Origin of the sequence: Hwanghaeella grinnelliae (genome assembly GCF_004005845.1) — a bacterium.
GTDB classification, from domain to species: Bacteria; Pseudomonadota; Alphaproteobacteria; order UBA8366; family Aestuariispiraceae; genus Hwanghaeella; species Hwanghaeella grinnelliae.
This window is the reverse complement of sequence record NZ_SADE01000002.1, coordinates 57,672-114,837: the sequence shown is the minus strand read 5'-3', so window position 1 is coordinate 114,837 and position 57,166 is coordinate 57,672. Positions and strand designations below refer to the sequence as shown.

51 protein-coding genes and 1 tRNA gene (2 of these 52 only partly in view) are annotated in these 57,166 nt (G+C 59.6%); 33 read left to right on the top strand and 19 right to left on the bottom strand.

Features of this window, described 5'->3' with window-relative positions:
- The 5 genes from EOI86_RS11255 to EOI86_RS11235 form a co-directional block, all read left to right on the top strand.
- Nucleotides 1–1,323, top strand: the 3' portion of a protein-coding gene (locus EOI86_RS11255; RefSeq protein WP_127765313.1) for an alpha/beta fold hydrolase. It extends 51 nt beyond the left edge of the window; the window shows 1,323 of its 1,374 coding nt (coding positions 52–1,374); the start codon falls outside the window, past its left edge; its stop codon occupies nucleotides 1,321–1,323.
- Nucleotides 1,324–1,489: 166 nt separating this feature from the next.
- Entirely contained in the window at nucleotides 1,490–2,605 is a 1,116-nt protein-coding gene (locus tag EOI86_RS11250) for a GNAT family N-acetyltransferase/peptidase C39 family protein (RefSeq protein ID WP_205032178.1), read from the top strand.
- A 14-nt stretch (nucleotides 2,606–2,619) separates the two neighbouring features.
- Nucleotides 2,620–4,110, top strand: coding sequence for a RimK family protein (locus EOI86_RS11245; RefSeq protein ID WP_127765311.1), 1,491 nt, complete (start codon nucleotides 2,620–2,622; stop codon nucleotides 4,108–4,110).
- A 114-nt stretch (nucleotides 4,111–4,224) separates the two neighbouring features.
- A tRNA-Ile gene (locus EOI86_RS11240) sits at nucleotides 4,225–4,301 on the top strand.
- Between the two features lie 212 nt (nucleotides 4,302–4,513).
- Entirely contained in the window at nucleotides 4,514–5,140 is a 627-nt protein-coding gene (locus tag EOI86_RS11235) for a DUF2238 domain-containing protein (RefSeq protein WP_205032177.1), read from the top strand.
- A gap of 77 nt (nucleotides 5,141–5,217) precedes the next feature.
- Here the strand turns inward: EOI86_RS11235 and EOI86_RS11230 are convergent, their stop codons facing one another.
- Together EOI86_RS11230 and EOI86_RS11225 are read right to left on the bottom strand one after the other, a co-directional pair.
- Nucleotides 5,218–6,162: a LysR family transcriptional regulator gene (locus EOI86_RS11230; protein WP_127765309.1), complete on the bottom strand. Its 945-nt coding sequence runs from the start codon at nucleotides 6,160–6,162 to the stop codon at nucleotides 5,218–5,220.
- Nucleotides 6,163–6,391: 229 nt separating this feature from the next.
- A complete protein-coding gene (locus EOI86_RS11225; RefSeq protein WP_127765308.1) occupies nucleotides 6,392–7,420 on the bottom strand; it encodes an amidohydrolase family protein in 1,029 nt (342 codons plus the stop codon).
- A gap of 192 nt (nucleotides 7,421–7,612) precedes the next feature.
- Here EOI86_RS11225 and EOI86_RS11220 point away from each other — a divergent pair, with 192 nt between their 5' ends.
- The 6 genes from EOI86_RS11220 (at nucleotide 7,613) to EOI86_RS11195 (ending at nucleotide 14,098) form a co-directional block, all read left to right on the top strand.
- Nucleotides 7,613–8,314, top strand: a complete 702-nt coding sequence (locus tag EOI86_RS11220) for an RraA family protein (RefSeq protein WP_127765307.1) — start codon at nucleotides 7,613–7,615, stop codon at nucleotides 8,312–8,314.
- Between the two features lie 375 nt (nucleotides 8,315–8,689).
- A complete protein-coding gene (locus EOI86_RS11215) occupies nucleotides 8,690–10,033 on the top strand; it encodes an NAD(P)/FAD-dependent oxidoreductase (RefSeq protein ID WP_205032175.1) in 1,344 nt (447 codons plus the stop codon).
- Nucleotides 10,034–10,153: 120 nt separating this feature from the next.
- Nucleotides 10,154–11,197 carry an ABC transporter substrate-binding protein gene (locus EOI86_RS11210; RefSeq protein WP_193555785.1) on the top strand — a complete coding sequence of 348 codons (1,044 nt, stop codon included), beginning with the start codon at nucleotides 10,154–10,156 and terminating at the stop codon, nucleotides 11,195–11,197.
- Nucleotides 11,198–11,296: 99 nt separating this feature from the next.
- Entirely contained in the window at nucleotides 11,297–12,382 is a 1,086-nt protein-coding gene (locus tag EOI86_RS11205) for an ABC transporter ATP-binding protein (RefSeq protein WP_127765306.1), read from the top strand.
- Nucleotide 12,383: 1 nt separating this feature from the next.
- On the top strand, nucleotides 12,384–13,277 hold the full coding sequence (locus EOI86_RS11200) for an ABC transporter permease (protein ID WP_127765305.1): 894 nt from the start codon (nucleotides 12,384–12,386) through the stop codon (nucleotides 13,275–13,277).
- Nucleotides 13,277–14,098, top strand: coding sequence for an ABC transporter permease (locus EOI86_RS11195; RefSeq protein WP_127765304.1), 822 nt, complete (start codon nucleotides 13,277–13,279; stop codon nucleotides 14,096–14,098). The genes EOI86_RS11200 and EOI86_RS11195 overlap by 1 nt, the downstream gene beginning before the upstream one ends.
- Nucleotides 14,099–14,148: 50 nt before the next feature.
- On the opposite strand, the gene EOI86_RS11190 is transcribed toward EOI86_RS11195, so the two are convergent.
- Nucleotides 14,149–14,817, bottom strand: a complete 669-nt coding sequence (locus tag EOI86_RS11190; protein WP_127765303.1) for a TetR/AcrR family transcriptional regulator — start codon at nucleotides 14,815–14,817, stop codon at nucleotides 14,149–14,151.
- A gap of 126 nt (nucleotides 14,818–14,943) precedes the next feature.
- Between EOI86_RS11190 and EOI86_RS11185 the strand changes: the two genes are divergently transcribed.
- Entirely contained in the window at nucleotides 14,944–16,107 is a 1,164-nt protein-coding gene (locus EOI86_RS11185; protein WP_127765302.1) for an efflux RND transporter periplasmic adaptor subunit, read from the top strand.
- Between the two features lie 34 nt (nucleotides 16,108–16,141).
- Entirely contained in the window at nucleotides 16,142–19,285 is a 3,144-nt protein-coding gene (locus tag EOI86_RS11180) for an efflux RND transporter permease subunit (protein WP_127765301.1), read from the top strand.
- Between the two features lie 23 nt (nucleotides 19,286–19,308).
- Here the strand turns inward: EOI86_RS11180 and EOI86_RS11175 are convergent, their stop codons facing one another.
- From EOI86_RS11175 to atpD, 9 genes are read right to left on the bottom strand one after another with little or no spacing between them, the layout of a single operon-like run.
- Nucleotides 19,309–20,145 (bottom strand): F0F1 ATP synthase subunit gamma, encoded by an 837-nt coding sequence (locus tag EOI86_RS11175; RefSeq protein ID WP_161973796.1) that lies wholly within the window; start codon nucleotides 20,143–20,145, stop codon nucleotides 19,309–19,311.
- 1 nt (nucleotide 20,146) lies between these two features.
- Nucleotides 20,147–21,685, bottom strand: a complete 1,539-nt coding sequence (locus tag EOI86_RS11170; RefSeq protein ID WP_240035637.1) for a F0F1 ATP synthase subunit alpha — start codon at nucleotides 21,683–21,685, stop codon at nucleotides 20,147–20,149.
- A complete protein-coding gene (locus tag EOI86_RS11165) occupies nucleotides 21,666–22,451 on the bottom strand; it encodes a F0F1 ATP synthase subunit B family protein (protein WP_127765299.1) in 786 nt (261 codons plus the stop codon). Before EOI86_RS11165 ends, EOI86_RS11170 begins: the two co-directional genes overlap by 20 nt.
- 2 nt (nucleotides 22,452–22,453) lie before the next feature.
- The gene (locus EOI86_RS11160; RefSeq protein WP_127765298.1) at nucleotides 22,454–22,702 is read right to left on the bottom strand and encodes a F0F1 ATP synthase subunit C; all 249 of its coding nucleotides are present in this window, start codon (nucleotides 22,700–22,702) and stop codon (nucleotides 22,454–22,456) included.
- A gap of 10 nt (nucleotides 22,703–22,712) precedes the next feature.
- Nucleotides 22,713–23,381, bottom strand: a complete 669-nt coding sequence (locus tag EOI86_RS11155; RefSeq protein ID WP_127765297.1) for a F0F1 ATP synthase subunit A — start codon at nucleotides 23,379–23,381, stop codon at nucleotides 22,713–22,715.
- Nucleotides 23,372–23,656: an ATP synthase subunit I gene (locus tag EOI86_RS11150; RefSeq protein ID WP_127765296.1), complete on the bottom strand. Its 285-nt coding sequence runs from the start codon at nucleotides 23,654–23,656 to the stop codon at nucleotides 23,372–23,374. Before EOI86_RS11150 ends, EOI86_RS11155 begins: the two co-directional genes overlap by 10 nt.
- Entirely contained in the window at nucleotides 23,653–23,943 is a 291-nt protein-coding gene (locus EOI86_RS11145) for an AtpZ/AtpI family protein (protein WP_127765295.1), read from the bottom strand. The genes EOI86_RS11150 and EOI86_RS11145 overlap by 4 nt, the downstream gene beginning before the upstream one ends.
- A complete protein-coding gene (locus EOI86_RS11140) occupies nucleotides 23,943–24,401 on the bottom strand; it encodes a F0F1 ATP synthase subunit epsilon (protein ID WP_127765294.1) in 459 nt (152 codons plus the stop codon). Before EOI86_RS11140 ends, EOI86_RS11145 begins: the two co-directional genes overlap by 1 nt.
- The gene (gene atpD / locus EOI86_RS11135; protein ID WP_127765293.1) at nucleotides 24,398–25,828 is read right to left on the bottom strand and encodes a F0F1 ATP synthase subunit beta; all 1,431 of its coding nucleotides are present in this window, start codon (nucleotides 25,826–25,828) and stop codon (nucleotides 24,398–24,400) included. The genes EOI86_RS11140 and atpD overlap by 4 nt, the downstream gene beginning before the upstream one ends.
- A 201-nt stretch (nucleotides 25,829–26,029) precedes the next feature.
- On the opposite strand from atpD, the gene EOI86_RS11130 reads away from it, so the two are divergent.
- Nucleotides 26,030–27,769: a PHA/PHB synthase family protein gene (locus tag EOI86_RS11130; protein WP_127765292.1), complete on the top strand. Its 1,740-nt coding sequence runs from the start codon at nucleotides 26,030–26,032 to the stop codon at nucleotides 27,767–27,769.
- A 120-nt stretch (nucleotides 27,770–27,889) separates the two neighbouring features.
- Here EOI86_RS11130 and EOI86_RS11125 read toward each other — a convergent pair whose 3' ends face one another.
- Nucleotides 27,890–28,825: a helix-turn-helix domain-containing protein gene (locus EOI86_RS11125; RefSeq protein WP_161973795.1), complete on the bottom strand. Its 936-nt coding sequence runs from the start codon at nucleotides 28,823–28,825 to the stop codon at nucleotides 27,890–27,892.
- Nucleotides 28,826–28,943: 118 nt separating this feature from the next.
- On the opposite strand from EOI86_RS11125, the gene EOI86_RS11120 reads away from it, so the two are divergent.
- Genes EOI86_RS11120 through EOI86_RS11110 form a run of 3 tightly spaced genes read left to right on the top strand, consistent with a single transcriptional unit; the run spans nucleotide 28,944 to nucleotide 32,447 of the window.
- Nucleotides 28,944–30,452 carry a glutamine synthetase family protein gene (locus tag EOI86_RS11120; protein ID WP_127765290.1) on the top strand — a complete coding sequence of 503 codons (1,509 nt, stop codon included), beginning with the start codon at nucleotides 28,944–28,946 and terminating at the stop codon, nucleotides 30,450–30,452.
- Nucleotides 30,453–30,495: 43 nt separating this feature from the next.
- Nucleotides 30,496–31,845 (top strand): aromatic ring-hydroxylating oxygenase subunit alpha, encoded by a 1,350-nt coding sequence (locus tag EOI86_RS11115; protein ID WP_127765289.1) that lies wholly within the window; start codon nucleotides 30,496–30,498, stop codon nucleotides 31,843–31,845.
- Nucleotides 31,845–32,447 carry an aromatic-ring-hydroxylating dioxygenase subunit beta gene (locus EOI86_RS11110; protein WP_127765288.1) on the top strand — a complete coding sequence of 201 codons (603 nt, stop codon included), beginning with the start codon at nucleotides 31,845–31,847 and terminating at the stop codon, nucleotides 32,445–32,447. The genes EOI86_RS11115 and EOI86_RS11110 overlap by 1 nt, the downstream gene beginning before the upstream one ends.
- 9 nt (nucleotides 32,448–32,456) lie before the next feature.
- On the opposite strand, the gene EOI86_RS11105 is transcribed toward EOI86_RS11110, so the two are convergent.
- Both EOI86_RS11105 and EOI86_RS11100 read right to left on the bottom strand, forming a co-directional pair.
- Entirely contained in the window at nucleotides 32,457–33,098 is a 642-nt protein-coding gene (locus EOI86_RS11105) for an NAD(P)-dependent oxidoreductase (RefSeq protein ID WP_127765287.1), read from the bottom strand.
- Nucleotides 33,099–33,124: 26 nt separating this feature from the next.
- Nucleotides 33,125–34,003: an EamA family transporter gene (locus EOI86_RS11100; RefSeq protein ID WP_127765286.1), complete on the bottom strand. Its 879-nt coding sequence runs from the start codon at nucleotides 34,001–34,003 to the stop codon at nucleotides 33,125–33,127.
- An 82-nt stretch (nucleotides 34,004–34,085) separates the two neighbouring features.
- On the opposite strand from EOI86_RS11100, the gene EOI86_RS11095 reads away from it, so the two are divergent.
- From EOI86_RS11095 to EOI86_RS11075, 5 genes are all read left to right on the top strand, one after another.
- Entirely contained in the window at nucleotides 34,086–34,586 is a 501-nt protein-coding gene (locus EOI86_RS11095; RefSeq protein WP_127765285.1) for a MarR family winged helix-turn-helix transcriptional regulator, read from the top strand.
- A 248-nt stretch (nucleotides 34,587–34,834) separates the two neighbouring features.
- Entirely contained in the window at nucleotides 34,835–35,692 is an 858-nt protein-coding gene (locus tag EOI86_RS11090) for an FAD binding domain-containing protein (RefSeq protein WP_127765284.1), read from the top strand.
- Nucleotides 35,693–35,717: 25 nt separating this feature from the next.
- Nucleotides 35,718–36,197 (top strand): (2Fe-2S)-binding protein, encoded by a 480-nt coding sequence (locus EOI86_RS11085; protein WP_127765283.1) that lies wholly within the window; start codon nucleotides 35,718–35,720, stop codon nucleotides 36,195–36,197.
- Nucleotides 36,197–38,455: a xanthine dehydrogenase family protein molybdopterin-binding subunit gene (locus EOI86_RS11080; protein WP_127765282.1), complete on the top strand. Its 2,259-nt coding sequence runs from the start codon at nucleotides 36,197–36,199 to the stop codon at nucleotides 38,453–38,455. The genes EOI86_RS11085 and EOI86_RS11080 overlap by 1 nt, the downstream gene beginning before the upstream one ends.
- A 25-nt stretch (nucleotides 38,456–38,480) precedes the next feature.
- Nucleotides 38,481–38,720: a MoaD/ThiS family protein gene (locus EOI86_RS11075; protein WP_205032174.1), complete on the top strand. Its 240-nt coding sequence runs from the start codon at nucleotides 38,481–38,483 to the stop codon at nucleotides 38,718–38,720.
- A 17-nt stretch (nucleotides 38,721–38,737) separates the two neighbouring features.
- On the opposite strand, the gene EOI86_RS11070 is transcribed toward EOI86_RS11075, so the two are convergent.
- A complete protein-coding gene (locus tag EOI86_RS11070; RefSeq protein ID WP_127765280.1) occupies nucleotides 38,738–40,633 on the bottom strand; it encodes a bifunctional sugar phosphate isomerase/epimerase/4-hydroxyphenylpyruvate dioxygenase family protein in 1,896 nt (631 codons plus the stop codon).
- Between the two features lie 136 nt (nucleotides 40,634–40,769).
- Here EOI86_RS11070 and EOI86_RS11065 point away from each other — a divergent pair, with 136 nt between their 5' ends.
- Nucleotides 40,770–41,603 (top strand): shikimate dehydrogenase family protein, encoded by an 834-nt coding sequence (locus tag EOI86_RS11065; RefSeq protein ID WP_127765279.1) that lies wholly within the window; start codon nucleotides 40,770–40,772, stop codon nucleotides 41,601–41,603.
- A gap of 21 nt (nucleotides 41,604–41,624) precedes the next feature.
- On the opposite strand, the gene EOI86_RS11060 is transcribed toward EOI86_RS11065, so the two are convergent.
- Nucleotides 41,625–43,616 (bottom strand): oxidoreductase, encoded by a 1,992-nt coding sequence (locus tag EOI86_RS11060; protein WP_127765278.1) that lies wholly within the window; start codon nucleotides 43,614–43,616, stop codon nucleotides 41,625–41,627.
- 37 nt (nucleotides 43,617–43,653) lie between these two features.
- Nucleotides 43,654–44,331: a TetR/AcrR family transcriptional regulator gene (locus EOI86_RS11055; RefSeq protein ID WP_127765277.1), complete on the bottom strand. Its 678-nt coding sequence runs from the start codon at nucleotides 44,329–44,331 to the stop codon at nucleotides 43,654–43,656.
- Nucleotides 44,332–44,586: 255 nt separating this feature from the next.
- On the opposite strand from EOI86_RS11055, the gene EOI86_RS11050 reads away from it, so the two are divergent.
- The 9 genes from EOI86_RS11050 (at nucleotide 44,587) to EOI86_RS11010 (ending at nucleotide 55,522) form a co-directional block, all read left to right on the top strand.
- On the top strand, nucleotides 44,587–46,200 hold the full coding sequence (locus EOI86_RS11050) for a phytoene desaturase family protein (RefSeq protein WP_127765276.1): 1,614 nt from the start codon (nucleotides 44,587–44,589) through the stop codon (nucleotides 46,198–46,200).
- The gene (locus tag EOI86_RS11045) at nucleotides 46,197–47,759 is read left to right on the top strand and encodes a phytoene desaturase family protein (RefSeq protein ID WP_127765275.1); all 1,563 of its coding nucleotides are present in this window, start codon (nucleotides 46,197–46,199) and stop codon (nucleotides 47,757–47,759) included. Before EOI86_RS11050 ends, EOI86_RS11045 begins: the two co-directional genes overlap by 4 nt.
- Nucleotides 47,756–48,961, top strand: coding sequence for an aminomethyl transferase family protein (locus EOI86_RS11040; protein ID WP_127765274.1), 1,206 nt, complete (start codon nucleotides 47,756–47,758; stop codon nucleotides 48,959–48,961). The genes EOI86_RS11045 and EOI86_RS11040 overlap by 4 nt, the downstream gene beginning before the upstream one ends.
- 90 nt (nucleotides 48,962–49,051) lie before the next feature.
- Nucleotides 49,052–50,428: an aminotransferase gene (locus tag EOI86_RS11035; protein WP_127765273.1), complete on the top strand. Its 1,377-nt coding sequence runs from the start codon at nucleotides 49,052–49,054 to the stop codon at nucleotides 50,426–50,428.
- A gap of 92 nt (nucleotides 50,429–50,520) precedes the next feature.
- Nucleotides 50,521–51,630 carry an extracellular solute-binding protein gene (locus EOI86_RS11030; RefSeq protein WP_127765272.1) on the top strand — a complete coding sequence of 370 codons (1,110 nt, stop codon included), beginning with the start codon at nucleotides 50,521–50,523 and terminating at the stop codon, nucleotides 51,628–51,630.
- A 102-nt stretch (nucleotides 51,631–51,732) separates the two neighbouring features.
- A complete protein-coding gene (locus EOI86_RS11025) occupies nucleotides 51,733–52,872 on the top strand; it encodes an ABC transporter ATP-binding protein (protein ID WP_127765271.1) in 1,140 nt (379 codons plus the stop codon).
- Nucleotides 52,869–53,840: an ABC transporter permease subunit gene (locus EOI86_RS11020; protein WP_240035636.1), complete on the top strand. Its 972-nt coding sequence runs from the start codon at nucleotides 52,869–52,871 to the stop codon at nucleotides 53,838–53,840. Before EOI86_RS11025 ends, EOI86_RS11020 begins: the two co-directional genes overlap by 4 nt.
- Nucleotides 53,841–53,842: 2 nt before the next feature.
- Complete coding sequence (locus EOI86_RS11015) at nucleotides 53,843–54,679, top strand: ABC transporter permease subunit (protein ID WP_127765270.1); 837 nt, start codon at nucleotides 53,843–53,845, stop codon at nucleotides 54,677–54,679.
- Between the two features lie 57 nt (nucleotides 54,680–54,736).
- Nucleotides 54,737–55,522, top strand: coding sequence for a methyltransferase domain-containing protein (locus EOI86_RS11010; protein WP_127765269.1), 786 nt, complete (start codon nucleotides 54,737–54,739; stop codon nucleotides 55,520–55,522).
- Nucleotides 55,523–55,534: 12 nt separating this feature from the next.
- Here EOI86_RS11010 and EOI86_RS11005 read toward each other — a convergent pair whose 3' ends face one another.
- Nucleotides 55,535–56,752, bottom strand: a complete 1,218-nt coding sequence (locus EOI86_RS11005; protein ID WP_127765268.1) for an aromatic ring-hydroxylating oxygenase subunit alpha — start codon at nucleotides 56,750–56,752, stop codon at nucleotides 55,535–55,537.
- A gap of 207 nt (nucleotides 56,753–56,959) precedes the next feature.
- Between EOI86_RS11005 and EOI86_RS11000 the strand changes: the two genes are divergently transcribed.
- A protein-coding gene (locus EOI86_RS11000; RefSeq protein ID WP_161973794.1) for a LysR family transcriptional regulator crosses the window boundary here: on the top strand, nucleotides 56,960–57,166 show its 5' end (the start). It continues 693 nt past the right edge of the window; only the first 207 of its 900 coding nucleotides appear in the window; the start codon lies at nucleotides 56,960–56,962; its stop codon lies beyond the right edge, outside the window.

Genomic DNA, 57,166 nt, shown 5'->3' with positions numbered 1-57,166 from the left:
TTCGACCGGGTGGCGACACCCGCGATTTCCCGCCTTTTCTTCCCCTTGTCAGCGGCCTGGGCTGCGGCTGTCGTCGCCGGGGGTGACCAGGATAGATTTGTCGCCAACCTGAATGACGGTCCGGGCCGCCGGTCCGTCCCCACGGGTTTATTGCGGATGACGGTTAAGGCTGCCGACCGCTATGCGGACGCGCTGGCCCATTGGGAAGACGGCTTGTTCGGCCCCGTTGACGGTGCGGATGACACGCTTGTACGGCTTGAACGCGCCCGGCTTCGACATTCTCGCGCTTTCATGGGGCTACGCGCCGCGTTTCTGCCTGGCCATTTGGAAAGGTCCTTCCCGGCTGCCCGTTTCGCGATTGAGGATGAAGAAGTCGTATCGGTCCGGCACAGGGCGCGCCTTGCCGATCCGATTGGCGGATTCCTGCCCGAACTGGACACGCCGGTTTCGGAAAGCCGGGCCGTGGCTGTCGGCGAAACGGTGTTCCGCTGGCTGCGCTTTACCCCGCCGATCGGCGCGAAGGACTTGCTGCCGGCTGAGGCGCGCGTTCTGGAGCGGACGGACAAGCCGCCACGCGCCACCGTGTTGTTTCTGCATGGGATCGGCATGGAAACGGAACAATGGGGGGAACATCCGGCGATTGCCAATTGGGTTCTGGACCAGGGCTTCCGCGTGGTCGAACCGCACGGTCCCTGGCATACGCGCCGTGCCTTGCCCGGCCGCTATGGCGGGGAGCCTATTTTGGCCCGCGGCGTCGGCGGATTGCTGGATTATTCCTGGACCCATGTTCGAGAAGTGGGGCGGTTGATCGCCTGGGCTCGGCAACGGGATATCGCGGCGGGCCGTGACCCGGGGCCGGTGCTTTTGGTCGGGACCAGCCTGGGCGCACTGACCACCATGCAATTGTTGAGTTGGTCGGGAAACTGGCCGAAAGAGGCTCGGCCGGACAGCGCCTTGCTTATCGCGCCCGCCGCATCGCTGGCCGATGTCGCTTTCCGCGGGTCCTTGACCGGACAGATGGGCGTCCCGAAAAAACTGAACGAAGCTGGCTGGACCGAGGAAACGGTGGCGCATTGGGCACGGCTTCTGGATGCGGCAGATAGCCCGTGCATTCCGCCGGACCGCATCTGCGCCGCGTTAGGCACGATGGATGAAATCACGCCCTTCAACTCCGGCCGAGAGCTTATCCGCCGTTGGAATATTCCGGCCGGCAATTGGTGGGTCAGGGAACAGGGGCATTTTTCCGTCGGTCTTGGCATCACGGCGGAACCGACCCCCTTGCATCAGGCGGTTTCGATCACGCTTGCCGCGGCGGGGCGCTGACGGCGACGCGCGGTTCCGCAAGCCATGCAGGAATGTGTTGGCGCCCGTGCACTGCATGCAACGGAATTCCGCTATGCGGCAAGGCAAAATGGTATTATAGCGCGCACTTGATTTAACGGACCCGATTTCGCGACAGCGCGAAAGAACCGGTCCGAAAGCCCAAAAGATGGATGGCATTCTAGCCGCTTACGATATTCGACCCGCGACAATCGACGACGTGGATGCCCTCGTCGCCTGCGAGGACGCCTGTTTCGAAACCGACCGGATCAGCCGCCGAAGCTTCCGTCATCTTCTGACGAAGGGGCATCAGGCGACGCGCGTCTTGTGTGACCCGTCAGGCGGGATCATCGGTTATGCCATGGTGCTGTTTCATCGCGGCACGTCCTTGGCCAGGCTCTATTCCCTCGCGGTTCTGCCGACTCAGCGCGGTCACGGCTATGCCCGCAAACTTCTCGGCGCCGCCGAAGACGCGGCCGGGGAAGAGGCGGCTTTCCTTCGCCTGGAGGTCAATGCCGGGAACGATCGGGCGATTGAACTATACCGTCAGGCGGGCTTCCGTCCCTTCGGGCGGATTGAGGACTATTACGAGGACGGGGCCGACGCCCTGCGCTTCGAAAAGGCGCTTGCCGGCAAGCCGCCGCCGGGGCTGGAGAAATTTCCCTATTATCCTCAAAGCCTGAATTTCACCTGCGGGCCCGCTTGTTTGCTGATGGCCTTCGCCGCGTTGAAGCCGGGTACCGAACCCACGCGGGTCGAGGAGCTTCGCCTGTGGCGGGAATCGACGACCGTCTTCATGACGCGCGGGCCTGCAGGCTGCTCGCCCTATGGCATGGCCCTGGCGGCGGCCGATAGGGGGTTCAAGGTCGGCCTTAATGTCCACGACCCGGATGTGATGTTCGTGGATTCGGTGCGCGCCCCGGCCAAGAAGGAAATCATCCGCCTTGTGCAGGAAGACTATCTTGCGCAACTGAAGGCGCGGAAAATTCCGGTGAAAAGCTGGCCGCTGACCTTGAAGGAATTGCAGGCCGTCGTCGCAAAGGGCGGCGTGCCGATCGTCCTCATTTCCACCTATGCGCTCGACCGTGAAAAGGTGCCGCATTGGGTTGTGGTGGTCGGTTTGGACGACCGCTTCGTCTATGTCCACGATCCCTTCGTCGACCCAGATGTGATCCAAAGTCAGACCGACCGTATGGCGCTGCCCATCCCGCGCGAAGATTTCGAACGGATGTCTCGATACGGCCGTGCCAAGCAGCGGGCGGCTATCGTTATTCAAAATACCTGATCGGAGGAAAGGCTGTGAGCCGAACCGTCTTCATTCTGGACGACCCGAAGGACTTTCCCTTTGCCGGTCCTGGCCGGGAAATCATTTCCGCGCGCGACTATTTGGGGCGGGACAAGCCCTATTCCACGCGCACGCGCCTGGTCAATCTGTGCACCGACTACAGCTATTTAAGCAAAGGGTACTATTGCGCCCTGACCGCCGAAGCGCGTGGCGACAAAATTCTGCCCTCGGCGGAAGCGATGCTTTGGGTCGGCTGGAAACGCATTTACCGGCGGGCGCTGGGCGACCTGGAACGGCTGCTGACCAAGGCGCTGGTCGGGCGGAAAAGCAACGACCCGGCGGAAGATGACCCCCAAGGACCGATCACGGTTTGCTTCGGCATGGCCGCGGACGCGCGGTTCAAGAATTTAGCGCGGGTTGTCTTCGATGCTTTCCGCTGTCCGATTCTGCGAATTCAGTTTGAAAAGGCGGAAACCGAACGCGGCAAGCCGATATTCCGCATCCGTGACGTGACCGTGCCGAACTGGCGCACCTTGCGCGGGGCCGACCGGGACCTGTTCGCGTCGGGGTTGGATGCCTATACCAAACGCAGCCGGCCGTTGGCCGGTCAGGTGCGTCCGCCGCGTTATACGCTGGCGGTGCTGTTGGATCCGAAAGAGGCGATGCCGCCGACCAACAAGCTTGGCATCGAACGCTTGATCCGCGCCGGCGCCTCGCTGGGGGTTAAGGTGGAGACGATCGGCAAGGGTGACCTCGCCCGGTTGGCGGAATACGACGCGCTGTTCATCCGCGAGACGACGGCGCTGGACCATCACACCTATCGGTTCGCCAAGCGTGCGGAACAGGAAGGTATCCCGTGTTTGGACGATTCCGTGTCGATCCTGCGTTGCACCAACAAGGTCTATCTGGCCGAATTGTTCCGTACCCATAACATCCCGGCCCCCAAGACTGCCGTGATCGACAAGGACAATCTGGAACGCATCGCCAAGGAAAGCGATTTTCCCGTCGTCCTGAAAGTGCCGGACAGCGCCTTCTCAAAGGGTGTGAAACGGGCGGACGACAAGGACCAGATGATCGTGCTGGCGAAGGAGATGCTGGAGCATTCCGACCTGATCCTGGCCCAGGAATACATGCGGACCGATTTCGATTGGCGCATCGGTATCTTGAACGGGACGCCCCTCTTCGCGTCCAAATACTTCATGGCGCGCGGGCATTGGCAGATCGTCAATCACGCCGCCAAAGGCGGCCCGGATGAAGGCGGTTTTTCAACGGTACCGATAGAGGAGGTGCCGCCGGCCATCCTGGACGCCGCGCTCGCCGCGGCGCGGCCAATCGGCGATGGGCTTTACGGGGTCGACTGCAAATTGATCGACGATAGGGCGGTGGTGATCGAAGTGAACGACAACCCCAACCTGGACGGGGGGATCGAGGACAAGCTGCTGAAGGATGAATTATGGCGCATCATCCTGCGCGATTTCATCCGCAGGATTGAGGAAGTACGGTGATGGTTCCAACCGTGTTTCGTCGATTATTGGCAAATTAACCTTTGGCTGGCATACCCAGTGCTGCTTTGCTATACGCGGGTTCGGTTCGGTGTCGACCGGATCATCGATACGTGGGGGCCTGTAGCTCAGTTGGTTAGAGCGGACCGCTCATAACGGTTTGGTCGCGGGTTCGAATCCTGCCAGGCCCACCATTTCCCCCCTTTTGACCCCGATGCTCAGTTTTTGCAGCGGTGCCGACGCAATATCTTGTTGGTTGGCATTTTCCAGCGGCGCTTCAGGAGCAAGTCGGTGGAGTGATCTCCGCTCGTGCGCTATAGCGGAAAGGCGGCGCGGCAAGACCGAGCCAATCCCGAACGGGAATACCGAGACGTGGATGCCACAGGCCGCTGCCCAGGAAGAGCCGTTGATAACACAAAAAAAGCTGGAATTCGTTTTGCTTCTGCTGTGCGCGGCGGCGCTGGTCGTCAGCGGCATTGGACCCTTCGACCGGCTGACATGGTTCCTGGAGGTTTGGCCTGTCATGCTCGGCTTGCCTTTGCTGGTCCTCACCAGTGGTCGTTTTCCGCTCTCTTTTTTGGTTTATGTCCTGCTTTTCGTGCATGCGCTGATATTGCTTGTCGGCGGACATTATAGTTACGCAAATGTCCCGCTTGGCTTCTGGTTGCAGGATGTCTTCGATTTCACTCGGAATCACTATGATCGGATCGGCCATTTGGCGCAGGGGTTCATCCCGGCATTGTTGGCGAGGGAGATTCTTGTCCGAACCTCGCCGCTAAAAGGAAGTCGGTGGCTGCCGTTTCTGGTCGTCTGTTTCTGTCTGGCCTTTAGTGCGCTGTATGAATTGCTCGAATGGGCCGCTGCCGTCGTTCTTGGGGAAGGTGCCGACGAATTCCTGGGGACCCAGGGCGACCCTTGGGATACGCAAACGGATATGTTCCTTGCATTGTCAGGCGCTGTTGCGTCGCTTCTGCTGTTGTCGAAATGGCATGACCGAAGCATGGCGCGTTTGACTGCGGCAGTGGGACGCTAGAAGCGACCAAGGCTCATAGAACAGGCGAACACGTTTTCATCATCACGGTGCATGACCCAGTTCGACAAGGTTTACGCCTACCGTTCCCCATCGGTGTTGAAAAGTTCGCCAAGGTCGCCCGGCTCCGCGAATTCCGCGCAGGCGGAAAGGTATTTCACCAAGGCGGTATAGAACGTGCTGGCGGCTGCTTCCATCGGTTGGCCCGACGGCGTGATCAGGGCCAGTTCGAAGTGGATTCTGGGCTCGAAGGGGCGCCAATCGGTTCCATCATCCAGTTTCCGGGTTCCGTTTATGGCGTCGATTAGGGCGATGCCGGCGCCGGCGCGGACCAGATTTCGGGCAATCGCGAAGTAGGAGCAGGATACACGCCGCTCGATCCGGACGCCGGCTTCCGCCGCCAAGGAATCGACTTCCTTGTCCACGGTGTGATCCCCCGTAATCGCGATAATCGATCGTCCGGCCAGCATTTCGGGGCGGATCACCGCTTCCTTACCCAGAGGGTCCCCTTCCTGGAAAACGCACACGCAGGGCAGTTTGAAAATCGTGGTGTCCAGCCCGGCGACGGGTACCGGTGCATCGATAAGACCGATGTCGACCTGTCTGCCACTGGCGAACATGGCAATTTGACGCGAACTGCGTATCTTCAAATCCACATAAATCTCAGGGTAGTATTTCTGAAAATCGGCGATCAGCCAGGGCAACAGATTGATCGCCACGGCGCCATTGCTTGCGATGCTGATACTGCCCACCCGACCGGACGAGATTTCCGCCGCGCGCCGTTCGATCCGCGTCAGCGCAAGCAGGCCGACTTCGGTCTCTGCATGCAGGGCCTGTGCCTCGCCCGTCGGGGCGAAATACCCTTTCGTCCGGTGGAAAAGGGGGAAGCCCAATTCCTTCTCGAATGCCGATAGGGCAAGGCTGACTGCGGGTTGCGTCAGGTTGAGCCGTTCGGCGGCGCGCGAGACGGATCCAGCCTCCATCAAAGCGTGAAAAACTTCCAAATGCCTTCTTTTGACCCGCATGTCGCCCCCGACGATGAAGCCTAAAGTATAAGGAAATTGAATTTTCCCATTACACTGCTTAAAGCAACTTTATATATCGCCACCTAACGCTTTTGCGTAGTGGGTAACAAGAGCAATGATGGTCTCGGCCTTCGGCCTGCCGGAAAGCGCCGATGTTGCCGTGGTCGGATCGTTTTCTATTGGAATGCCTGAGTGACTGCCTCGCGCCGCCATGTCGTGCGGCCGCCTGTTATGCCGTTTCGTCCAGTCGATAGAAAGCGACGGCGTTGTCGTGAAACAGCGCCGCCTTTTCAGCCGCGCTGTAGTTGGCCGCGAGCCGCTGGAACGAATTCCAGATGACCGTATAGCTGGCCGATACCTTGTCGACGGGAAAATTCGACTCGAACATGCAGCGCTCGACCCCGAAACAGTCGAGCGTATGCTCGTAGTAGTCTTTTGTCGCGTCAGCCAATTCCGCGCTGGTCGGCGGTCGGGGTTGTTCGTGGAACCCGAACCCGTTCAGCTCCATCACCAGTCCACCCAGTTTGGCGACCACGTTCGGGCATTCCGAAAGGGCGCGAAGTTGCTCCTTCCAGACGGTAAATATCTCTGCCTGCTTGCCGGCATAGGGGCCGATCCCAAGTGGGCAGCCGAAATGGTTGAGGACGATGCGCGCATTCGGGAAGGTACGGGCGAGGTCGAGCAGTTCGGGCATCTGTGGGTGGTAGACCAGTGCTTCGAAACTGTAGTCGCGTTTGACCAGTTCGGCGAAGCCTTCGCGGAACTTCGGGTCCATATAGGTATGCGGCCCCCGGACGTTCCGGCCGATGGGAATATGGTCGCTGGCCGCATCCCAGGCAGCCTGGTGACGGATGCCGCGGAATCGGCCCCCGCCAGCCGCCTCATGCGCTTCCAGCACGGCCGCGACGGGACTTCCCAGGCAAAAATCCGCGTTGCCGATGATTCCCGCGCAGACCCTGGTTTCGCCATAAAGGCCCGACGCGCTCATGGCGGCGACGCCGTTGACGAACTCGGTCTCGCCGATCACCCGCAATTCAGGCGGGCCGGTTCGCTTGTACATGGCCCCGCACTCGATAAAGACGGTGGAGGTTATGTTGTGCCCGCTTTTCAGATCGGCCTGGATCTCGTCCATAAGATACCGGTGCCAGACGCGCTCGTTACGGAACTCCCACAGGTGATGGTGGGGGTCGCATATGGGTATTTCGGGATCGATCGGATCCTCGATCACCTGCGCAAGCCATTCCGCGTTCCCTGACATGACCTTATCCTCCCAGACTGTTCTTTAGGCCCTTATAGCAATTGAATCGTCCAGAGTCCCTTCTCTGAAGGTTGCCCGTCGGTGATTGGACCCTTTCCTGCCGTGCCGGTAGACTTTGCAAGGATACGTCATCAAGATGACGTACGGGAATACGCGCCGTTGATCGCGCGCAATTATAACAAGGGGAGTGGAATGACAAATATCACCGCGGACGACCTCGCCGTGCTGACCCAGTGGGATACGCCGACCATTTGCAATGCGCTCGAAGAGGTGATGCCGGAACGGCGCGGTCACGGTTTCACGACGGAACCGCTTGTCCCGCTCGATCCCGACCTGCCGCCGATCTGCGGTTTCGCAAGAACCACGACGATCCGCGCAGCGGAGCCGCCAAACGAGTCGCCGGCCGAAACCGCAGCGAAGCGAGCGGCCTACTACGAATATATCGCGCAACAGCCCATGCCGGCCATTGTCGTCATCCAGGATCTCGATCCGAGGCCAGGGACGGGCGCCTTCTGGGGGGAAGTCCAGACCAATATCCACAAGGGATTGGGGGTGGCCGGCTGTGTCACCAACGGATCTTTCCGGGACGTCACGGACAGCGCACGGGGTTTCAATCTGTTGGGTGGGCGGATCGGTCCCAGCCATGCCTATGTCCACGTCGTCGACATCGACTGTCAGGTGACGGTCTACGGCCTGACGGTGTCGACGAACGATATTGTCCATGCCGACCGTCACGGGGCGGTGATGGTGCCGCTGGAGGCGGTAAAGAAAATTCCGGCAGCCGTCGACCTTATCGCGCGGCGGGAGGCGAAGATCATTGCTGCCGCCCAGGCCCCGGGCTTCGACGTGGAAAAACTGAAGGCCGCCATGGGGGCCGCCAAAGACATCCACTAATGGGTAACCCGCGGGAGAGCCCCCGGGAGAGCCCACGGGGGGGGGCACGGGCGGGCGCCGTCGGCGAATGTTCTCCGGCAATCGGCTCAAGCGGCGGCCCGGCGGCCGTTATCAATGCCGGTTCACCCCATCCGGCAACCGGCATGTGCCGTTCAAGGAATCGAGCTGTGCCGCGCTTGCCCGACCTCGACGATGAAGCTTGGGTTATAAGTAAATCGAAATTTAATATAACTCTATTTAAATTGACTTTATTCGTCACCCACCTAACGCTTGTAAATCGAAATTAAGAACAGCAACAAGGTGGCGAGTGTTGTGGCGAGCGTAATGGGGGCGTCCGGGCAGTTGGCCGGAAACGGGGCAAGTGATTCTTCGGCGGTGGAACGAGTAAGTTCACTGGCTGGCAATGGCGTTTTTGCCGACGATTACAGGGAAACACCCAGCTGGCTGGACGATGTCGCCCCTTTCACGGGCGGGTCCGCAGAATTGCCGGAAAGCACCGATGTGCTTGTCATCGGATCCGGTTATACCGGCCTGAGCGCGGCGTTGCAGACCGCACGCGGTGGCCGGAAGACCGTCGTCATCGATAGTGCGGATATGGGGCATGGCTGCAGCACCCGGAACGGTGGCCAAATCAGCACCAGTATCAAGCCGACCCAGGAGGCCTTGGCGAAAATGGTCGGCGCCGAAAAAGCCCGTGCCGTTCGCCAGGAAGGGGTCAATGCCCTCAAATGGATTGAAGAGTTTATCCGCGAGGAAGAAATCGACTGCGATTTCAGGCGCGTTGGTCGTTTCCATGCGGCACATACCCCAGACCATTATGAAGCCCTTGTCCGCACGGCCGAACAGGGACGGCGGGAAGAGGGGATCGAATCCGTCGTCGTGCCGAGGTCCGAACAGCGGCGGGAATTGGGAACGGACGCGTACTACGGCGGGGTCGTTTATTCCCGTCATGCCTCTGTCCACCCGGCCAAATACCATCGGGGTATGTTGAACAAGGTTGAAGCGGCGGGCGCTGTTCTGGTCCCCCATTGCGAGGCGACCGGGTTGATCGAAGAAGCCGACTGCGTTCGCGTTGTGACCGCCAAGGGCGAAATTCGCGCACGGGATGTGGTGGTCGCCACGAATGGCTATACAACCAACCTCACGCCCTGGCTTAAACGCCGGATCATCCCGATCGGTAGTTACATCATTGCGACTGAGGAATTGGCCCCGGATTTGGTCGACGAACTGTTCCCTACCGACAGGATCGCCAGCGACACCTGCCGTGTCGTCTATTACTACCGCGCTTCACCGGACCGAAAGCGCATCGTTTTCGGCGGCCGGGTTTCGGCGGACGAGGTTGACCCGCGGATCAGCGGTCCCTTGCTGCATCGGGATATGGCAAGAATATTCCCGCAGCTGAGGGATGTGCGCATTTCACGATCGTGGCATGGCACTGTCGCCTATAGTTTCGATGAACTTGCCCATATCGGGTCGCGCGGGCGGGTCCACCACGCGCTCAGCTACTGCGGGTCTGGTGTTTCCATGGCCAGTTACCTGGGCATGCGCACGGGACAGAAAATTTTGGGGTCGGCGGAAGGCAAGACCGGCTTTGATGGGATGCCGTTTCCGACGCGGCCCTTCTACACCGGTAATCCATGGTTTTTGCCTTGGATTGTCTCTTGGTACCGCTGGCGCGACCAGCAGGAATGCCGGAAGGCATTGAAGACTCGGGGGTGATGTTTCTACGGTTATACCGAGTGCCGGGGAAAAGGCCGTTGCGGGCACGAGTTTGATTCGACGCAAGGGCGTAACGAAAAGGGAATAGGCTACACAGCCTATCGAGCAAGGAGAACAGGAATGAAGCAGAAACTACTCGCAACCGCCGTCGCCGCGACGATGGCAATGGGCGTTTCCGCCGCCAGCGCGGATTCGGTCACGATCGCGTCCTGGGGCGGTTCGTATCAGGAAGCGCAGAGCAAGGCGTTGTTCCAGCCCGCATCGGCGAAAACCGGTATTGAGGTCAAGGAAGAAACCTATGGCGGCATGTCCGACGTGCGCCTTCAGGTTCAGACCGGCGCCGTGACGCTGGACATCGTCGCCAGCGGTTCCGGCTCCGCCTCGCGCGCGGGTGCGGAAGGTCTGCTCGAGGAATTGGATTACAACCTTATTGACGTGTCGACATTCTATCCGACGCTGAAGATGAAGTACTGCGTCGGCGGCGACGTTTTCTCGACCGTCTATGCTTGGAACACCGCCACGTATGGGGAAAACGGGCCGCAAAGCTGGGCAGATTTCTGGGACGTTGAGAAATTCCCGGGCAAGCGCGCTTATCGCGGCAAGGTCTCCGGGGCCCTAGAACCCGCCCTGATGGCCGACGGTGTCGCGCCGGAGGATGTATATAAAGTTCTGTCGTCCGAAGAAGGGATCGAGCGCGCGCTCGACAAAATCCGCGAGTTGAAGCCGCATATCGATGTCTTCTGGTCGTCCGGCGCCCAGCATGCGCAGTTGATGAAGGACGGTGAGGTCGACATGACCACCGGTTGGAACGGTCGTTTCGACAATGCCAAGAAAGATGGCGCGAAGGTCGCCTACAGCTTCAATCAGGCGCTGCTGGACTATGATTGCTTCGCCATCCCGAAGGGCGCGCCGAACAAGGATACGGCTATGAAGTTCCTGGCCGAGATTTCGAAGGCCGAGTATCAGGCGAACCTGCCGAAATACATCACCTACGGGCCGACCAACAAAGCCGCCTATGACTACCCGACCATCGACCAGGAAGTTGCGAAAACGCTGCCGTCCCATCCGGACAATGCGAAACTTCAGCTGCCTGTTGATATTGAGTGGTATGCGAAATGGGAAACCATTGCCGCGGAAATGTACCAGGAAATGCTGACCGAATAGGTTAGTATAGAGGTTGATGAAGGCGGGCCGGTTCCAAATGGCCCGCCTTCATTGCTTGAAGCTGACAAGAATGACGCATAGCCAGACCGGATAACCTGTATGACGAAGCCCTCCGAAGCCCTGCCGATCACCATCCGCAACGTTACGAAGACATACGGCAAGGTATTCGCCTTGAACGACGTCAGTTTGGATGTACGCAGCGGCGAGTTTTTGACCCTGCTGGGTCCGTCGGGGTCTGGAAAAACGACACTGCTGATGGTCTTGGCCGGGTTCACGCGCCCGGACTGCGGCAGTCTGAAATTCGGTGACGACGAAGTCATTAGAAAGCCGCCGCATCTGCGCGATGTCGGAATGGTGTTTCAGAACTACGCGCTGTTCCCGCACATGACGGTTGCCGGTAATGTCGGCTATCCGCTTCGCCTGCGCCGTGTGCCCAAGGCAGAAGCGGCGGAGCGGATCGAACGCGCGCTGGAAACAGTACAATTGGGCGGATATGGCAGCCGACGGATTGACCAGTTGTCGGGCGGCCAGAAACAGCGCGTCGCGCTGGCCCGCGCCATCGTGTTCGAGCCACGAATATTGCTGATGGACGAACCGCTCTCAGCGCTGGATAAGAAACTGCGCGACCGGATGCAGATCGAATTGCGCCATCTTCACGACAAGATTGGAATGACGACCGTCTACGTGACCCACGACCAGCGTGAGGCATTGACGATGTCTGACCGGATCGCCGTGATCAACCACGGAAGGGTCATGCAATTGGACGATCCTGTCGGGATTTATGAGAAGCCAGCGAATCGTTTCGTTGCCGACTTCATCGGCGAATCCACCTTCCTGCCGGTGACCCGGGATGGCGGCAATCTGCTTTATGCGGGGCAGGTGCTGAATATTTCCGGTGACGTCCCCGATGCGTCATCCCTTTTCCTGTCGCTTCGGCCCGAACGGATCAGGATCGTCGATCAATCGGCGAGCGAAAGCATGAATACGTTCCAGGCGACCGTTCAGTACGTCGTCTATCAAGGGGATAGTTTCCTGCTTTATGCCAAACTGCCGGACGGAATAGAAGTCGGTCTGAGGGGCGTGGTGCGCGGCAACACGGTGGCCCAACTGCCGGCCGAAGGCGATACGGTGACACTGGGTGTGCATGCAGACGACACGGTCGTCATTTCCGGTGAGGAGGTCTGATATGGCCGCCATCGAGGGAACCGGCATGAATGCGGACGGGCTTCGCCGGGACGGGTTCCTTGAACGAATGAAGCTTTTCGGGCTCTGTTCGCCGGCCATATTACTGGTTTTGGTCATCTTGGTCATACCGGCGGGCTGGCTCGCCTATGTTTCCTTCCTGGGGGCGGACGGCCAGTTCTCCATGGAGAACTATTCGCGGATGATCAGCCGAAAATCCTATATGCGGATTTTCATCACCACATTCGAAGTCAGTTTCATGACGACGGGGATCTGCGTGCTGATCGGATATCCGCTCGCCTATTTCCTGTCGCAATTGCCGGCCCGGATCGCGAATATCTGCATGATCACGGTGCTTCTGCCGTTTTGGACATCGCTGTTGGTGCGGACCTATGCTTGGTTGGTTCTGCTGCAGAAGAAGGGTTTGGTGAATACCTTCGCCATTGAATTGGGATTGTGGGACGAACCGATCAAGATCGTCCACAACATGACCGGAACCCTGATCGGCATGGTCCATATCATGCTGCCCTTTTTGGTCCTGCCGCTCTATGCCTCCATGAAGGCGGTGAATCGCGACTACATGAAGGCGGCGTCGAATCTTGGCGCCAACCCGGTCTCTGCTTTCTGGACGATATTTTTCCCGCTTTCGACGCCGGGCCTTTTCGCCGGCATGTTGATCGTCTTCGTTCTATGCCTCGGCTTTTACGTCACGCCGGCCGTTCTCGGCGGCGGCAAGGTCATCATGGTGTCGATGAAAATTGCCTCCAACATCGAATTGTTCGTGAACTGGGGGGCGGCCAGCGCCCTCGGTGTCGTGCTCTTGGTCCTGACCATCGGCGCCCTGTGGCTCACGTCGCGATTCGTGCGATTGGAACAGATTGTAGGGGGTGGGCACTGATGTTGAAATGGTTGCGGGAACCGGCCTCCGAAACGCAGATCACGCATGGTGCGCGGTTGTGGCTTTATATCGTCGCCACGGTCATCATGATCCTTCTGGTTGCGCCGACATTGATCGTCGTGCCCATGTCCTTCTCGGATTCCCAGTATTTGGAGTTTCCGCCTGAGACATGGTCGACGCGCTGGTACGAGCACTATTTCACCAGTCCGGAATGGATGTCCGCCACGGTGACCTCGTTCCAAGCCGCGATTTTGACGATGTTGGTCGCGACCCCAATCGGGATCTTGGCCGCCTATGGACTGCATACGTCCAGCATGGCCTATATCCGGCTTGTTTTCGTGCTCTTGATCACGCCGATGATGGTGCCGTTGATTTTGGTGGCGATCGGCGCCTTCTATGTCTTTGTGAAGGTGAATATCGTCCACAGCCTGTTTGGGCTTGTCCTGGCGCACAGCCTTTTGGCGCTCCCGCTTGTGGTGATCGTTACCGGATCCGCATTGAAGAGCTACGACATGAATTTGGAAATGGCGGCCCGTAGCCTGGGTGCACCGCGCTGGAAGGCCTTTCTTACCGTGACGCTGCCGCAAATCCGCTTCGCGGCAATTACGGCGGCCTTGCTTTCCTTCCTCACATCGTTCGACGAAGTCGTGGTCGCCATGTTCATTTCAGGCGGTGACAATGCGACATTGACCCGGAACATGTTCAACGCGCTGCGGGATCAGATCGACCCGACAATCGCGTCGATCTCCACCATCATGGTCCTGGTCACGTCGCTGCTGATGATCCTTTCCCAGCTATTTGGACGCGCCAAGGGATCATAGATCGGCGCGGATCAAACGGTGTTGGCGCGCGGGCGGCGCGGGCGCCAATTCTAGGCGCTTGCCGTACCGGACCTGCAGCCGTTCAGGAAAATGTCCAGGGCAACATTTAGGCGCTGCTTCGCCGTTTCCTCGTTTAGTGGGGGGCGATCCACATCCACCAGATGGTCGATTGGGTTCTCGAAAACCATGTCGCAAAGCATCATCGCGCTCAAGTCGGGATCGGGCAGCGTGATTTCTCCCGCTTGCTGCGCCCGAACAAGTTCGTCGCGAACAATGGCGCGTGAAATATTGGGGCCCTCACGCAAAAAGATCTGACCCAAATCCGGGTGGGCATGGGCTTCGACGACGACGGCCCGTAAAACTGCTTTCGGTCCGGCAATGTTGGCGACACGGGTTTCGGGGTCGAACAAGGCCAGCAACCGTTCGCGCAAGGGCCGCTTTCGGGTCTCATCGTCCAGGGGTTTGACGAAAGATAACCGGATCCGGCGTATGCAGGCCTCAAACAGAGCGGCCCGGCAGGGAAACACCTCGTAAACAGTCCTTTTGGACATGCCTGCCGCCTTCGCGATGGCGGCCATGCTTGCACCTTTCAGGCCCGATTTGGCCAATAGGATTTCGGCAGCGTCGAGGATCGCGGTTTCGCGTTCCGCGGTACTCAATTCCTTCGGCCGACCGCGTTTTCTCGCGGTGCAAACATTGAGGGTGTTGCCAAGCACCATTTCTCTCCCATCTTCTTTTGCGCCTGCGAATGAATCCGCTTGCAACGCGAACCCGCTTCGATTAACAAAACCCGTCGGTTTTGTAAAATGCAATTGGGGCCATGTGCCCAACGATGGATTTGAGACATGAGAAATTCCTTCAAGCCCCTGACGGTGCTGGCCATTGCGGTGAGTTTTTTTGCCTTCGCCGCGAATTCATCTGCCCAGGCCCAGGGCCAACAAGGCGAGAAGCCGCCGCAGGCCGTCACGGTCGTAACCTTGAAGTCGCAAGACGTGACATTGACCAGCCGATTGCCGGGACGCGTTGTCGCGTCCGGCGTCGCGGAAGTGCGCCCCCAGGTAAATGGGATCATCGTGGAGCGGTTGTTCGAGGAAGGCAGCAAAGTCAAATCCGGCGATCCGCTGTATCTGATCGACCCGGCGACCTACGAAGCCCAGGTCGCCGCGGCGAAAGCGCAGGTGGCCGCCGCGAGCGCCACGCTCAAAGCATCCAGTAAGGATGCGAAGCGCGCCGAAGAATTGATCAATCGCGGGACGGTCAGTGAACAGCGCCTGGAAGAAGCGGTCGCCCAACGGGATTCTGACGCAGCAGCCCTGCAGGTTGCCCGCGCGGAACTGCAAGCGGCTGAAATCGACCTGGACCGCACGACGATCCGGGCCCGGCTTTCAGGGTCGATCGGGCGCTCCTTTACCTCCCGCGGCGCCCTCGTCACCGCTGCGCAGACTGAACCGATGGCGGTGATCCGGACGCTGGATCCGGTTCATGTGGACGTGACTCAATCGGCGGCCGAAATTCTGGCGTGGCGCAAAGGCACCATGCAGGGCCGTTTCACCGGCCTCGATACCTCCGTATCGCTGATCCTGGCCGATGGGGAAACGTTCGAGCGTAAGGGTGAGGTGACGGCAGCGGAACCTTACGTCAACGAGACCACCGGCGTTGTCACCCTGCGGATGACGTTCGACAACCCGAACGACCTGTTGCTGCCCGGCATGTATGTGCAAGTGGAAATGCCGCAAGGCAAAATCCAGAACGCGGTACTAGCCCCGCAACAGGGCGTCCAGCGCAACCGCCAGGGTGAGCCCTTTGCCTATGTTGTCGGTGAAGGCAATGTCGTCGAACAGCGGAACCTGACGATTGTCCAGGCAAGTGGTTCTTCGTGGGTTGTCAGTGCGGGGCTGCAGGAAGGCGACCGCTTGATCATCGAAGGGCTGCAAAAGATCGCGCCCGGGGCGACCGTTGCGCCGGAAGAAGCGCCTGAAGAGGTCGCTGCCCGGTCCGCCGCCGAATAATTTTCAAAACAACTAGATTTCAGGACGCCGCCTCATGGCACGTTTTTTTATTGACCGTCCGGTCTTCGCCTGGGTGCTTTCAATCCTCATCATGGGGATCGGAGTGTTGGCCATTTTGGTCTTACCCGTAGCCCAGTATCCGCAGATTGCACCACCGACAGTTCAAGTGACCGCCACCTTCCCCGGCGCGTCGGCCGAAACCGTTGCTAACACGGTCACACAGGTGATCGAACAGCAACTTACCGGCTTGGACGGAATGCGCTACATCACGTCCAACTCCACCTCATCTGGGCAGTCGCAGACGTCGATCACCTTCGAGACGGGAACCGATCCCGATATCGCGCAGGTTCAGGTTCAGAACAAGCTGGCCCAGGCCCAACCTCTTTTGCCGGAACCGGTTCAGCGCCAGGGCGTCACCGTGCGCAAGAGTTCTGCCGGATTCCTGATGGTCGTCGCGCTCATCTCCAAGGACGGCAGCTACAATCAGGTCGATTTGTCGGACTATCTGGCGTCCAACATGGTCGATGATTTCAGCCGTATCGAAGGCGTGGGGGAAGTCCGGGTCTTCGGGTCGAAATACTCGATGCGCATTTGGCTCGACCCGTCGAAGCTGGCTTCCTACGATCTTGATCCAAGCGATGTGGTCGATGCTGTTTCGTCGGAAAATGCCCAAATCTCAGCGGGTGCCTTCGGGGATTTGCCGGCGGTGGAAAATCAGCAGCTGAACGCGACGATTACCGCGCAGTCCCTGTTACAGACGCCGGAGGATTTCGAACAGATTGTCCTGCGGGCGGAAACCGACGGCGGCCTTGTGCTGTTGAAAGATGTCGCGCGGGTCGAAATCGGCGCCGAATCGTACCAGACGATTGCGCGTTACAATCGCCAGCCGGCCGCCGGCATGGCAATCAGTCTGGCCACCGGCGCGAATGCGCTGGCGACGGCCGATGCCGTTCGGGCGCGGACGGAAGAATTCGCGAAATTCTTCCCACCGGGTATCGAATACGTCATTCCTTATGACACGTCTCCCTTTGTGCGGATCTCCATTGAGGAGGTTGTTCAAACGCTTGGCGAAGCCATTATTCTCGTCTTCGCGGTGATGTTCCTTTTCCTACAGAACTTCAGGGCGACATTGATTCCGACATTGGCCGTGCCGATCGTGCTGCTCGGCACATTCGGGGTTCTCGCGGCCTTTGGATTCTCCATCAATACGCTGACCATGCTGGCCATGGTCCTGGCGATTGGCCTGCTGGTCGATGACGCCATCGTTGTGGTTGAGAATGTGGAACGCATTATGGAGGAGGAAGGCCTGTCGCCGAGGGAGGCGACGCGGAAATCCATGGGCCAGATCACCGGCGCACTGGTCGGGATCGCCCTTGTCCTGTCGGCCGTGTTCGTGCCGATGGCGTTTTTCGGCGGTTCGACAGGCGTGATCTACCGGCAGTTCGCCATCACCATCGTCTCGGCGATGGCCCTGTCCGTGGTTGTGGCCTTGACCTTGACGCCGGCCCTTTGTGCGACGCTGCTGAAAGCGAAAGATGCCCATGCCACGAAACGAGGGCCGCTCGGTTGGTTCAACCGCGGCTTCGGCGCCACCCAGAACGGTTATGCGAAAAGCGTCGGCGGTATCGTCAAACGACCCCTTCGGGTCGGTCTGATCTATCTTCTTCTGGCCGGTGGGATGGCCTGGCTATTCATAAACACGCCGACGGGATTCCTGCCGGAAGAAGACCAGGGAATTATGTTCTGTCTTGCCGAAGCGCCGACGGGCGCCACGGCGGGCCGGACGTTGGAATCGATGAAACAGGTGGAAAATCACTTCCTGGAGAACGAGAAGGATACGGTAGCCTCGATGTTCTCGGTCGTCGGTTTCAGCTTTACGGGGTCGGGTCAGAACAAAGGGTTGTGCTTCGTTCGTTTGAAGGATTGGTCCGAACGTCAGGCACCGGGACAGGATGTGAAATCCGTCGCCGGCCGCGCATTCGGGGCATTCTCACAAATCCGCGACGCATTGGTCTTCCCGGTCGTGCCGCCATCGGTCAGTGAGCTTGGCAACGTCTCCGGTTTCGATATGTACCTTCAGGCCCGCGCTGGTCAGACGCATGAACAGTTGCTGCAGGCCCGCAACCAGTTGATGGGAATGGCGGGACAAAGCCCGCTGATCGGCTCGATCCGTCCCAGTGGTTTGCAGGACGCGGCACAGTTCCGGCTGGACATCGACTGGCGCGCCGCCGGTGCCATGGGGGTCGACGCGAACGATGTGCGCGACGTTCTCTCCGTCGCATGGTCGGGTGCCTATGTGAACGACTTCATCGACCGCGGCCGCATCAAGCGCGTCTATATCCAAGGGGAACCGTCTTCAAGGGCGACCCCGGAGGATATCGAGCGTTGGCGTGTGAAGAACTCAACCGGCGATCTTGTGCCGTTCTCGAACTTTGCCAAAGGTGGATGGCGGTATGGTCCGCAAGGCCTGACACGGTTCAACGGGGTTCCGGCCATGCAGATCCAGGGGACGCCTGCCGCGGGTGTTTCCTCGGGTGAAGCACTGTTGGAAATGGAACGTCTCGCCGCACAGCTGCCGGCCGGCTATGACCTTTCCTGGACCGGCCTGTCCTATGAAGAACGGCAGTCGGGCGATCAGGCACCCTTGCTTTATGCCTTGTCGCTTGCCGCGATCTTCCTGTGCCTTGCCGCGCTTTACGAAAGTTGGGCAATTCCCTTTGCGGTGATGCTCGCCATGCCGATCGGCGCGTTGGGTGCTTTGCTGGGTGCGTTGCTTGGCGGTTTTGACAATGGCGTTTTCTTCCAAGTGGGGCTGCTGACCGTTATCGGTTTGACGGGCAAGAACGCGATCTTGATCGTGGAATTCGCGCGGGACCGGCAGGAGAAGTCGGGCGAACCCTTGCTGACTGCGGTGGTCGAAGCCGCACGCCAGCGCTTCCGGCCGATCATCATGACCTCGGTCGCCTTTTCACTCGGTGTCTTGCCCTTGGTGATCAGCAGCGGTGCGGGGTCCGGCGGTCGAAACGCCATCGGGTCCGGCGTTCTTGGCGGAACGATTTCGGCGACGGTGCTTGGCGTGCTCTTCGTGCCGCTCTTCTTCGTAGTGGTGCGCCGCTTGATTCCGATCCGTAAGAAGGCGGACAATCCGACGCCAGAGGAAACGGCACCGGCCGAATAACCGGTGCCGTGACGGGCTAGGGTTTATGGCCTGCCGGTGATCGCTTCCACGCCGACGACGACGTCGAGCAGTTCCGCGGTGATGGCTTCCTGGCGTTGCGCATGTTCGTCCCGGCGCAGCCCATGAAGCTTCTTGTCGATGTTTCGATCCGCCGATTCCATGACACGCAGGCGCGCGCCGTTTTCGCTGGCCAGGGATTGCATGATGGCATGCGTGATCTCAGCAAAAAGGTATTCATCCGCCAATCGCTCCAGCAATTGCGCGGGTCGCAGGTGGTGAAGCGGCGGGCTTTTCCTGCCGGTTCGAGCCAGTAGATCTGGGGCAAGCGGCAGGATATCCTTCGCGACGATCTCATAATTGCCACCCGGGCGGTACGTGGCGTAGAGGATCGTTGCCTGGGTTACATGGGCCAGGCTTTGGGCCGCGTGCCTGGCGGCGCGCAGTACCCCGGGGACATCCGTCGCCATCGGGAAGGTCCAGGCCAGGTCCAGATGGCGTTCTTCCGCAAGCATCGCGCCTCTTCTTCCGATCACCGCCAAACCGGCATACCCGCGCCGGCCCGCGGCTTCGTCCAGTAGGCGCTCGTTCAATGCACCGACGAAGCCGTGTTCGGAACAGACGGCAATCAGGACAGCCGCCGTCGGTTCTCCCCCGGAAGGGGCTGGGGGCTTTGGGCCGGGCAGCAGATCGACACCCTGGACAACCGCATCCTCGATGGTCTCCACATAATTCCGGATGCCGGTCAGTGCCGACTGCGCTTCTTGGACATGCGATGCGGAAAGCGCGCGCAGGGCGCGGATTAGCCCCCCCAAATCCTGCAGGCTGGCGATGCGTTCCTTAAGGTGGGCAAGTTGCTCCATCCTAGTTCCGTCCAGCGCCATGGTCGCCGAACAGGTCGAGGAACCGGTCCAGGGCCGCGCTCAGGTCTTGCCTGTCTTGGTCGGACAGTATCCCGGTATCCTCGATGTTGGACAAAGTGTGCGGGCAATGGTCCTGCAGCCAAGCGCCGATCTCGCTCTTGAATTGTGGGATATCCTCCAACGGCACATCGTCCAGCTTCCTCTCGTCCAAGGCGAGAAGAAAGGCGATCTGTATGGCAAGGGGGATCGGCTGGTATTCCGGCTGGGCTAGTACGGCGCGGATGCGTCGCCCGTGTTCGATCGTGCGTTTGGTACGGTCGTCGACCATGGCGCCGAATCGCGTGAAGACTTCCAATTCAAGGAACTGTGCGTATTCAAGGCGCAGCTTCTCGGCCAACTTCTTCATCGCTTTGGTTTGCGTTTGTCCGCCGACGCGCGAAATGCTCATGCCCACATTCACCGCAGGCTTCTGTCCTTCGTAGAACAGTTTCGGCTCCAGGTAGATCTGGCCGTCAGTGATCGATATCAAATTTGTGGGAATATAGGCCGTCAAGTTCTCCGCCTGTGTTTCGGCTATCGGCAGGGCGGTCAAGGACCCGCCCCCCAATTCCGCCGACAGTTTTGCCGACCTCTCCAGAAGCCGGGCATGGGCATAGAAGACATCACCGGGATAGGCTTCCCGTCCCGGCGGCTTGCGCAGAAGCAGTGAGAGTTGCCGGTAGATGATCGCGTGCTTGGTCAAATCGTCGATCACAAGCAATGCGCTGCGGCCCTGGTCGCGAAAATATTCCGCCATCGTGCAGGCGGCGTAGGGCGTGATCCATTGGGCACCGGGCGGCGCCTCCGCCGCGCCGATGACGAATATGCATTTCTCTATCGCGCCATGGGTCCGGATTGCCTCAATGATCTGGTTGACCGTCGACGTCTTCTGCCCGATGCAGGCATAGACGCAGATTACATCGCTGTCCCGTTGGTTGATGATCGTATCGACAGCAATGGCGGTCTTGCCTGTTTTCCGGTCACCAATGATCAATTCGCGCTGACCACGGCCCAGTGGAATCATAGCGTCGACGACAGTCACGCCGGTCATCAGGGGTTCCGTGACAAGGGCGCGTTCGACAATGCTGGGCGCGGGGCGCTCGATTGGATCGTGCCGCTGGGCCTCTATTTGTGGTCCCTCGTCCAAAGGCATTCCAGTCGGGTCGACCACGCGCCCAAGTAGGGCGTCGCCAACCGGAACGCGGATGATTTCGCCGGTTCCCCAGACCTTGCCGCCGGCGCCGATCCCTTCTCCGCTTCCCAGCAAGACGCAGCCGACACCGCCTTCGTCGACGCGGAAGGCCAAGCCCAATGTTCCATCCTGGAACCGCAACACTTCGTCCAAGCGTGTCCGCGGCAGTCCGGAAACGATGGCGATGCCATCACCCAGATGCTCGACGATACCCACATGCTCCAGCACCGGCGTGTCCGGCATTGTGTTCAACCGGTCCCGGACGTCAGGCAGCCAACTGTTCAGTGCATCACGAAGCGGCGTCGTCACTTTGCAGCATCCTTCTTGCCCTTTCCAAGCGATCCGCCCAGGAGAATTTCAAAACGGTATGGGGGAAGCGAAGCTCCGCGCCTCCGATCAATTCGGGGTCCGTCTCGAAAACCACCCCGCCAAAGTCGTCCAGATTGCCGAGATGGCCGGAAAGCATGGTGCACCATCGGCCTTGATCCCCCGGTGGGATTGGTTCCGCAGTGGCGACGTGTATACCGCCGCCACTGGTTTTCCCCGTGCTTCCCTTTGCGGCGTCGTCGCGCAGCTGGGCGCGTTCCGGTTCGCCCAATGCCGTCAATTTCGCGCCCAATTGCTCAAGGCAAGCGTTCGCGAGCGCCCCTGTATCCGTCTTCGTCAGGATCTCCGCCGCCATAGACGCGGCGAGCGCGCCAATTTCCTGTTTCATGCCGCGCAGGGTTTCCTCGCGTTCCTTGACGAGTGCCTGCCGTGCCTCGTCGATCATGTTTCTGGCGTCGTCATGTGCTTTGGTCATCGCCTTGTCGCGCGCGTCGGCGGCCTGGTCCTGGACCTCTTTCAGCATCTGCCGGCGCTCTTGCGCCATGGCCGCGCGTTCTTCTTCCAGGCTCTGTTTCAGAGCCTCGGCCTCCGCCTCCTTCTCGGCCGCCTTCACCAGAACCTCGTCGGACTGTGCACGCCGGCGTGCGATTACGTCCCGGATCGGGGCGTAGAGGAACCGGCGCAGCAACCAGACGAGGATGATGAAATTGATCGCCTGAAGGGCAAGCGTCCACCAATCGATTTGCATCGTCAGCCGACAAACGGGTTTGCGTATAGCAACAGCAGTGCGATCACGAGGCAATAGATCGCCATCGTCTCGATCATCGCCAAACCGACGAACAATGTGCGCGACACCGTCCCGGCCGCTTCCGGCTGCCGGGCGATGGCATCCATGGCGGCGGCGATGGCGCGGCCTTCCCCCAAGGCGGGCCCGATGGCCCCGAAGGAAACGGCAATAGCCGCGCCGATGATGCTCAGCATTTCGATTGAACCTTCCATGGTGTCTCCGTCAATCAGCCTCGCCGCTGACTGCTGCTCCGATGAAGACAGCGGCGAGAATGGTGAAAATGTAGGCCTGTATGATGCCGATCAGAATGCCGAGCAGCATGAAGGGAATAGGCAGGAACAGGCCGGCGAGGAAAACCACGATCGCAAGGACGAATTCGTGGCTCATGATATTGCCGAACAGCCGTATCATCAGCGAGAAGGTTCGCGTGATTTCCGACAGGATATTCAACGGCAGCAACATCGGGTTCGGTTTTATGTAACGGCGCAGATAGTCGGCGGCGCCGAGTGAGCGCAGCCCGAAATAATGCACGGACAGGAATACGATCACGGCCAATGCCGCCGGTGTTTCGATATGGGCCGTCGGCGGTTTGGCACCGGGAATGACCGCCGATAGATTGGCGGCGACTAGGAACAGGAACAATGTGCCCAGCACGGGAAGATACGGCCAGGGATCCCGGCGGATGACCTCTTTGATTTGCGTTTCCAAAGTCTCGACGATGATTTCCAAGACGGCTTGGAAACCCCCGGCGTGAACCGACATGCGGCGCGTGCCGAACCACGAGGCCAAGGTCAGCGCCGCCATGATCACCCAGGTCGTCACAACCGCCCGGCTGATCGGGACGGGGCCCAAGTGAAACAGGATATCCGGGGCAAGGGGGCTTACATCCATCTTGCCACCCGACCGATGATGCGCTGCGTCGCGGCGCGCGCCAGGACGAACCCGGCCAAGGCCATCAGTACCTCCGCCGCGCCTTGCTGTGCGATGTACCAAAAGCCCGCGAATGCACCGGCCAGGCGCAGCGCGTATAGCGGAAAGATTTGCAGCAGCGGCGCGCCTGCGGCGTGCATCCGCACCGACAGGAAGATCAGAAGAAAATAGACGACGCCCATAGCGGCGCCGGCCATGGCGTAAGGGCTGCTCTCTATGACGCTGGTCCAGGTCATTTCGATTGTATCCTATGCCAAGCCAGATAGGCGCCGAGAACCGCGCCCAAGAATATCAATGCGCCGGAATAAAAAATTCCCGTTTCGAAGGTTCGGTCGAGCCACCGTCCGGCAAATATGCCGATCAGAATGGGCGTAACGATCAGCCAGCCCAAGGCGCCGATCATGGACAGGTTCTGCCAGATTGAGCGTTCGCCCTCGCGCCGCCATCGTTCGTTCCGCTCTTCGCGCAGTTTGACTGCGTGGTGCAGATCCGTCTGGCCGCCATTGGGGGGTGGTTTGGCCATCAGACACCTTCGGGTCCATCTTGTGTGCCCTCACTGGGCAGAATTCTGCGTCCCTTTCCTTGCCGGCCGGCCTGCAAATAGTGCTGCACTTGCCGGATGGTGGCCAGGTGAAGACGGGTCGTCGACACGCGCGTTTGTTCCTCCGCCTCCTCGTCCTGTCGGAATCGTTCCAGGATGCTGTCATCCAATTTACCAAGCGTCTGATCGCTGACGGCGTCCCGTGTTGCGACCTCGATTGTCGCGCCGTCCTGTACCGTCAACACACCGCCGCGCACCGCGATAAAGTGATCCTGCTCCGCGTCGTTGCGCCAGGTGATGACGGAAACCGTCAGCACCGTCATGAAATCCGCATGACCTGGAAGGATGCCGAAGGTGCCGGTTTCATCCTCTGCGCTGACATAACGCACATCCTGTCGATCCACGATGACCGCGGTCGGGGTTGTTACGACAAGCCTCATGCCGCCCCCTGCTTCGCGCTGTCCAACGCGCCGATCATGTAGAAGTCGCTTTCGGCGATCTCGTCCGTGTCCCCGCGCATGATGGAACGGCAGTCGCGCAGAGTCTGTTCCAAAGGAACGGACACGCCCTGCATCCCGGTGAATTGCGCGGTGACCGCGAAGGGCTGGGTTAAATAGCGGATCAACCGCCGCGCCCGTCCAACTGCCTGACGGTCGGCGGCGCTCAATTCCTCCATACCCAATAGGGAGATGATTTCCTGCAGTTCCCGGTAATGCTCGATCAACCGTCGGACTTCTTCCGCTGTGTCGTAATGCTCCGCACCGACAAGGCTGGGGTCCAGCAGGCCGGATGTCGAGGCCAAGGGGTCGATTGCGGGGTATAGGCCTTGCGAGGCCATTTCGCGGCTTAACACGATCGATGAATCGAGATGGGTGAAGGTCTCGGCAACGGCGGGATCGGTGAAATCGTCAGCCGGGACGTAGACTGCCTGGATCGATGTGACGGACGCATTCCGAACGGATGCGATACGCTCCTGCAACTCCGCGATTTCGGTCGACAAAGTCGGCTGATACCCCACGCGTGACGGAAGACGGCCGAGCAGGCCGGAGACCTCACTGCCCGCCTGGACGAAGCGGAAGACGTTATCGATCAGCAACAGGACATTCTGTTCCAGGGTGTCGCGAAAATATTCGGCGATGGTCAAGGCGGACATGCCGACCCGCCATCGGGCGCCCGGCGGTTCGTTCATTTGCCCGAAAACCAGCGCCGTGCGTTCAAGGACGCCGGAGTTTTTCAGGTCCTGCCACAGTTCGTGACCTTCGCGTGATCTTTCACCGATCCCCGCAAATACAGAGATACCGGAATGATGTTCGACCGTGGAACGGATCAATTCCATGATCAGCACCGTCTTGCCGACACCGGCCCCGCCGAACATCGCGGCTTTTCCCCCTTGGACCAAGGGCGCCAGAAGGTCGATGGTCTTGATGCCTGTCAGGAAAATATCGCGGCTGCCTTTCTGTTCGCTGATCTTAGGCGCCTTGCGGTGGATCGGAAGGCGGGGAACGTCCGTACCGAATGGTGCTCCGTGATCGATCGGCTCGCCAACCACGTTCAGCAACCTGCCAAGCACGGCGTTTCCGGCGGGAACGCGGATCGGCGCACCGGTATCATGGGCGGCCATACCGCCACCCAGACCGGCAGTTTCCTGCATGGCAACGCCGCGAATTTTGGTCTGGTCCACATGTTGCTGAACTTCGACGGTCAGGGTTCTGCCGGTATCCATTTGGATTTCGACAGCATGGCCGATAGGCGGCAACATTTTGCCTGGAAAGGCGATGTCGACCACCGACCCGCTGACGGCGACGACGTGCCCATCGGGGCGACCGCCCAAACTGGTTTCCGTTGTTTGTAGCTCTGCGTCTTCCATGACTTCCAGACACACCGCGCCAATTTGAACCCTATCTGAAAATTAATCGATTAGGCGTTCTGCCACATTGACCAGAGTCAATGCCGTCACGATCTGTTCTATAGCATTAATGCCGTCATCGTGCGGCAACGATCCTATGGTATTCGGGATATAGTTTATCGCGCCGATGCATTTCTCCGGCGCTACAAGTGAGACTGTTATATGGCCAGAAGCACCGCCCATGGCGGGAAAATTCATCCCATCGACCGGTTCCTTCATGCCACCGAGGCGCGCGTGACGTCAGGTTTGTCACCGGCATCGATTATGGCGGCATATTCCGACTGGGTCGTGCATCTGGCGAATGCGCCCGGGAAACAGGCTGAATTGGTTGAAAAAGCGCTTCGCAAGAACCTGCGTTTTGCCGCCTATGTCCAGCAGGCGATGTTCGGCCGGAAAGGGGCGCCTTGTATCGACCCCTTGCCGCAGGACCGTCGGTTTCAATCGCCGGACTGGCAGACGATTCCGTTTTCGTGTTGGTACCAAGGGTTCCTGCTGACGCAGCAATGGTGGCACAATGCGACCGTCGGGATCGGCGGTGTTACCCCGCATCATGAAGATGTCGTTTCCTTTTCCGCGCGGCAAATATTGGACATGTTCTCGCCATCGAATTTCCCATGGACGAACCCGACGGTACTGCGCCGGACTTTTGACGAAAAGGGCCAAAACCTGATCCGCGGTGCCCGGAACTTTGCCGAGGACTGGGAACGGGCTGTCTTGCAAAAGCCGCCGGTCGGGACGGAAGCGTTTCGCGTCGGCGGTAATCTGGCGATGACCAAAGGGAAGGTTGTCTACCGCAACCGTCTGATTGAGCTGATCCAGTATGAGCCAACCACGAAGAAGGTTGGGGCGGAACCGGTCTTGATCGTGCCGGCCTGGATCATGAAATACTACATTCTCGACCTGTCCGAATCGAACTCCATGGTGAAATACCTCGTCGATCAGGGGCATACGGTCTTCATCATCTCCTGGAAAAACCCGACCGAGGACGACAGCGATACCGGGTTCCACGATTACATCGATCTCGGTGTGAACAAGGCGCTTGAGGCGGTTCGGGGAATTGTCGGCGAAACACCGGTTCATACGGTCGGCTATTGCATCGGGGGGACCCTGCTCTCGATTGCAGCGGCTGCAATCTGCCGGGACGGGAAGGACTGGATCAAGACGGTAACCTTGTTTGCCGCACAGACGGACTTCACCGAAGCCGGGGAGTTGATGCTGTTCATCGACGACAGCCAGATCGCCTATCTTGAAGACCTGATGTGGGACCGTGGCTACCTCGACACGAAGGAGATGGCGGGTGCGTTCCAATTACTCCGCTCGAACGACCTGATCTGGTCGAAGCTCATCAATGATTACCTGATGGGGGAGCGGACGCAGATGACCGACCTGATGGCCTGGAACGCGGATGCGACGCGGATGCCATACCGGATGCATTCGGAGTATCTTCGATCGCTTTTCCTGAACAATGATTTTGCCGAAGGCCGTTACTATGTCGACGACAAGCCGGTCGCACTGACCGACATCCACGTTCCGCTTTTCGTGGTTGGGGCCGAACGGGACCATGTTGCGCCGTGGAAGTCCGTCTTCAAGATCAACCTGCTGGCGGATACGGACATCACGTTTCTTCTGGCCAGCGGTGGCCACAATGCCGGGATCATCAGCGAGCCCGGCCACCCGCACCGACATTTCCGGGTGGCGGAAAAGAAGGAGCGCGACCCCTATGTCGCACCGGACCAATGGTTCGAACAAACACCGGTTTCGGAAGGGTCGTGGTGGCCGGCCTGGGAAGCCTGGCTGACCGCCCAATCGGGCGGCAAGGTGGATGCCCGTGCCGTCGGTAATCGGGATGCGGGCTATCCGGCGATTTGCGATGCGCCGGGCAGCTACGTGTTGCAGGACTGAGGCTGAGACAGTGGGGCATCGGTAGGCAATCTGCCTCGGCATGCTCTTCGTGCCACCAATCCGTAGGTTCGTCCGACGGTTGTTCCTCAGCTGCACGAAAACGCCGGAACCGGGCCCGGTTTAGCGGTGCTCTATGTGTTTGCCATGGACCGCAATGGACGAGCGCCGAAAGGCGTGCGGGGAGAGCCCGATTTGGGACCGGAAAAAGCGGGAGAAGTTGCCGGGGGTCGAGAAGTTGAGATGCAGGGCGAGTTCCCCCATCGGAACATCGCTCTCCGCAAGTAACGAAATCGCTCGTTCCATCCGCGCCGCGTTGCTGATCCGATTGGGGGTTACCCCAGTGCAATGCTTGAAAAGTTCAAAGAACCGGGGCCGCGACAACCCGACCGCGTCGGCCACTGTTTCGACAGACAGCAATTCTTCTCGCTGATACAGCATCCCCATGGCGCGGCGAATTCGATAATCAAAGGCGGGTGCTATCCATTCCGCGCGCGAGGACGGCCTCGCGGCGCCGTGCAGCGCATGGATCAATGCGGCGAGGGTGCCAGGCACATCTACTATGTCGGACTGACTGTTCTCTATGCGCCCCGACGCCAATACGGCCCGGACCAGATCCGCGATGGCCCGGTCTGCTGCCGGTGATCGGTCTACACAAGGTGCACCAAAGAAGGGCTCCAGACCGTTATCCGCCCGATGGAATCCCGCTTGCGACAGCCATTTCGGGTCCAGATACAGGGTTAAAAATCTGGTCGGTCCCCGCCCAGGCCGGAAGGTCCAGGCATGCGGCTCCCATGCATTCACCAATACCGCCGAGTTGGCGGTGACCGGACACAGAGTATCCCGAACCCGGAAAGAAGTGTCCGCGCCGTCGAGCTTGATGATTGCATGAAGGTGGGGGTGGACATGCGTCGCCAACGGACAATCCATGTCCGTGATGCCGATGCGGCCAAAGCCGCCGAACAGCGTCGCGATGGGCCGGGACAAGGCCTGTCCTCTTCTACACTCCGTCAGCATCAAGCCTAGCACGCCGATCGTCGGCAGCAAGGAAACAGGCACGATAGTCGCTCGGTTTAGGCGAAAAACAGACTTTCGGATAAATATCCATCCCCGCGGATATGTCCCGCCGAACGGCTGACGGATAGAGTTTTCGGGTATAGCGGCAGGGGAGCATCGAATGGGTGACATCGTCGGCATTCCGGGACGGGGCGGCTTCATCGACCGGCACGGGTTGTGGGACGAAGCGGCGCGGTCGGCGGCGCGCGCCATGCTGGACCGCGTTGAGAAAGAAGGGATCGGCTTGATCCGCCTTGTCTGGTGCGACACCCATGGTTGGACGCGGGCGCGCTCGGTAACGCCGGCTGCCTTTCGCTCAACCCTCAGTGACGGTTACGCCATCGGCGCGGGAAGCTGGAGCTTGGACGCCTCTGGCGGCCGGGTGTTTCAAACCTTCACCAAGGGCGGGGGGATGGACGTGCCGGAAATGACCGGGTCGCCAAACCTTGTTCTGGTGCCCGACCCTGCCAGCTTCCGGATTCTGCCCTGGGCGCCCGGGGTCGCGATGGTTTTGTGCGACGATTATTTCAAGGATGGCCGACCGTTTTTCTTTTCCCCCCGGCACGTCTTGCGTCGGGTGTTGGCGGGTGTCGCGGAACAGGGAATGAAGGCGACCGTTGGGCTTGAGGTCGAATGGACATTGATGCGCCTGACTGGGGCCGATGGCGGGAATGGCGGCATCAATCAGGCCGGCCGGCGCGGCTCACCGCCAGCGGCGCTGCCGGCGGAACCCGGATTTGCCTATGATTCCGAGACCAATCTGGACCGTGTGCAACCTCTTCTCAGCATTTTGGCGGACAACTACCACCGACTGTGTCTGGGCCTGCGTTCAATTGATAACGAGCTCGGCGCAGGACAGTTCGAATGCACTTTCGAGCCGAAATCCGCTTGGGATGCTGCGGCGGATTTCCTTGTTTTTCGCAGCGCGACACGTCAGATCGCGCGCCGGAACGGGTGCCTCGCCAGTTTCATGACGGCGCCTGCGGGGGCCGGTCTGTTTCCCAGTGGCTGGCATGTGCATCAATCCCTGACCGATGCGAAAACCGGTGAGAATTTGTTCATGCCTTATGCGGAAGGGGCATCGCTGTCTCCGACAGGGATGTCCTTCCTGGCGGGTCAGTTGATCCATGCGGTGCCCGGCATTGCTTTTTCCGCGCCGACGGTGAACGGCTACAGACGGTTCCGCCCCAACTCGCTGGCACCCGACCGGGTCGCTTGGAATGTCGAGCATCGGGGTGTCCTGCTGCGGGTGCTAGGGGGACCGAACGACAAGGCGACGCGGATCGAGAACCGGGTCGGGGAACCCGCCGCCAATCCCTATCTTGCGATTGCCGCGCAACTGGCGGCGGGGATGGATGGTATTGTCCGGGGCCTCGATCCAGGACCGGCGGACGACGAACCTTATCAGACCGACCGGCCGATGCTGCCGGCATCCTTGAACGATGCCCTGACCGGTCTGGAAGAATCCGAATTCTTCAGGACCTGCTTCGGGGAGACCTATCTGACCTATTTTCTTCGAATGAAGCGGGCCGAAATTGCACGCTATACCAAATTTCTCACCGAGGCGGGCATCGACCCCGCGGTGGGCGTCACCGAGTGGGAAATGAATGAGTATTTCGACGCGTTCTAATCGGTTGGATACCGGGTATGGGACGCGGAAAGGAGTTGGATGAATGACTGGCGACGGCACGGCGTTTGATTTCGACGCCTTGATCCACGAGGACAAGGTGCACCGGTCGCTCTATACGAACCCTGCGATTTTCGACCGAGAACTGACGCGTATTTTCGGGGGGACCTGGGTCTATCTTGCGCATGAAAGCCAGATTCCCGAACCGGACAGTTTCTTCCGCACCCGGTTGGGCTTGCGACCGATCATCATGGTGCGGGACGGGGATGGTGTGATCCGGGCCCTTTATAACCGTTGCACCCATCGCGGAGCGACGGTCTGCCGCGCGGCGCAGGGCACGGCTAAATCTTTCGCTTGCCCTTATCATGGCTGGACTTTCGCGACGAGCGGCAAGCTTCTGGGCGTGCCCTGGCGGGAAGGATATGCGCACGACCACCGGCAGGAAGATCAGTTCAACCTGGCCCAGGTTCCGCGCGTGGAATCCTACCGTGGTTTCATCTTCGGCACATTGAACATGGACGCCCCCGCGCTCGCCGATCATCTGGGGCCGGTCCGCGGACCGATCGACGATTGGCTGGACCGCAATCCCGGTGGAAAGTTGGTGCTGTCCGAGGCGAACCGGATGCGTTTCAAGGGCAACTGGAAACTTGCCTATGACAACAGCGCCGACGGGTACCATGTGATATTCTCCCACCGTTCGCTGTTGATGATGGAAAACCGCTTCGCGGGGGACGATCCGAAAGGCATGTCCTTCTATCGGCAAAGGCCGGATTCGGGGCGGGTCCGTGTCTATTATTTCGGCAACGGACATCACTTCAAGGACAAGCGGCCGACCCTGGCGGACGGCCCCGGTGCGATTTGGCGGATCGAGGGGCTGCATCCGGGAATGGAAGGGTATGAATCGGAAATCCGCGAACGCTATGGCGCAAGGGCGGACGCGATGTTGGACCTGGCCGGATCGATCCCGATGAACATTAACATATTTCCGAACCTGCTGATCCTGGGGAACCATATCCAGGTTTTGGAGCCGCTGTCCTATAACGAGACGGCGACGACCTGGTACGGAACAGCCATCGTGGACGACGAAGACGAATTGGATGGCGCTGCCGACTTGATCAACGCGCTGCGCATGCGGACGCAAGAGCAATTTCCGATATTTGGCGAAGTCGACGACTTGACGAATTTCGAAGAAATCCAAGCGGGCCTTGGCGCGGAGGAAGACCCCTGGGTCTATATGGACCGCGGTCTTGGTCTGCCTGATAGGTTTACAGAAAAGGATGGTGTCGTTTCCGGTCCGGCGACGGACGAGGTTTTCATGCGGGAGTACATGAAGCACTACAAGACACTTATGGCCGCCGATCCGGAACTCAGCATCTCGCGCGGAGGGCATGATTGATGGGCGCCACCGACAGAAACCCGTCTAATTCCTCATATTATGTGACAAATGACTTCTACGCGAAGCTGGTCGCCGATTTCGAGGGCTGGGATCTGGAGTCCAGACGCATCGACGAGGGGCCAAGCCTCGTCCGCGCCAGGTCGATCCTATTCCGGGAGGCGCGCTATCTGGACCAGGATCGGCTGCGCGATTGGCTCACTCTTTTCAGCCCGGAATGCGCCTACTGGATTCCCGGCACGCGCAACCGGGGAGACCCGCGCCGGGAAATCGCCTTTGCCTTCCATGATCGCCGTCAATTGGAAGATCGGGTGTATAGGTTGGAGACCGGCTTTGCCTGGTCGCAGACACCTGTCAGCCGGACCAGTCGTATGATCACGAATATCGAAGTCTTCGATACCGACGAGCCCGGCGTGACAATGGTGCGCTCAAACTTCCAGGTCACCGAATACTGGAATGGTCAGATACGTTTCTGGACAGGATATGCGGTCCATCGCCTCGCGCCCGAATCCGGTGACGATCTTGGCGTTGGTGCGATCCTGGCAAAACAGGTGAACCTGATCGACTGCGACGAAAACCATCGCAACCCCAGCATCACCTTGTGACGGGCCGGCTTAATAGGCCACGGTGAACCGCGCTTGGCGATGACTCGGTCTTTCCGCTTCGTCCAGCATGGCCACCGAGAAATCCTCCATGGAAATATGGGAGTTGCCGTCACCGTCGATGAGCAGCGTGTCCGCGCCGATACGGTAGTGACCTTTCCGCTCGCCCGGAACGAGCATTGCCGGCGGAGACAGATAGGTCCAATCGGCATGGCGTTCTTCGCGGCATAACTCATACTGAGCAAAACTTGCGCGGGCGATCGGGACCACCTCGTCGGGAAGAAAGCCTGGGGCGGTCAGAACGGTGTGGAGATTTTTATCCGGCACAAGCAGGCTCGCCGCCCCGCCGACGATGAGAAGGCAGATCTTTGCCGTTGCCGCCGCGGTTAGTAGAGACTCTGTCAGGGTGGCGAGGTCCTGTTCCTGCCCGTCGGGCGGGCGGACGGCGCTGATGGCCAGATCGAACCCGGCAAGCAGGCTCGGCAGGGCGGTCGCGTCGGTAATGTCCGCGGCCACGGATTTGACCGTTTGAGCCTCTCCATTCAATTGTGTCGAGGACCGGACAACGGCGGTGACGTTATGGCCGCGGGCCCGGGCTTCCGCGACGATGCGGCTGCCCACCGCACCGCGCGCGCCGAAAACGACTATTTTCATCTTGAATTCCTTTCCGTTTGGCGTGGTCAGGGCGCGGCTGTTGCCAGCCGGGCCCTTTGTGGCGCGCACTGGCTGATCCAAACACTTGCCAGGATGATCGCGATGCCGAGGATTTGCAGGGGGCCGAGTTGCTGGTCCAACAGAAGCCAGCCGAGGGTCAGGGCGGTTGCCGGGCTGAGGAAGCCTAGGGTCGAGACGGCGGCGGGCTCAATCCGGGCGATGCCGCGGAACCAGAGGACATAAGTAAACGCCGCGCCGATCAAACCTAGATAGGCCAACCCAGCCATATTGACCGTGGACAGTGGCGGCAGCGGCGGTTCCATCCACAAGGCGATGGGAAGCAACAACAGGCCGCCGGCGGTCAATTGCCAGGATGTGAAGGTCAGCAGGGAGACGGGCGGTCGCCATTTCCGCGTCAAAACCGTTCCCAAAGCCATGGACGCGGCACCACCAAGCCCGGCGACGACACCGATTGGGTCGAGGCCCGCGTCAGGTGTCAGCACCAGCAAGGCCACGCCGCCAAGGCCGGCTGTTGCGGCGACAACAGAAAGCGTCCTGATCGGTGAGCCCAGGGTGACATGGGCAAGCAGGATGACCACAAGCGGTTGTATGGCCCCGACCGTTGCGCCTACGCCGCCCGGCAACCGGTATGCGGTGATAAACAGCATCACCCAGAAGATCGCGAAATTAAGGGCGCCCAGGATAAACACACGGCCCAACCAGGCGGGGGTCGGCAACCGACGGACAATCGCCAATAACAGCAACCCGGCGGGCAAGGCACGCAGCATCGCGACCGTGATCGGGTAGTCGGGGGGCAGGAATTCGGTCGTCACGTAATAGGTGCTGCCCCAGATGGCCGGGGCGAGGGCGGTCAAAAGAATATCGGTATTCAGGGTGCGGGGCATAACGTCCTCCGTGAAAGTATCTTGACGTCAAGATAATCACGGTTGCCTTGACGTCAAGATAAAATGACGTGACAGTGATTTCATGGATCGCGTCGATAAAATTCTTGCCCAATGGCACCGCGAGCGTCCGGAACTTGATGTCGCGCCGATGGGCCTGATCGGCCGCATCTCGCGTCTTTCCTTCATCCTTCGGACGGAAATGGAAAAGACTTGGGCGACATTCGGCCTGAATCCGCCGAGTTTCGACGTATTGGCCACCTTACGCCGGTCCGGGCCGCCATATCGGTTGTCGCCGGGGGACTTGATCGCGTCGACTATGGTGACGTCGGGAACGATGACCAACCGCATCGACAAACTCGTCGCCGCGGGGCTGGTTGAGCGGACGCCCAACCCCGAAGACGGCCGCGGTTTTCTCATCGGTTTGAGCGATAAGGGCTTCAAGCTCATCGAGGAAGCCGTGACCGTTCATGTGGAAACGCAGGAAAAATTGATCGCCGTTCTGTCCAAAGATGAGCGTGTACAGTTGGACGACGCTTTGCGGGGCTTCCTGAAAAAGGTCGACGAAGACGACTTTCCAGAATGACCGCGCCGATATCGAACGGTGAATCGTACCCGTTATCTGTCGCAGTCTGTTAAGCCCGCTTCGTCCGACCGAGGGTCCGGTCGATTTGCCTCAGGCTATTGTCGTTTTCCGGTGCTGGCGGATTCCCAAACAGCCGGTTATGGTTCTTGTCTGAGGCATACGGGAAGGGCTGCCGCGCAACGGAAAACGTTCCGGGGTCTGGCCTGAATTGATCCAAATCGAAACATCCAAACCATGGTGCGGCATTTATGATTTACGAAGTACCGGAAACGGTGGACAGCGCCGTCGCTTTGCTGTCGGGGGCAACCGGGTCCGCAAGGATCCTGGCGGGGGGCACGGATCTGCTTGTGCAGATGAAATCCGGCGTCGTGGAGCCCGATCTTGTCGTCGATATCAAACGGATCGACGGCATGAAATCGATCGCGCAGGAAGACGGCGGCTGGCGCATTGGCGCGGCTGTTTCCGGCGCGGAGATGGGCGAGCATCAAGCGCTTTGCGCTGCCTGGCCCGGTGTGGTGGAAGCCATGGAGCTTATTGGCTCCACCCAGGTCCAAGGCCGGGCGACGTTGGCGGGCAACCTCTGCAACGCCTCGCCCGCCGCCGACAGTGTGCCGGCCATGGTCGCCGCCGGTGCGGTGGTTCGGGTCGCGGGCCCGGATGGCGTGCGGGATATTCCGGTGGAAGAGATACCGGTCAAGCCGGGAAAGACATCGCTGGGCAAGGGCGAATTCGTGACATCGGTGTTCCTGCCGGCGCGTCCGGTGAATTCCGGCGACGCCTATCTGCGGTTCATTCCGCGGACGGAAATGGATATCGCGGTCGTCGGCTGCGGCGTTTCCTTGACGCTGGACGAGGCGGGCACCTGCACCGCGGCCAGGGTCGGGTTGGGCGCTGTCGCGGCGACGGTCTTGGTGGTCGAAGACGCGGCTGCCGCGCTGATCGGCTCCAAGGCAGACGATACGGCGCTGGATAAGATGGCCGCCGCGGTATCGGCCGCTTGCAAGCCGATAGACGACAAACGCGGAACTGTTGCGTTCCGCACCCATGTTGCCGGTGTCCTGGCGAAGCGGGCGGCGAAAATCGCCCTGGCCCGCGCGCAAGGCTGAACCGGGGTTGAGTGAGGGATTTGTAATGAGCCAGATACATGTAACGACGAAAATCAACGGGGATACGACTGAGTATCTCTGTGATCCGGAAGAAACCCTGCTCGACGTTCTGCGCGACCGCCTTGCCCTGACCGGGGCAAAGGAGGGATGCGGGACCGGTGACTGCGGCGCCTGTTCGGTCACTGTGGACGGACGGCTTGTCTGTTCCTGCCTGACGTTGGGCGCCGAGGCCGACGGCTGCGAGATCGATACGATCGAAGGCATGGCGGATGGGGAGAAACTGCATCCGCTGCAGCAGAAATTCCTGGAACATGCAGCCCTGCAATGCGGCATCTGTACGCCGGGCATTCTGGTGGCCGCGAAATCGCTTCTGGAAAAGAACCCCTCCCCGACGGAGGAAGAGGCCCGCTACTGGCTGGCCGGAAACCTGTGCCGCTGCACGGGCTATGACAAGATTATCCGCGCCGTCATGGACGCGGCTGAAGAAATGAGGAGGGCTTCCTGATGCCGCTCGACGATCAAACACCTGGCCAAAAACCCGGCGAAGCCCGGCAGTTCAAGGTCGTAGGAACGCGTCCGCTGCGTCCCGATGGGATCGACAAGGTCACGGGGCGTGCCCGTTTCGGCGCGGATATGTCCGCACCGGGCATGCTGATCGGCCGCGTCTTGCGCAGCCCGCATGCCCATGCCCGCATCCGTTCGATCGATGCAAGCAAGGCCGAAGCCCTCGAGGGGGTGAAGGCCGTCGTGACGCGGGCCGATTTCGGGGCCGGCGACGATGATGTCGCCGATATCCTCGACAACTGCATGGCAGGCGAAAAGGCCTTGTATGACGGCCACGCCGTCGCGGCAGTTGCCGCGACCAGCGCCGCCATCGCCCGCAAGGCGCTGAAGCTGATCGACGTGGACTACGAAACTCTACCCCATGTCGTCGATGTGGATGCGGCGATGAAACCGGATGCGCCGGTCCTGCATGAAGGGCTGAGTGACGAGACCGTGCCGGATGGCGTGTCGCAGAATGTCGTTCACCGTGTTGAATTCGGACATGGCGATGTCGAGGCCGGCTTCGCCAAGGCGGACAAGGTTCTGGAACGCAGTTTCAAGACCGCCGCGACGCATCAGGGCTATATCGAACCGCATGCCTGCCTCGCCACCATGGGCACGGACGGGATCGCGGATCTTTGGGTCTGCACGCAGGGCCATTACATGGTCCGCAATACCTGCGCCGCGATCCTCGGTATCGACCAGGGCAAGCTGCGTGTCACCGCGTCGGAAATCGGCGGTGGATTCGGCGGCAAGACCACGGTTTTCCTGGAACCGGTGGCGCTGGCGCTTTCTCGTAAGGCCAACCGCCCAGTGAAGATGACCATGACGCGCGAGGAAGTGCTGCGCGCCACGGGGCCGACATCATCGACTTCCATCGATGTGAAGATCGGCATGAACAAGGACGGCAAGATCACCGCGGCCTCTGCCGATTTGCGCTATCAGGGCGGCGCCTATCAGGGGTCGCCGGCCGATATGGGATCGATGACCGCTTTCGCGCCCTACGACCTTGAAAATGTGAAGACCGTGGGTTGGGACGTGGTGACGAACCGCCCGAAGGCGGCGGCGTACCGCGCACCCGGCGCACCGATGGCGGCCTTCGCGGTGGAAAGCGTCGTTGACGAATTGGCCAAGGGCTTTGGCCTCGACCCATTGGACGTTCGTCTGAAGAACGCCGCGCGGGAAGGGACGAAGTCTTCCTATGGCCCGACTTTCCCGGCGATCGGCCTGGAAGCGACGTTGCAAGCGGCCAAGGATCATCCGCATTGGAAGGCCCCCTTGGGACCGAATCAGGGGCGCGGCGTTGCGTGCGGTTTCTGGTTCAACTTCGGCGGCGATACCTGCGTTTCGCTGAATATCACGCCGGACGGCACGGTGACCCTGAGCGAAGGCAATCCGGATATCGGCGGGTCGCGGGCATCCATGTCGATGATGGCGGCGGAAGAACTCGGCATTCCCTATGATCAGGTTCGCACCGTGATCGCGGATACCGGCGCCCTCGGCCAAAACGAAGTGACCGATGGTAGCCGTGTGACCTTCGCGGTCGGCCTGGCGACCATCAAGGCGGCGCGCAATGCCAAAAAGGTTTTGTGCGAACGCGCTGCGATGGTCTGGGGTATCGACCCTGAAGCGGTTGAATGGGCGGATGGATGCGCCCGTCCGGCAGGCGACAATGCGGGCAAGTTCCCGCCGATGAGCCTGAAGGAAATCGCTGCCATCGCATCCAATACCGGCGGCCCGGTTGCGGGCCATTTCGAGGTCAATGCCGAAGGCGCCGGCGTCAGCTTCGCCACTCATATGGTGGATACGGAAGTGGACCCCGAAACGGGCGCTGTGAAGGTCGTTCGCTACACGGTTTTCCAGGATGCCGGTAAAGCGGTCCATCCCGCCTATGTGGAAGGCCAGTTCCAGGGCGGCGCCGTGCAAGGCATCGGCTGGGCACTGAACGAGGAATATATCTATGGTGAGGACGGCCGGTTACAGAATCCGGGCTTCCTCGACTATCGGATTCCCGTTGCGTCCGATCTGCCGATGATCGACACGGTCATTCTGGAAATCCCCAATCCCGGCCACCCTTATGGGGTGCGGGGTGTGGGGGAAACCTCCATCGTGCCGCCCTTGGCCGCCATCGCGAACAGCGTGTCTGAAGCGGCCGGCGTGCGTATGACCGATTTGCCGATGTCCCCGCCCAAAGTTCTTGCGGCGATCCAGAACGGCTAGATCGGGACGGTTGGAATAAATGGTCATGGTCCGAATCTGGGGATCGCTGACATCGGCCACCGATGGACAGGCGGATGTCGAGATCGAGGCCACGACCTTGAAGGAATTGCTGGACGGATTGTCGGAAAAATACCCGGCGATCCGTCCGCAACTTCAACGCGGCGTCTCCGTCTCCATCGACGGAAAAATTTATAACGACAGTTGGTTTCAGCCGATCAAGCCGGACAGCGAAGTGGTATTGCTGAGGCGGATTGTCGGCGGGTAGAGCCTAGTCCCAACGCGTTATCGTTTGGGAATATCGCTGCGCCTTAAATGGCGCTTTTGGGCGGCGATACGGAACTGGGCGTTGGCCGCGCCGTATCCATTATAGCCGCCGCGCCGCTCGACGATCTCGAAGAAGAATCCTTCGCGATAGATCGGGCTGTAGATCTGGAAATATTCCCCGTCGCCATCCCGATCGTACAGGATGCTGTTCGCCTTCAGCGCCTCCAGCATTTCATCATCAAGCCCGAACCGCGCATCCAGATCGTCATAGTAATTCGGCGAAATCGTGATCGGCGCGAAACCGTTCTTCCGCAACGCATCCGCGGCCGCGAAAATATCCGTCGTTTCGAAAGCCATGTGCTGAACGGCGGAGCCGAAGCTCTCGAAAATGAAGTGACCGGCAAGTGTTCGCCGATTTTCCGCCCCGTTCAGGGTCAGGCGCAGGGACCCGTCATTATTCTCAACCGCCTGGCTGCGAACCAGTCCGGCCGGGTCGACCACATCGACCATAGGGGTTTTATGCGTTTCGAAAATGCTGGTGTAGAACAGCAGCCAGGTCAGCATTTCTTCATTGTTCATGGTCTGCGCGATGTGATCGATGCGCGTCAGCCCGGCATTGACCGGCTCGTCTTGGTCATCATCGACAGGGCGGAATTCGATCTCCCAAACACGGGACAGGTCGCTCTTGCCGTCGATGAAATGCATCACCCCACCGCCGACACCGCGGATGGCCGGAATATCCAATTCGCCCGGCTTCACATCTTGCGTGAATAGCGCGGCGCCCAGGGCTTCCGCCCGTTCGATGGTCGCCTGCGCATCGTCCACGCGAAGTCCGATATCGCAGACCGTCGTGCCGTGGACGATATAGGAAGAATGGGCGAAGCCGGTGCGTTCCGTATTGATGACGATGTTTATGTCGCCCTGCCGCCACAGGTCGACTTTCTTGGACACGTGGCGGCCGGTCCGGACGAACCCCAAGGCCCGCATCAGCGCGGTAAGAGAGGCAGCTTCCGCCTCGCTGGCGGCGAATTCGACGAATTCGATGCCACCGACGGAGATGCGGTCGGGCATATCGTCGACTTGGACCTTGATGTCCGGTTCCTGGCGGCGGACCTGATCCATCAGATAGACCAGGGACCGGTGCCCATCGACCGAAATGGATTTTGCCGATCCACCGCGAAACTGATCGTTGAAGATTTCCAGTGAGACGACGCCATCATAGCCTGTCGCCGCCACGGCGCGCATGAACCCTGTGACGTCCAGGTCGCCCTCGCCCGGCATGTTGCGGTAGTGTCTGGACCAATACAGCAAGTCCATGTCGATTTTGGGGGCATCCGCCAATTGAATGAAGAAAATGCGGTCCCCCGGAATCGACCGGATCGTGTCGGGATCGATTCCTTTCGCCAGGGTGTGAAAGGAATCCAGAATCAGGCCGATATTCGGGTGGTCCGCGCGCCGGACGACTTCCCAGGCGTCCCGATGGTCGGAGATGTGGCGCCCCCAGGCGAGCGCTTCATAGCCGACACGGACCCCATGTTCCGCTGCCAGTGCGCCCAAGTCCCTGAAGTCTTCCGCGGCGCGATCGATGCCGCCGAGAGAGAGGGGCGAGGCGTTGGAGCAAACCAGGACCAGGTCCGTTCCCATCTCGTTCATCAAATCGAACTTGCGCTTAGCGCGTTCGAAGGCGCGGCTACGCTGGGGTTCCGGCATGCCCTCGAAATCGCGGAAGGGTTGAAACAGGGAAATCTCAAGACCATGGTCTCGGGCCATGGCGCCGACGTCGCGCGGTGCGGCGTCGAAGGTCAGGAAATCGTTTTCAAAAATCTCTATGCCGTCGAAACCGGCATCGGCGATGGCGGTCAGTTTCTCACTCAAATCGCCTGATATCGAGACGGTCGCAATCGCTGTTTTCATATCCTATCCCTGGTAACGCGCGTATCGTTGTGTATCAGCATTGCCTGCGTGAGAACCATTTGCAACGATGCTCCGCGCGATCCAGTGGGGATCGTCTAATCGTGAAACGATAAGAAGATCATAGTCAGGGAAAACCATGATATCCGGCCGTACCCAAATTCTTGCCCATCTCGGCGTGCCGACCGAAACCTTCAAGGCACCGATGATCTATAACCCCTGGTTCGATGCCAAGGGAATCGATGCCGTCGTCGTCCCGATGGGGTGCGAGGCGGAAGATTTTCCGGATTTCCTGCGGCTGGTCTTTCGCCTGCGAAACATCGCCGGCGCCTTGGTTACCATGCCGCACAAGGTGACGACCGTCGGACTGTTGGACGAGGTCAGTACAACGGTGAAGGTCTGTAATTCGTGCAACGCGGTGCGGCGCGATGCGGAAGGCCGCCTTGTCGGCGACATGTTCGATGGCGAAGGTTTTGTGAGGGGCGTGCTGCGAAAGGGACGGACTATTGCTGGGGCGTCGGCCCTGGTAGTCGGCAGCGGCGGTGTCGGCTCAGCCATTGCCGCATCACTTGCCAAGGAAGGGGCGGGGCGGATCGGGTTGTTTGATGTGAACCCGGCCTCGTCGGAAAGGTTGGCTGAAAGTTTGCTGACCCATTACAGCACGCTTGCTGTCACCGTCGGTTCCAACGACCCGCAGGGCTGGGATATCGTGGTCAACGCGACACCGCTTGGCATGAAGGACGGTGATCCGATGCCGATGGAAACCGACCGTATTGAATCTTCGTCATTCGTCGGCGAAGTGGTGATGAAGCGGGAGGAAACGGCCTTTCTTGCCGCCGCGAAGGCGCGCGGGTGTGTCACGCAGATCGGCACTGACATGCTGTTCGAGCAAATTCCCGCCTATTTGGAATTCTTCGGCTATCCGAAAACAACGCCTGAGGAACTGCGCGCCTTGGCGATGATCGAATACTGATCCGGCCGCTGCTGCGGTCGGTCAGTCAAGTTCCACTGCAGCCTTGTATCCGGAATAGACGGCTGAGGCGATCATGCCCGGCGCTTCGCAATCGCCAATCCGCTTCAGGCTTTTCGGTGCCCCGTCCCGGCCATCGTCGCAGACTTTTCGTAAGGAATGGAAAAGGGTGTCATCCGGTTCCCGCCGGGTCAGCGGCAGGACCCAATCGGCCTCTATTGTCGTTTCCCGGCCGGTGAAAATGCAGGATATCGTTGCAGACCCCGCATCCACCCTTTCCAGGCTTCGGTTCGTGACGATCCGCACATCGGATTCGATCAGCTTTCGGGTGACGGTATATTCCTCATTGGAGTATTTTCCCCAGGCGCCGGCCCGTCCCGCGGGCGTAACCAATGTCACGGTGTTGCCCCTGCTCCTAAGTGCCAATGCCAGGACAGATCCCATATAGTAGTGGTCGTCGTCGAACAGAACGACATGGCCGCTTGGCGTTTCGTCACCGGCCAGAATGTGGTCGGCGCTCAAGATTTTGGCGCCGTTTCCCACGCCGATTGCGGTATCCCGGCGACGGCCCAAGCCATCGACGGTCCAATCAGCGCCCGTCGCCACGAATACGTGGTCGGCGCCAACAGCCAATATGTCATCGACGCCCAGCCGGCTTTCCCGGAAGACTTCGACATTGGTCAGCTTTTCGATTTGCCCGATGCGCCAATCGCGCACGCGGGCCCATTCGGACAAACCCGGCAGTCGGCTTTCCCGTGTCACGCGGCCGCCGAGATCCCGCGTCGCTTCCGCAAGCATGACTTCGTAGCCGCGCTTGCCTAGAATCTGGGCCGCTTCCAAGCCGGCAGGGCCGGCCCCGACAATCAAGACCTTTTCGCTCTTGGTGGTTCTGGACAATGCTTCGGGATGCCATCCCTTTCGGTGTTCCTCGCCCATGGTGGGATTCTGTGTGCAGCGAATGGGAACGCCCAGTGTGTCATGTGCGTAACAGACATTGCATCCGATGCATTCACGGATGTCCTCGATCCGCCCTTCCTCGATCTTTTTTGGCAAGAAGGGGTCGGCGATGGAAGGGCGTGCCGCGCCGATCATGTCCTGCGTGCCGTCGCGGACCACCCGCGCCATCGTATCGGGCGAGGTGAAACGGCCCACCGCGACGACGGGTTTTGTGGTCAGCGATTTGGCCTTGGCGACACTGTCCTGCAACTCGGCTTCTTTTACAAAACGGGATGCTCCCATTTCTATTCCGTAGTCGGGCACGGTCACGTCCCAAAGGTCCGGAATGTCGGCCAGAAGGCCGAACGCGTCATAGCCTTCATTGCTGGCAAGGTCGACGGAGAACCGGCATGCAAGGGCGGCCTTGTCGCCGACCGCGTCGCGGGTCACGTCCAGCAGTTCCCGCACGATCCGCACACGATTTTCCAGAGATCCGCCGTACTCGTCGGTGCGCTGATTTGTGATGGGGTTGAGGAATTCAGCAAGCAGATAGCCGTGTGTCGCGTATACATAGACAATGTCGAACCCGGCCTGCACCGCACGTTTTGCGGCATCGGCCTGCCACGTCAGAATGTTCCGGATATCTTTCTTATCCACACGCCGGCTCTGTACCGGGTGGTAGTTGTCGTCGGCGGTGTTCGGCAGGCTTGTCAGCCCCATGGGCGGCAGGCGCGTGCTGAGATTCGCGACGCTGTTTCCACCGATCCACAATTCCGCTCCGGCCAAAGCGCCGTGTTCGTGGACGGCGTCCGTCATCAGCGCATTGTCGCGGATATCGTCATCATCCCACAGCCGCGCGTAGGGATAGGCGCCGTCATCCGAATTGGGGTGAATGGAGCAATATTCAGTACAAACGACGCCCCAACCGCCTTCGGCTTTCGTACCCCGCATGGCGGCCAGCATCTTCGGGCGCAACCAACCCATGCCGCTACAGTGGGGAACCTGATAGAACCGGTTCTTTGCCGTGACCGGGCCAAGTTGGATCGGTTCGAATAAAACATCGTAGCGTGGGTCGCGCATTTTTACCGCCCATTTGTATCGTGGTGGAAATCAGGAATTATTCGTAGGACTCGGCCCGGCGCAGGATGCGCGCGGCTTCGGTGGGGAAAACGGTTGCCATGAAACTGGCCAGGATGCGCCGGCCTTGTTGGCGATCCATGAAGCCGGGTGTGATATGCAGGCGAATCCACATGCCGTCCGTCATGCTATCCAGGGCGTCGGCGACTGAAACCGGTGTCCAGATCTTGCCGGTGATTAGGTGCGACGCCTCCTCGCACAGACCGGTCAGGACTTCATAACGAGTACGGTCATGTGTGTCGCAGATCGCGGCGAAGCGCGGGCGCGCGGCGGCTTCCCCCCAATAGGAATTCCACAAGGCGAGGTTCCGCGTTGTACAAAGATCGGAATGGATATCCGCGAAGACAAGCGCGGACAGACGGTCGATCGGATCGCTGCCGGCATCGTCGATCGCCTGACGCCAGAACGTATCGTATTCTTCGTAGTGCTGCTTCAGCGTCTCGACGAGCAGGTTTTCCTTGGTCTTGAAATAAAAAACCGCGACGCCCTGCGACAGGCCTGCGGCCTTGGCGACCGTGGCCAGGGTCGTTGCCGACATGCCCAATTCGACGATTGAATCGATCGCGGCTTCGACAAGCTGCTTCCGCCGGCGAGCGGCGTTTTCCACCTGCTCCCCCTTGGGCCGCCCTATTGGCTTCTTGTTCGTCTGTTCCGCCATTGGGAAATCTTCTCCAAACCGAGCCTTACCATAGGTCGTAACGCCGTTCCCCGCATCTGTCGAGGATTAATTTAACTAACTGCTTAAAAAAACGTGGACGCTCCCTGATGCTTCGAATAGCCTTGCCCGTGACGTGAGGTTCAGGTCCTGGGCTCGTTTGGACAGGCGCATGGTTAATGTGGGGAGGTTCCCGGCGAAAAGGACTTGGTCGGTTGAAGTCGGGTTGGTTTCTTTTCTTCGGATTTGGTTGGCGCAATGAAAACGGAACAATACGACGCGATTGTTGTGGGGGCAGGCCATAACGGCCTGGCAACGGGGTGCTATTTGGCCAAAAGCGGCCTGAAAGTACTGATCGTGGAGCGGAACGATTATATCGGCGGCGCGGCGGTCAGCCGGGAGCTTTATTCCGGCTGGACCTATTCGAACTGTTCCTATGTATGCAGCCTTCTAAGGCCGGAAGTGGTTCGGGACCTGGATCTCGCGCGCCACGGCTTGCAGGTCATTCCGTATGAAAGCGGCGCGACCTTCATGTCCAACGGCGATCATTTCGCCTATTATTCAGACCACGACGCCTTGCGCCGTGAAATTGCGCGGCATTCGAAAAAAGATGTCGACGCCTATGATCGGTACTCGAAATTCGTCACCAAACAGTGCCGTTTCATCAAGCCGTTGCTGTTGCGTACGCCCCCTGACCCGGTCCGCTTTCGACCGCGCGACATTCAGGAACTGCTCTATCTCGGCAAACGCTTCCACGATCTCGGCGCGCGTGACATGGCGGATACTCTTCGCTTCTACACGATGTCCGTCGGCGAATTCCTGGACGAATTTTTCGAAAGCGAAGTGATCAAGGCGCATCTGGCCGGTTCCGGCATCATCGGAACGGGGCTTGGCGTCTATTCGCCGGGGACGGCCTATGTTCTGCTGCATCATTACATGGGCGAAGTGGACGGCAGCATCGGGGCCTGGGGGTTCACGCGCGGCGGCATGGGCGGTGTATCCAAGGCCCTTGGAAAAGCGTTTGAGGCTTCCGGCGGGACGATAAAGGCGGGCAGCGCGCTCGACCGATTCCTGATCAAGAACGGCAAGGTGGAAGGCGTTGTCCTCGAAAACGGGGACACCTATACGGCGAACACGGTCGTCTCCAATATGGATGTCCGGCGCACCTTCCTGAACCATGTGGAAGACGGGGAACTGCCGGGCGACTTCGTGAAGGCGGTGAAACGTTTCAAAATCCGCGGCTCGTCCGGCAAGATCAATATCGCGCTGGACGGCGCGCCGACTTTCAACAATATCCCGGGGACGGCGAACTTCCTGCGCGGCGATCTGCATGCGTCCGAATCCCTGGACGAGCTGGAACGCGCCTACGACGCCTGGAAGGAAGGGCGTTGGTCGGAAGATCCCTATTTCGACATGCTGATCCCGACCCATGTCGATCCGACAATGACACCGCCGGGCAAGCATATGATGACCTTGTTCATTCAATACGCGCCCTATGAACTGGCAAACGGCGAATCCTGGGACGGTCCGAACCGGGACGCATTCGCGGATACGGTGATCGACAAGATCGCGCGGTACAGCCCGGATTTCAAAGACCTGATCCTACACAAGGAAGTGCGGACGCCTTGGGATATCGAGCGTGAGGTGGGCCTGACGGAAGGCAATATTTTCCAAGGCGAACTCACCTTCGACCAGTTGCTCTTCAACCGGCCGGTTCCGGGTTATGCGGATTATCGCTCGCCGATCCGTGGGCTGTATCTATGCGGGTCGTCCGCCCATCCCGGCGGCGGGGTCATGGCGGCGCCGGGCGCCAACGCCGCGCGGGAAGTGCTCAGCGATCTCGGTCGTAAAGGTTTCGGGAGGGCGGCATGACCCAATACGACGCAATCGTGATCGGGGCCGGCCATAACGGTTTGGCCGCGGCGGCGACTTTGGCCGGTGCGGGCAAGAAGGTCGTCGTGCTGGAAAAGAATGGCGATCCGGGGGGCATGGCAGCGAACAGCACCGTCGCGCCCGGCTATGAATGTCCGGCAATGGCGCATCTGCTTTCCAATCTGGATGGCGCGGAAATCGCCTCCCTGGGGTTGGAAAGGCACGGCTTCGCCTATGCTGCGACCGATCTTCCGACGATTTCTTTGTCTTCGGACGGGAAGCACATTGTTTCCGACGCGAAGGGCGTCCGCTATGCCGATGGCGGGGCGCTTGCCGGCGAAGCTGAATTTCTGACCCTTCGGGCGCGGTTGATCCGGTTCGCGGACCAATTGGCGGCGTTGAAACGCAAGCCGCCGCCCAGCCTCAGCGGTATCGATTGGCGGGAAGCCGCGTCGCTCGGCAAGCTTGCCCTCGGTCTGCGCCGGATGGGCAAGGAAGACATGCGGGAATTCCTGCGGGTTCTGCTCTCCAATTCCTACGACACGATCTTGGATGAGATCGACGATGGCCCCTTGGCCGGTGCTTTCGCTCTCGATTCCGTGCTGGGCGGTCACGTCGGGCCCAGGTCGCCGGGAACGGTGCTGACGCTGATGTATCGTTTGGCGAATGGCGGTGCGAAACATCAGCCGCGCGGCGGCATGGGTGCGGTGATGCGGGCTTTCGAAAAGTCGGCCAAATCCGCCGGCGCGGAAATTCGCTACGGCGCTGCGGTCGAGCGGATGGTGCTTTCGGGCGACCGGGTGACGGGCGTCGTTCTTGCCGACGGAACCGAGATTTCGGGTGCCAGGGTTCTGTCCAGTCTGGATCCCAAGACGACCATGGTCCTGGCCGGGGTCGGGAACTTCGATGCGGAGATGATCCGCCGTGCGCGACATATCCGGACAAAAGGATGCACGGCGAAGGTCAATCTCGCCTTGTCCGCCGCCCCGGTGTTCACTGGTCTGTCGGACGATCTTCACCGCGGCCGAATTCTCCATGCCCCGTCGCTGGCGGTCATGGAAAAGGCATTCAACCTGGCGAAATACGGCGAATTGCCGACAAGCCCGATTTTGGAGGTGACGATCCCCAGCCTGGCCGACCCGGGCCTGGTGGATGGGGACGGGCACGTGCTTAGCGCCGTCGTTCAATATGTTCCCTATAGCTTGAAGCAGGGCTGGGCGGACGATAGCCGGAATGCCTTGGGCGATGTCGTGGTGGATTGCTTGGATCAATTCGCGCCGGGATTGAAAGCCGCCGTTACTGCGCGGCAGGTTCTGTCGCCGGCGGATATCGAGGCTCAGACCGGCGCACCCGGCGGGCATTGGCATCATGGTGAGATGATCGCCGATCAAATGCTGATGCTGCGGCCTGCCCCAGGGATCGAACGCTATGCCTTGCCGGTGGAGGGGCTCTATCTCTGCGGGGCGTCGACCCATCCAGGCGGCGACGTCACCGGCATTCCGGGCTGCAATGCGGCGAAAGCGGCTCTGCAGGTCAAACTGGGGAGGGCAGCGGCATGACTGGTCATCGGCCGAACTTGAAAGACGGGCTGCCGGTCCGCCGGGGCTTGGTTGAAACACCTTTCGACCGCCATTTGCGTCCCTTCAGCCTTGCCGAAGATTGGATGCCCTGGGCCGGTTTCGTATCCGCCCGCCGGTTTGAGACGGTGGAAGCGGAGTACTTCGCCATCCGAAACCAGGCGACTTTGTTCGACATATCGCCAATGCATAAATACGCGATCACCGGCAGGGACGCCCTGGCTGTGGTGAACCGCCTGGTAACGCGAAATGCCGCGAAACTGGGCGACAACCGGGTCGGCTATACCGTTTGGTGCGATGAGGACGGGTCGGTCATCGATGACGGCACGCTTTTCCGGTTCTCGGAAACCGAATTCCAGCTGTGTTGTCAGGAACCGCAATATTCCTGGCTCCATGACATTGCCTGGGGGTTCGATGTCACAATCGAAGATCAAAGCGATACCATCGCCGGACTGGCCCTGCAGGGCCCGACCAGTTTCGCCGTCCTCAAGGAGGCGGGGTTCGACGGCGTCGAAAACCTAAAGCCCTTCGGCATCATGGACGTGGCGTCGGGGCTGAAGATTTCACGCACCGGCTTTACCGGCGACCTCGGCTACGAATTATGGGTCGAGGCGTCGAAGGCGGACGAACTGTGGGACCGGCTTTGGCCGGCCGGTCAGAACTATGGGCTGCGGCCCATCGGCGGCGAGGCGCTGGACATGGCCCGGATCGAGGCCGGCTTCATCGCCGCCCGGGTCGACTTTCAGCCGATCCACGACGCGCAGCGGCCTAGCCGGGGCAGAACGCCCTTCGAACTGGGATTGGACTGGTTGGTCGATTTCGAGAAAGGCCATTTCAACGGCCGCCGCGCCTTGTTGGAAGCGCAGCGCCGCGGCCCGCGCACCTTGCTGGTGGGGCTGGAAATCGAAGGGCACAAGCCGGCCCGGGACGCCTTTGTCTATCACGGCAAGAAGAAGGAAGCCGGGCATGTCACCTCCGCCCTATGGTCGCCGACCTGCAAGCGGAACCTGGCCCTGGCGGAACTGCGCGCCCCTTACGGCGTGTCGGTGAAGGACGACCTTTGGGTCGAGATCTATCACCCCAAGGAAGGGAAATGGGAAAAAGTCATGGCCCAGGCGAAGATCGCCGAACGTCCCTTCTTCAAAAACAAAAGGCGGTCGGCCACCCCGCCGGGACTTTTCTGACACACGGACACGGGCCAATCGGCAAACGAAATCCCGGAACGATCCGGCAATGATGAGCAAGAGAGACGCGTAATGGTGCAAGGAGGCGAGATGACGGGCCTGAGCAATTCAGCGGCGGTAATCCGCGAATACGACAACAAACACTACATGCATCCGTGGGAGTCGATGGAAGACGGTCGCGCGGACCGGACGATCTCTGCCCGGGCGGAAGGGATTTACATCTACGATCAGGATGGAAAGAAGCTGATCGATGGGCCGGGCGGCATGTGGTGCACGCAAATCGGCTATGGCCGGCAGGAAATCGCCGATGCCATCTCCGAGCAGGTGATGCAGCTTTCCTATCATTCGCCCTGGAACACGGCGAGCGAGCCGTCGGCGCTATTGGCGCGGAAATTGGCCGAACTGGCGCCGGGCGATCTGAACACGGTTTTCTTCACGACGGGCGGGTCGACCGCGGTCGATACGGCGATGCGCTTCGTGCATTTCTACAACAACCGGCTCGGCCGACCTGATAAGAAAATCGTGATTTCGCGGCAAAAAGCGTATCATGGTTCAACCTATCTGGCGGCGTCGGTCACCGGGAAGGAACGCAGCAAAAGCTGGTTCGATATCGATACGGACCAAGCCCATCTGCTGCCCGACGTGAATCCGAACCTGCGCCCCGAGGGCATGGATCTGGAGGCCTGGTGCGACCTGAAAGTCGCGGATCTGGAAAACGCGATCATCGAATTGGGCCCCGACAAGGTCGGCGCCTTTATTGCCGAGCCGATCCTGGCGTCTGGCGGCGTCATCATTCCGCCACCGGGTTACCACAAGAAATGCCTTGAGGTTTGCCACGCCCATGACGTGCTCTATATCTCTGACGAAGTCGTAACCGGGTTCGGCCGCCTGGGACATTGGTTCGCGTCGGAAGATGTCTTCGACATCGTGCCGGACATGATCACCTGCGCGAAGGGGCTGACTTCCGGGTATTTGCCGCTGGGCGCTTGCCTGATTTCGGACCGGATTTTGGCGCCGATCACCGGTGAAGGACAGGAGGGCGTGATGTTCTCCAACGGCTATACCTATTCCGGCCATCCGGTATCCTGCGCCGCAGCACTGAAGAATATCGAGATTATGGAGCGGGAGAATATTCTGCAGCATGTCCGCGATATTTCGCCGTATTTCCTGGAGCGGTTGAATGCCCTGGGCGCATCGCCGATTATAGCCGACACCCGTGGTGTCGGCTTGGTCGGTTGCGTCGAAGGCCGTCTTACGGCCGGGGATGAAAGCCGATTGGCGCTGGATCAGAAGTTCGGCAGCCGGATCGACGAAAAATGCGAGGAACTGGGCCTGATCGTTCGGCCCTTGCTTAATATGTGCGTTTTCTCGCCGCCCTTGATCATCACACGCCAGCAGATCGACGACATGTTCGATATCCTCGGCAGGGCGATCGAAACCCTGGCACGGGAAACGGGGGAAAGTTAACGCGTTGCCGCAGTGCAACGAACCCCTTGTGCAAAAGCTCATTTTGGGCGTCAATAAACCAACATAAAAAAATATACGAACAGGAGATGTGAATGTTAGAGGTCAAAAAACTTCTCAAAAGCGTCTTGCTCGGCGCGGCGGCTGTCGCCGCGCTGGCCGGGACGGCGAATGCGGAAGACGTTCTCCGCGTCACCAACTGGGCCGAGTATATCGGCGAAGAGACGATCGCGAACTTCGAGAAGGAAACCGGGATCAAGGTCATCTACGACAACTACGACTCTGTCGAAGCGATCGATTCCAAACTTCTCGCCGGCGGATCCGGCTACGATGTCGTGTCGCATTCCTCCAGTCAGATCGCGCGCCTGATCCCGGCAGGCATCCTGCAGGAAATCGACAAATCCAAGATTCCGAATCTGTCGCATGCCATGCCGGAAATCATGGATCAAATCGCCGCCAAGTGGGACCCGGACAACAAGCACATCGTTCCCTATATGTGGGGCACGCATGGCGTGACCTATAACAAAGATTTGGTTCTGGAGACCTATCCGGATGCGCCGATCGGGTCGCTGGATATGATTTTCGATCCGAAGCATATGAAGGAAATCGCGAAATGCGGCGTTTCCTTCCTGGACTCGCCGGGCGACGTCATCCCCATGGCGCTGGCCTATCTGGGACTTGAGCCGGATTCGAACAAAGCGGCGGATTACGAGAAGGCGAAAGAATTGCTCCTCGCCATCCGTCCCTACATCAAGACCTTCGACAACTATGCCTATCAGCGCATGCCGCAGAAGGAATTCTGCGTGGCGGTGACCTGGGGGCCGGATGGTCTGCTGGCGATGTCCGGCGCGGCGGAAGCCAATACCGGCGTCGTGCTCGACTTCTTCCTGCCGCCGGGTGAAGGCGCGGCCCAGCTTTGGGTTGACGGTTGGGTCATCCCGGCCGACGCGAAGAATATCGAAGGCGCCCACAAGTTCCTGAACTACATGATGCGGCCTGACGTGGCTGCCGGCGATACCAACTTCACCTGGTATGCATCCGCCAACAAGGACGCGGTCGACATGATCGATCCCGCCGTGACCGGCAACCCAGCCTCCTATCCGCCGCCGGAATCGGTTGCACAGATGTATACGATGACGCCCTTAAAGCCGAAGATCGAACGGACCCGCACCCGTGTCTGGACCGACTTCAAGGCCGGAAACTAGGTAGTCAAAACAGGCCGGCGACGCATACCAGCGTTGCCGGCCGTTTCCTTAGAATTTCGTCATGACGTGGTCATCCATGCATAACCGGATGTGGGAGGGTTCATGAGCGAACAGCAGGCGTATATAGACTCGCCATGGTTGGATCCCGATGCCGAACCCTTCATCAAGGTTCGGGGGATCACCAAGAAATTTGGCGCGTTCACCGCTGTGAACAATGTCGATTTGGATATCTATAGAGGCGAACTGTTCTGCCTGCTCGGCGGGTCCGGTTGCGGCAAGAGCACCTTGCTTAGAATGCTCGCCGGGTTTGAGCAACCGACCTCGGGATCGTTTTCCATCGACGGCGTGGAAATGGCCAATGTTCCGGCCTATGAACGCCCGACCAACATGATGTTTCAAAGCTACGCGCTTTTCCCGCATATGACGGTTGAGAAGAATGTCGGCTACGGCTTGAAACAAAGCGGCGTTCCGAAGTCCGAGATCGAGGACCGTGTGAACGACATCCTTAAGCTCGTTGAACTTCAAGATTTCAAGAAACGAAAACCGCATCAACTCTCCGGCGGGCAGTCCCAACGCGTTGCCCTGGCGCGCGCCTTGGTGAAGGAGCCGAAGGTGTTGCTGCTGGATGAGCCGCTGGGGGCGCTGGACAAGCGCCTGCGTGAGCAGACCCAGTTCGAATTGATGAACATCCAGGAAAAGGTCGGTATTACCTTCATTGTGGTCACCCACGATCAGGAAGAAGCGATGACCCTGTCCACGCGCATCGCGGTCATGGATGCAGGACAATTTTCCCAGATCGGCACGCCGACTGAAATCTACGAATTTCCGGAATCCCGCTTCGTTGCCGATTTCATCGGATCGACGAACATCTTCGAAGGGCGGGTCGCGGAGGAATCGGGAGATCATGTCACGGTCGATACCGAAGCCGGACCGGTCCTGATCGATCATGGTATGTCGGTGCAAAACGGCGCGCGGGTCTTCATCGCATTGCGGCCCGAGAAAATTCAGCTGACCAAAGAGCCGCCGGTAGCCGCCGGCCCCAATCAGGCCAAGGGCGTCGTCGAGGATATCGGCTATCTGGGTGACGTTTCAATCTATCGGGTGCGCTTGGACAACGGGACGCTGGTCGATGTGACCGCGCCGAACCTAGTGCGGCCGAAGAACCGGACCCATAAAATCACGTGGGAGGAGGACGTCTACCTGTCCTGGTCCGCGTCCAGCCCGATCCTGCTGACAAAATGACCGATACGATGCGCGACAGCCCCGTGCCGGAAGTAGACAAAGCGCTGGAGAACCCGCCGCTCGGCGCCAGGATTTCCCGCAAAATACAGTCGAGCTGGAAGAGCGTTGTCGTCTTTCTGCCCTATTCCTGGCTGCTGATCTTCTTTCTGCTGCCGTTCGTGATTGTCGCAAAGATCAGCGTCGCGGAGGCCTTGATCGCAAGTCCGCCCTTCTCCTCGCTCCTCGAATGGACCGATGAGGGGATCCTTACGATACGGGTCGTCATCGACAATTTCCTCTATATTTTCCAGGACGACCTTTACGTCACGACATATCTGAACTCGATCAAGATCTCGAGCATTTCGACATTACTCTGCCTGTTGATCGGCTATCCGATCGCCTATGGGATTGTGCGGTCGCCGCCGACAACCAAGAACATGCTGCTGTTCATGATCATCCTGCCGTTCTGGACGTCGTTCCTGTTGCGCGTCTACGCCTGGATGGGACTGCTTGCCGATCAGGGGACGATTAACAATCTATTGATCGACCTGGGCGTGATCGAAACGCCGATCCGCATGCTCTATAGCGAATTCGCCGTCTATGTGGGCATCGTCTATACCTACCTGCCCTTCATGATACTGCCGCTTTACGCAAATATGGAAAAGCTGGACAACACCCTGAACGAAGCCGCGGCGGATTTGGGCGCAAAACCCACATCGATTTTCTTCACGGTGACCCTGCCGCTGACAATGCCGGGCATCGTGGCCGGCGGATTGCTGGTCTTCATTCCGGCGACCGGCGAATTTGTTATTCCTGATTTGTTGGGCGGCGGGAATGTCTTGATGATCGGGCGTCTGCTGTACAATGAGTTCCACGCCAACCATGACTGGCCCGTCGCGGCTGCCGTCGCGATCGCATTGCTGGTTCTGTTGGTGGCCCCGATGATGCTGTATCAGCACTATCAGGCCAAGGAAGCGGAGGCGCGCTGACCATGTCGAAAGGACGCTCCCCATTCCTGACCTGGATGCTCGTTTTGGGCATGGCCTTCCTCTATGTCCCGATGATCTTGCTGGTCATCTATTCATTCAACAAATCCAAGCTGGTGCCTGTTTGGGGCGGTTGGTCGGTGCGTTGGTATGTCGAACTGTTCCAAAGCCCCGAAGTGTGGTCGGCGGTCATGCTCAGTTTGAAGATCGGCGTTGTGAACGCGACCTTCGCAACGATCCTCGGGTCACTCGCCGGCCTGGCCATGGTGCGGTTCGGGCGGTTCAAGGGTCGAACCTTGATGAGTGGCATGCTGGCAGCACCCCTGGTGATGCCCGAAGTCATCACCGGTCTGTCGCTGTTGATGCTGTTCATCACCATGCAGGACTTGATCGGCTGGCCGGCGGAACGCGGCTTCACGACCATCACGATCGCCCATATCACCTTCTCATTGGCCTATGTCGCTGTGATCATTCAGTCGCGGCTGGTCGGCATGGGCGAAACACTGGAAGAGGCGGCCCAGGATCTTGGCGCCAAGCCATTCCGGGTTTTGACCGATATTACCTTGCCCCGATTGGCGCCGGGGATGATGGCGGGTTGGCTGCTGTCCTTCACCCTGTCGCTGGACGATCTTGTGATCGCGAGTTTCGTGACCGGGCCCGGATCTAATACGCTGCCGATCCTGATCTATTCCCGAATCCGGCTCGGTTTGCGGCCGGACATCAATGCCCTGGCGACGATCATCATTCTTGTCGTCGCTGTCGGCGTGGCGATTGCCGGGATCATCATGATGCGGCAGCAACGCCAGCGCGACCTTGAACTGTCGCGTGTGTCCGACGGCTAACGCATGCCCAGATTTCTTTGCCGGGAAAGCGCGGTGGCAATGAAAGGGAAAATGTAAATGCAATCGAAGGAACTTCACTACGATAGCGACGCTGTCGCATTCCTTGAGGAGCTTTGGGGCGAGGGGTTTCTATCCCCTGGGGGGCCGGCGGAAGTCGCCCGTTTGTTGGAAGGTGTTGACCTGGCCGGCAAGACGGTCGTCGATATCGGTTGCGGCACAGGCGGTATTACCGTCTCGCTTGTCCGAGATTACGACGCGGGCAAGGTCATCGGGTTGGATGTCGAAGCGCCGGTTTGTGAGGTATCACGCAAGCGGGTCGAAGAGGCCGGCTTGGCCGACCGTATTGAAATACGACAGGTGGAACCGGGGCCGATACCGTTGGCGGATGGTTCCGTCGATATTGTTTTCAGCAAGGATTCGATCGTCCATATCCCGGACAAGGAAACGCTCACCAAGGATGCGTTCCGCGTCTTGAAGCCGGGTGGCATGTTCGTCGCCTCGGACTGGCTGATTTCCCATGACGGCGAACCGTCGCCGGAAATGGCGCACTATATCGCCGAAGAAGATCTTGGTTTCGGCATGGCGTCCCCGAACCGCTATCGAAACGCCTTGGAAGCTGCGGGTTTCATCGATATTTCAATGAAGAACAGAAACCCCTGGTATCGGGAGATTGCCAAGGAAGAACTCGCACGGCTTGAACGCATCGACCGGGCGAAATTTGAAACTGTCATTACGCCCAGCGACTTGGTGTCCCAGATCGCCACCTGGCGCGCAATGGTGGTCGTCCTGGATAGCGGCGAGCATTGCCCGCATCACTTCCGGGCAACAAAACCACTATCCTGACAACTTGAAACGCTATTCGGCTGCCACCGCGCGTTCTTCGGCCATTTTGGCATTGGTGTCCGCGACGGTGCCGGCGGCTGGGGCTTCCGGCAGGGACATGACCGGAAGCAGGTCGCGCAGCTTGTCGTGATAGGCGCGGACGCCGTATTCCCTGTCCGACAAGATGATCCCGTCGAAGGCACTGGATTCCATGGCCTCGCAGGTCCATTCGATCAACTGTGTGTCTTCTTCCGTGGTCAGTTTGTCGATCCGTTCGGCCAAATAGCGGGACAAGCGCATCTCGCGACTTTCTTCCGCATAGCGATAAGTCGCGCCGCGCTGCAGCGTCCGCCCCGATGCAAGTGGATATTCCTGATAAAAGGCCGCGCTCTCCGGATAAAAGGAAATCACCGTGTTGGGGAATATACCGATATAGAGCCAGGCGCGTTTATTCGGGCCGGACAGGTTCGGGAAATCCGGCAGGATCTTCTTGTAGTGACGGACACTCCATAGATGGCCGGGGCTTTCGGTCAACTCGCCGAAGGACCGGTTCGTGCCATTGATGATCGGCTCGTCGTAGTAATTTTTGCCGTACAGGTCGTGCAGGCCCGGATGGGCCATCGGTACATGGTAGCCTTCGTTGTCCACGTCGCGGACGGCCTTCCAATTCACCTTCATTTCCTGCCGCCAATAGCCGCCATAGACAGGCACCATGTCCTGTGCCCCATAGGGCGCGACCTCTTTTTCATGCCGGGACAGCAATTCGGATATCTTCGGTTGGTCGCCGGGCAGGAAACGCAGGAAGACGAAACCCATCCAGATATCCAGCTCAATCGGCTTCAATCCGTGTTCGTGTTTGTCCAATTTCGGCAGGCTTTCCGGTGCGGTGGGTGACCGCAATGTGCCGTCCAAATTGTAGCCCCATCCATGGAACGGGCAGATCATAACCTTCTTGCAGACGCCCCGCTTCTTATCCAACACGCGGGAACCCCGGTGGCGGCATAGATTATGGAAGGCGCGGATTTCACCGTCCTCGCCCCGCATCACGATGGCGCGTTCGCCGACAATGTCGAAAGTAATGTAGGAGCCGCGTTCGGGCAGGTTTGAGACGTGACAGGCCAATTGCCAGTGCCGCCGGAACAGAGTGTCTTTTTCCAGTTCCGCCAGTTCGTCATTCAGATATGTCCACGGCGCCAATCCGCTTCGGTCCCAATCTTCCGGCACGCCTCGCCGTTCATCGATATCGCTCATGACTGCCCTATAGGTTAATTTGAGTGGTTAGTTAAATTAATACAGTCGTCGTTGATTGTCACCCCGGAAAGCGGTGTGGATAGCTGTTTTTAGCTTTGGATACCGAACCCTCGATTGCATCGGTGTGTCGGTATGTATGAATTGTCGTTGTGCGCGAGCTGTTCCGTCTGGCAGATTTCACAAACCTGTGATCCCAAGGGGGCAAGGGTGGAACTCTATCAAATCCGGTACTTCCTGGCGGTGAGCCGGACACTTAATTTCACGCGCGCGGCGGAAGACTGTAATGTCTCCCAGCCAGCGTTGACGCGTGCGATTCAAAAACTGGAACAAGAGCTGGGCGCGCCGCTTTTTCGAAGGGAGGGCCGCCGCACCCATCTGACCGATTTGGGCCGCGCCATGTTGCCGCCCCTTCAA

What these genes read in the sequence shown, in the direction of transcription:
- EOI86_RS11205 (WP_127765306.1), top strand. Translation starts at nt 11,297, where the DNA reads ATGACGAAGCCCTCCGAAGCCCTGCCGATCACCATCCGCAACGTTACG.
- EOI86_RS11080 (WP_127765282.1), top strand. Translation starts at nt 36,197, where the DNA reads ATGCCGCTCGACGATCAAACACCTGGCCAAAAACCCGGCGAAGCCCGG.
- EOI86_RS11035 (WP_127765273.1), top strand. Translation starts at nt 49,052, where the DNA reads ATGACGGGCCTGAGCAATTCAGCGGCGGTAATCCGCGAATACGACAAC.
- EOI86_RS11165 (WP_127765299.1), bottom strand. Translation starts at nt 22,451, where the DNA reads ATGCAAATCGATTGGTGGACGCTTGCCCTTCAGGCGATCAATTTCATC.
- EOI86_RS11190 (WP_127765303.1), bottom strand. Translation starts at nt 14,817, where the DNA reads ATGGTGCTTGGCAACACCCTCAATGTTTGCACCGCGAGAAAACGCGGT.
- EOI86_RS11045 (WP_127765275.1), top strand. Translation starts at nt 46,197, where the DNA reads ATGACCCAATACGACGCAATCGTGATCGGGGCCGGCCATAACGGTTTG.
- EOI86_RS11025 (WP_127765271.1), top strand. Translation starts at nt 51,733, where the DNA reads ATGAGCGAACAGCAGGCGTATATAGACTCGCCATGGTTGGATCCCGAT.
- EOI86_RS11055 (WP_127765277.1), bottom strand. Translation starts at nt 44,331, where the DNA reads ATGGCGGAACAGACGAACAAGAAGCCAATAGGGCGGCCCAAGGGGGAG.
- EOI86_RS11010 (WP_127765269.1), top strand. Translation starts at nt 54,737, where the DNA reads ATGCAATCGAAGGAACTTCACTACGATAGCGACGCTGTCGCATTCCTT.
- EOI86_RS11100 (WP_127765286.1), bottom strand. Translation starts at nt 34,003, where the DNA reads ATGCCCCGCACCCTGAATACCGATATTCTTTTGACCGCCCTCGCCCCG.
- EOI86_RS11075 (WP_205032174.1), top strand. Translation starts at nt 38,481, where the DNA reads ATGGTCCGAATCTGGGGATCGCTGACATCGGCCACCGATGGACAGGCG.
- EOI86_RS11015 (WP_127765270.1), top strand. Translation starts at nt 53,843, where the DNA reads ATGTCGAAAGGACGCTCCCCATTCCTGACCTGGATGCTCGTTTTGGGC.
- EOI86_RS11020 (WP_240035636.1), top strand. Translation starts at nt 52,869, where the DNA reads ATGACCGATACGATGCGCGACAGCCCCGTGCCGGAAGTAGACAAAGCG.
- EOI86_RS11200 (WP_127765305.1), top strand. Translation starts at nt 12,384, where the DNA reads ATGGCCGCCATCGAGGGAACCGGCATGAATGCGGACGGGCTTCGCCGG.
- EOI86_RS11040 (WP_127765274.1), top strand. Translation starts at nt 47,756, where the DNA reads ATGACTGGTCATCGGCCGAACTTGAAAGACGGGCTGCCGGTCCGCCGG.
- EOI86_RS11140 (WP_127765294.1), bottom strand. Translation starts at nt 24,401, where the DNA reads ATGAGGCTTGTCGTAACAACCCCGACCGCGGTCATCGTGGATCGACAG.
- EOI86_RS11065 (WP_127765279.1), top strand. Translation starts at nt 40,770, where the DNA reads ATGATATCCGGCCGTACCCAAATTCTTGCCCATCTCGGCGTGCCGACC.
- EOI86_RS11155 (WP_127765297.1), bottom strand. Translation starts at nt 23,381, where the DNA reads ATGGATGTAAGCCCCCTTGCCCCGGATATCCTGTTTCACTTGGGCCCC.
- EOI86_RS11160 (WP_127765298.1), bottom strand. Translation starts at nt 22,702, where the DNA reads ATGGAAGGTTCAATCGAAATGCTGAGCATCATCGGCGCGGCTATTGCC.
- EOI86_RS11110 (WP_127765288.1), top strand. Translation starts at nt 31,845, where the DNA reads ATGGGCGCCACCGACAGAAACCCGTCTAATTCCTCATATTATGTGACA.
- EOI86_RS11195 (WP_127765304.1), top strand. Translation starts at nt 13,277, where the DNA reads ATGTTGAAATGGTTGCGGGAACCGGCCTCCGAAACGCAGATCACGCAT.
- EOI86_RS11180 (WP_127765301.1), top strand. Translation starts at nt 16,142, where the DNA reads ATGGCACGTTTTTTTATTGACCGTCCGGTCTTCGCCTGGGTGCTTTCA.
- EOI86_RS11145 (WP_127765295.1), bottom strand. Translation starts at nt 23,943, where the DNA reads ATGGCCAAACCACCCCCCAATGGCGGCCAGACGGATCTGCACCACGCA.
- EOI86_RS11090 (WP_127765284.1), top strand. Translation starts at nt 34,835, where the DNA reads ATGATTTACGAAGTACCGGAAACGGTGGACAGCGCCGTCGCTTTGCTG.
- EOI86_RS11220 (WP_127765307.1), top strand. Translation starts at nt 7,613, where the DNA reads ATGACAAATATCACCGCGGACGACCTCGCCGTGCTGACCCAGTGGGAT.
- EOI86_RS11060 (WP_127765278.1), bottom strand. Translation starts at nt 43,616, where the DNA reads ATGCGCGACCCACGCTACGATGTTTTATTCGAACCGATCCAACTTGGC.
- EOI86_RS11230 (WP_127765309.1), bottom strand. Translation starts at nt 6,162, where the DNA reads ATGCGGGTCAAAAGAAGGCATTTGGAAGTTTTTCACGCTTTGATGGAG.
- EOI86_RS11050 (WP_127765276.1), top strand. Translation starts at nt 44,587, where the DNA reads ATGAAAACGGAACAATACGACGCGATTGTTGTGGGGGCAGGCCATAAC.
- EOI86_RS11250 (WP_205032178.1), top strand. Translation starts at nt 1,490, where the DNA reads ATGGATGGCATTCTAGCCGCTTACGATATTCGACCCGCGACAATCGAC.
- EOI86_RS11030 (WP_127765272.1), top strand. Translation starts at nt 50,521, where the DNA reads ATGTTAGAGGTCAAAAAACTTCTCAAAAGCGTCTTGCTCGGCGCGGCG.
- EOI86_RS11095 (WP_127765285.1), top strand. Translation starts at nt 34,086, where the DNA reads ATGGATCGCGTCGATAAAATTCTTGCCCAATGGCACCGCGAGCGTCCG.
- atpD (WP_127765293.1), bottom strand. Translation starts at nt 25,828, where the DNA reads ATGGAAGACGCAGAGCTACAAACAACGGAAACCAGTTTGGGCGGTCGC.
- EOI86_RS11085 (WP_127765283.1), top strand. Translation starts at nt 35,718, where the DNA reads ATGAGCCAGATACATGTAACGACGAAAATCAACGGGGATACGACTGAG.
- EOI86_RS11120 (WP_127765290.1), top strand. Translation starts at nt 28,944, where the DNA reads ATGGGTGACATCGTCGGCATTCCGGGACGGGGCGGCTTCATCGACCGG.
- EOI86_RS11210 (WP_193555785.1), top strand. Translation starts at nt 10,154, where the DNA reads ATGAAGCAGAAACTACTCGCAACCGCCGTCGCCGCGACGATGGCAATG.
- EOI86_RS11185 (WP_127765302.1), top strand. Translation starts at nt 14,944, where the DNA reads ATGAGAAATTCCTTCAAGCCCCTGACGGTGCTGGCCATTGCGGTGAGT.
- EOI86_RS11150 (WP_127765296.1), bottom strand. Translation starts at nt 23,656, where the DNA reads ATGACCTGGACCAGCGTCATAGAGAGCAGCCCTTACGCCATGGCCGGC.
- EOI86_RS11130 (WP_127765292.1), top strand. Translation starts at nt 26,030, where the DNA reads ATGGCCAGAAGCACCGCCCATGGCGGGAAAATTCATCCCATCGACCGG.
- EOI86_RS11105 (WP_127765287.1), bottom strand. Translation starts at nt 33,098, where the DNA reads ATGAAAATAGTCGTTTTCGGCGCGCGCGGTGCGGTGGGCAGCCGCATC.
- EOI86_RS11225 (WP_127765308.1), bottom strand. Translation starts at nt 7,420, where the DNA reads ATGTCAGGGAACGCGGAATGGCTTGCGCAGGTGATCGAGGATCCGATC.
- EOI86_RS11070 (WP_127765280.1), bottom strand. Translation starts at nt 40,633, where the DNA reads ATGAAAACAGCGATTGCGACCGTCTCGATATCAGGCGATTTGAGTGAG.
- EOI86_RS11175 (WP_161973796.1), bottom strand. Translation starts at nt 20,145, where the DNA reads ATGGAGCAACTTGCCCACCTTAAGGAACGCATCGCCAGCCTGCAGGAT.
- EOI86_RS11115 (WP_127765289.1), top strand. Translation starts at nt 30,496, where the DNA reads ATGACTGGCGACGGCACGGCGTTTGATTTCGACGCCTTGATCCACGAG.
- EOI86_RS11005 (WP_127765268.1), bottom strand. Translation starts at nt 56,752, where the DNA reads ATGAGCGATATCGATGAACGGCGAGGCGTGCCGGAAGATTGGGACCGA.